This window comes from Kitasatospora sp. NPDC051853 (assembly GCF_044452665.1).
In the GTDB taxonomy this organism is placed as follows: Bacteria; Actinomycetota; Actinomycetes; order Streptomycetales; family Streptomycetaceae; genus Kitasatospora.
The window spans coordinates 114,719-169,036 of sequence record NZ_JBITBY010000014.1 but is presented as its reverse complement, the minus strand read 5'-3'; the positions used below and the strand labels follow the sequence as shown (position 1 = coordinate 169,036).

At 72.7% G+C, this 54,318-nt stretch carries 55 protein-coding genes, 1 tRNA gene and 1 pseudogene (2 of these 57 only partly in view); 35 read left to right on the top strand and 22 right to left on the bottom strand.

Annotated elements, in window-relative coordinates; genetic code table 11:
- From ACIA8O_RS33625 to ACIA8O_RS33615, 3 genes are all read left to right on the top strand, one after another.
- Positions 1-1,186: the 3' portion of a WXG100 family type VII secretion target gene (locus tag ACIA8O_RS33625; RefSeq protein WP_396297804.1), read on the top strand. The gene continues 203 nt to the left of window position 1, outside the view; the window shows 1,186 of its 1,389 coding nt (coding positions 204-1,389); its start codon lies beyond the left edge, outside the window; the stop codon is at positions 1,184-1,186.
- A gap of 156 nt (positions 1,187-1,342) precedes the next feature.
- Positions 1,343-2,659, top strand: a complete 1,317-nt coding sequence (gene mycP / locus ACIA8O_RS33620) for a type VII secretion-associated serine protease mycosin (protein ID WP_396297803.1) — start codon at positions 1,343-1,345, stop codon at positions 2,657-2,659.
- A 93-nt stretch (positions 2,660-2,752) separates the two neighbouring features.
- The gene (locus ACIA8O_RS33615) at positions 2,753-2,995 is read left to right on the top strand and encodes a hypothetical protein (RefSeq protein ID WP_396297802.1); all 243 of its coding nucleotides are present in this window, start codon (positions 2,753-2,755) and stop codon (positions 2,993-2,995) included.
- A 24-nt stretch (positions 2,996-3,019) separates the two neighbouring features.
- On the opposite strand, the gene ACIA8O_RS33610 is transcribed toward ACIA8O_RS33615, so the two are convergent.
- Positions 3,020-3,583, bottom strand: coding sequence for a GNAT family N-acetyltransferase (locus ACIA8O_RS33610; protein ID WP_396297801.1), 564 nt, complete (start codon positions 3,581-3,583; stop codon positions 3,020-3,022).
- 105 nt (positions 3,584-3,688) lie between these two features.
- On the opposite strand from ACIA8O_RS33610, the gene ACIA8O_RS33605 reads away from it, so the two are divergent.
- The 3 genes from ACIA8O_RS33605 to ACIA8O_RS33595 all read left to right on the top strand — a co-directional run bounded on the left by ACIA8O_RS33605 (position 3,689) and on the right by ACIA8O_RS33595 (position 5,352).
- Positions 3,689-4,189 (top strand): GNAT family N-acetyltransferase, encoded by a 501-nt coding sequence (locus ACIA8O_RS33605; protein ID WP_396297800.1) that lies wholly within the window; start codon positions 3,689-3,691, stop codon positions 4,187-4,189.
- 44 nt (positions 4,190-4,233) lie between these two features.
- The gene (locus ACIA8O_RS33600; RefSeq protein ID WP_396297799.1) at positions 4,234-4,725 is read left to right on the top strand and encodes a GNAT family N-acetyltransferase; all 492 of its coding nucleotides are present in this window, start codon (positions 4,234-4,236) and stop codon (positions 4,723-4,725) included.
- Between the two features lie 87 nt (positions 4,726-4,812).
- On the top strand, positions 4,813-5,352 hold the full coding sequence (locus ACIA8O_RS33595; protein WP_396297798.1) for a DinB family protein: 540 nt from the start codon (positions 4,813-4,815) through the stop codon (positions 5,350-5,352).
- Here the strand turns inward: ACIA8O_RS33595 and ACIA8O_RS33590 are convergent.
- The 3 genes from ACIA8O_RS33590 to ACIA8O_RS33580 form a co-directional block, all read right to left on the bottom strand.
- The gene (locus tag ACIA8O_RS33590) at positions 5,345-6,451 is read right to left on the bottom strand and encodes a DUF2332 domain-containing protein (protein WP_396297797.1); all 1,107 of its coding nucleotides are present in this window, start codon (positions 6,449-6,451) and stop codon (positions 5,345-5,347) included. The two genes, ACIA8O_RS33595 and ACIA8O_RS33590, sit on opposite strands and share 8 nt — an antisense overlap.
- Before the next feature lie 139 nt (positions 6,452-6,590).
- The gene (locus ACIA8O_RS33585; protein WP_396297796.1) at positions 6,591-6,998 is read right to left on the bottom strand and encodes a hypothetical protein; all 408 of its coding nucleotides are present in this window, start codon (positions 6,996-6,998) and stop codon (positions 6,591-6,593) included.
- Between the two features lie 546 nt (positions 6,999-7,544).
- Positions 7,545-7,976, bottom strand: a complete 432-nt coding sequence (locus tag ACIA8O_RS33580; protein ID WP_396297795.1) for a hypothetical protein — start codon at positions 7,974-7,976, stop codon at positions 7,545-7,547.
- A 318-nt stretch (positions 7,977-8,294) separates the two neighbouring features.
- Here ACIA8O_RS33580 and ACIA8O_RS33575 point away from each other — a divergent pair, with 318 nt between their 5' ends.
- On the top strand, positions 8,295-9,320 hold the full coding sequence (locus ACIA8O_RS33575) for a type IV toxin-antitoxin system AbiEi family antitoxin domain-containing protein (RefSeq protein WP_396297794.1): 1,026 nt from the start codon (positions 8,295-8,297) through the stop codon (positions 9,318-9,320).
- A gap of 30 nt (positions 9,321-9,350) precedes the next feature.
- Here the strand turns inward: ACIA8O_RS33575 and ACIA8O_RS33570 are convergent, their stop codons facing one another.
- Both ACIA8O_RS33570 and ACIA8O_RS33565 read right to left on the bottom strand, forming a co-directional pair.
- Positions 9,351-9,941 carry an isochorismatase family protein gene (locus tag ACIA8O_RS33570; protein ID WP_396297793.1) on the bottom strand — a complete coding sequence of 197 codons (591 nt, stop codon included), beginning with the start codon at positions 9,939-9,941 and terminating at the stop codon, positions 9,351-9,353.
- A 101-nt stretch (positions 9,942-10,042) separates the two neighbouring features.
- Positions 10,043-11,359, bottom strand: a complete 1,317-nt coding sequence (locus ACIA8O_RS33565) for a nicotinate phosphoribosyltransferase (RefSeq protein ID WP_396297792.1) — start codon at positions 11,357-11,359, stop codon at positions 10,043-10,045.
- A 129-nt stretch (positions 11,360-11,488) separates the two neighbouring features.
- Between ACIA8O_RS33565 and clpS the strand changes: the two genes are divergently transcribed.
- From clpS to ACIA8O_RS33530, 7 genes are all read left to right on the top strand, one after another.
- Entirely contained in the window at positions 11,489-11,782 is a 294-nt protein-coding gene (gene clpS, locus ACIA8O_RS33560; protein WP_345290422.1) for an ATP-dependent Clp protease adapter ClpS, read from the top strand.
- 63 nt (positions 11,783-11,845) lie between these two features.
- The gene (locus tag ACIA8O_RS33555) at positions 11,846-12,421 is read left to right on the top strand and encodes a DUF2017 domain-containing protein (RefSeq protein WP_396297791.1); all 576 of its coding nucleotides are present in this window, start codon (positions 11,846-11,848) and stop codon (positions 12,419-12,421) included.
- A 171-nt stretch (positions 12,422-12,592) separates the two neighbouring features.
- Complete coding sequence (locus ACIA8O_RS33550; RefSeq protein WP_396297790.1) at positions 12,593-14,035, top strand: amino acid permease; 1,443 nt, start codon at positions 12,593-12,595, stop codon at positions 14,033-14,035.
- Positions 14,036-14,079: 44 nt separating this feature from the next.
- On the top strand, positions 14,080-14,505 hold the full coding sequence (locus ACIA8O_RS33545; RefSeq protein ID WP_396297789.1) for a Mov34/MPN/PAD-1 family protein: 426 nt from the start codon (positions 14,080-14,082) through the stop codon (positions 14,503-14,505).
- Between the two features lie 136 nt (positions 14,506-14,641).
- Complete coding sequence (locus tag ACIA8O_RS33540; protein ID WP_345290426.1) at positions 14,642-14,758, top strand: putative leader peptide; 117 nt, start codon at positions 14,642-14,644, stop codon at positions 14,756-14,758.
- A 91-nt stretch (positions 14,759-14,849) separates the two neighbouring features.
- Positions 14,850-15,128 carry a MoaD/ThiS family protein gene (locus ACIA8O_RS33535; RefSeq protein ID WP_396297788.1) on the top strand — a complete coding sequence of 93 codons (279 nt, stop codon included), beginning with the start codon at positions 14,850-14,852 and terminating at the stop codon, positions 15,126-15,128.
- Positions 15,128-16,096, top strand: coding sequence for a PLP-dependent cysteine synthase family protein (locus tag ACIA8O_RS33530; protein WP_396297787.1), 969 nt, complete (start codon positions 15,128-15,130; stop codon positions 16,094-16,096). The genes ACIA8O_RS33535 and ACIA8O_RS33530 overlap by 1 nt, the downstream gene beginning before the upstream one ends.
- A gap of 151 nt (positions 16,097-16,247) precedes the next feature.
- Here ACIA8O_RS33530 and ACIA8O_RS33525 read toward each other — a convergent pair whose 3' ends face one another.
- Positions 16,248-16,685, bottom strand: a complete 438-nt coding sequence (locus ACIA8O_RS33525) for a type II toxin-antitoxin system PemK/MazF family toxin (protein ID WP_396297786.1) — start codon at positions 16,683-16,685, stop codon at positions 16,248-16,250.
- A gap of 169 nt (positions 16,686-16,854) precedes the next feature.
- On the opposite strand from ACIA8O_RS33525, the gene ACIA8O_RS33520 reads away from it, so the two are divergent.
- Both ACIA8O_RS33520 and ACIA8O_RS33515 read left to right on the top strand, forming a co-directional pair.
- Positions 16,855-17,049: a helix-turn-helix transcriptional regulator gene (locus tag ACIA8O_RS33520; RefSeq protein WP_396297785.1), complete on the top strand. Its 195-nt coding sequence runs from the start codon at positions 16,855-16,857 to the stop codon at positions 17,047-17,049.
- Positions 17,050-17,217: 168 nt separating this feature from the next.
- Positions 17,218-17,964 (top strand): MBL fold metallo-hydrolase, encoded by a 747-nt coding sequence (locus ACIA8O_RS33515; RefSeq protein WP_396297784.1) that lies wholly within the window; start codon positions 17,218-17,220, stop codon positions 17,962-17,964.
- 31 nt (positions 17,965-17,995) lie between these two features.
- On the opposite strand, the gene ACIA8O_RS33510 is transcribed toward ACIA8O_RS33515, so the two are convergent.
- The 5 genes from ACIA8O_RS33510 to ACIA8O_RS33490 form a co-directional block, all read right to left on the bottom strand.
- Complete coding sequence (locus tag ACIA8O_RS33510; RefSeq protein WP_396297783.1) at positions 17,996-19,264, bottom strand: NtaA/DmoA family FMN-dependent monooxygenase; 1,269 nt, start codon at positions 19,262-19,264, stop codon at positions 17,996-17,998.
- Positions 19,261-20,190 (bottom strand): LLM class flavin-dependent oxidoreductase, encoded by a 930-nt coding sequence (locus ACIA8O_RS33505; RefSeq protein WP_396297782.1) that lies wholly within the window; start codon positions 20,188-20,190, stop codon positions 19,261-19,263. Before ACIA8O_RS33505 ends, ACIA8O_RS33510 begins: the two co-directional genes overlap by 4 nt.
- Before the next feature lie 227 nt (positions 20,191-20,417).
- Entirely contained in the window at positions 20,418-21,683 is a 1,266-nt protein-coding gene (locus ACIA8O_RS33500) for a PTS transporter subunit EIIC (RefSeq protein ID WP_396297781.1), read from the bottom strand.
- 288 nt (positions 21,684-21,971) lie between these two features.
- Positions 21,972-23,222 (bottom strand): PTS transporter subunit EIIC, encoded by a 1,251-nt coding sequence (locus ACIA8O_RS33495; RefSeq protein WP_396297780.1) that lies wholly within the window; start codon positions 23,220-23,222, stop codon positions 21,972-21,974.
- 243 nt (positions 23,223-23,465) lie between these two features.
- A complete protein-coding gene (locus ACIA8O_RS33490; protein ID WP_396297779.1) occupies positions 23,466-24,755 on the bottom strand; it encodes a PTS transporter subunit EIIC in 1,290 nt (429 codons plus the stop codon).
- 344 nt (positions 24,756-25,099) lie between these two features.
- On the opposite strand from ACIA8O_RS33490, the gene ACIA8O_RS33485 reads away from it, so the two are divergent.
- The 4 genes from ACIA8O_RS33485 (at position 25,100) to rdgB (ending at position 27,277) form a co-directional block, all read left to right on the top strand.
- Positions 25,100-25,333 (top strand): glucose PTS transporter subunit EIIB, encoded by a 234-nt coding sequence (locus ACIA8O_RS33485; protein ID WP_030060521.1) that lies wholly within the window; start codon positions 25,100-25,102, stop codon positions 25,331-25,333.
- 104 nt (positions 25,334-25,437) lie between these two features.
- The gene (gene rph / locus ACIA8O_RS33480; RefSeq protein ID WP_396297778.1) at positions 25,438-26,172 is read left to right on the top strand and encodes a ribonuclease PH; all 735 of its coding nucleotides are present in this window, start codon (positions 25,438-25,440) and stop codon (positions 26,170-26,172) included.
- A gap of 80 nt (positions 26,173-26,252) precedes the next feature.
- Positions 26,253-26,639, top strand: coding sequence for a hypothetical protein (locus ACIA8O_RS33475; RefSeq protein ID WP_396297777.1), 387 nt, complete (start codon positions 26,253-26,255; stop codon positions 26,637-26,639).
- 29 nt (positions 26,640-26,668) lie between these two features.
- Complete coding sequence (gene rdgB / locus ACIA8O_RS33470; RefSeq protein ID WP_396297776.1) at positions 26,669-27,277, top strand: RdgB/HAM1 family non-canonical purine NTP pyrophosphatase; 609 nt, start codon at positions 26,669-26,671, stop codon at positions 27,275-27,277.
- 101 nt (positions 27,278-27,378) lie between these two features.
- On the opposite strand, the gene ACIA8O_RS33465 is transcribed toward rdgB, so the two are convergent.
- A tRNA-Leu gene (locus ACIA8O_RS33465) sits at positions 27,379-27,461 on the bottom strand.
- Positions 27,462-27,959: 498 nt separating this feature from the next.
- On the opposite strand from ACIA8O_RS33465, the gene ACIA8O_RS33460 reads away from it, so the two are divergent.
- Positions 27,960-30,323: a chitinase C-terminal domain-containing protein gene (locus ACIA8O_RS33460; protein ID WP_396297873.1), complete on the top strand. Its 2,364-nt coding sequence runs from the start codon at positions 27,960-27,962 to the stop codon at positions 30,321-30,323.
- An 89-nt stretch (positions 30,324-30,412) separates the two neighbouring features.
- Here ACIA8O_RS33460 and bcp read toward each other — a convergent pair whose 3' ends face one another.
- On the bottom strand, positions 30,413-30,889 hold the full coding sequence (gene bcp / locus ACIA8O_RS33455; RefSeq protein ID WP_396297775.1) for a thioredoxin-dependent thiol peroxidase: 477 nt from the start codon (positions 30,887-30,889) through the stop codon (positions 30,413-30,415).
- Between the two features lie 135 nt (positions 30,890-31,024).
- Here bcp and ACIA8O_RS33450 point away from each other — a divergent pair, with 135 nt between their 5' ends.
- On the top strand, positions 31,025-31,381 hold the full coding sequence (locus ACIA8O_RS33450) for a DUF3618 domain-containing protein (protein ID WP_396297774.1): 357 nt from the start codon (positions 31,025-31,027) through the stop codon (positions 31,379-31,381).
- A gap of 176 nt (positions 31,382-31,557) precedes the next feature.
- Entirely contained in the window at positions 31,558-31,860 is a 303-nt protein-coding gene (locus ACIA8O_RS33445; RefSeq protein WP_345290461.1) for a co-chaperone GroES, read from the top strand.
- On the opposite strand, the gene ACIA8O_RS33440 is transcribed toward ACIA8O_RS33445, so the two are convergent.
- Positions 31,851-34,271: a transglycosylase domain-containing protein gene (locus ACIA8O_RS33440; protein ID WP_396297773.1), complete on the bottom strand. Its 2,421-nt coding sequence runs from the start codon at positions 34,269-34,271 to the stop codon at positions 31,851-31,853. The genes ACIA8O_RS33445 and ACIA8O_RS33440 overlap by 10 nt on opposite strands.
- A 295-nt stretch (positions 34,272-34,566) precedes the next feature.
- Between ACIA8O_RS33440 and ACIA8O_RS33435 the strand changes: the two genes are divergently transcribed.
- The 9 genes from ACIA8O_RS33435 to ACIA8O_RS33395 all read left to right on the top strand — a co-directional run bounded on the left by ACIA8O_RS33435 (position 34,567) and on the right by ACIA8O_RS33395 (position 44,712).
- A complete protein-coding gene (locus ACIA8O_RS33435) occupies positions 34,567-35,412 on the top strand; it encodes an ABC transporter permease (protein ID WP_396297772.1) in 846 nt (281 codons plus the stop codon).
- 82 nt (positions 35,413-35,494) lie between these two features.
- Positions 35,495-36,259: an ABC transporter permease gene (locus ACIA8O_RS33430; protein WP_396297872.1), complete on the top strand. Its 765-nt coding sequence runs from the start codon at positions 35,495-35,497 to the stop codon at positions 36,257-36,259.
- A gap of 28 nt (positions 36,260-36,287) precedes the next feature.
- On the top strand, positions 36,288-37,247 hold the full coding sequence (locus tag ACIA8O_RS33425; protein ID WP_396297771.1) for an ATP-binding cassette domain-containing protein: 960 nt from the start codon (positions 36,288-36,290) through the stop codon (positions 37,245-37,247).
- Positions 37,248-37,372: 125 nt separating this feature from the next.
- Positions 37,373-38,572, top strand: coding sequence for a DegT/DnrJ/EryC1/StrS family aminotransferase (locus tag ACIA8O_RS33420; RefSeq protein ID WP_396297770.1), 1,200 nt, complete (start codon positions 37,373-37,375; stop codon positions 38,570-38,572).
- A gap of 49 nt (positions 38,573-38,621) precedes the next feature.
- The gene (locus ACIA8O_RS33415; protein ID WP_396297769.1) at positions 38,622-39,650 is read left to right on the top strand and encodes a Gfo/Idh/MocA family protein; all 1,029 of its coding nucleotides are present in this window, start codon (positions 38,622-38,624) and stop codon (positions 39,648-39,650) included.
- Positions 39,647-40,762, top strand: coding sequence for a glycosyltransferase family 2 protein (locus ACIA8O_RS33410; RefSeq protein ID WP_396297768.1), 1,116 nt, complete (start codon positions 39,647-39,649; stop codon positions 40,760-40,762). Before ACIA8O_RS33415 ends, ACIA8O_RS33410 begins: the two co-directional genes overlap by 4 nt.
- A gap of 127 nt (positions 40,763-40,889) precedes the next feature.
- Positions 40,890-42,206, top strand: a complete 1,317-nt coding sequence (locus ACIA8O_RS33405; protein WP_396297767.1) for a nucleotide sugar dehydrogenase — start codon at positions 40,890-40,892, stop codon at positions 42,204-42,206.
- A 117-nt stretch (positions 42,207-42,323) separates the two neighbouring features.
- Complete coding sequence (locus ACIA8O_RS33400; RefSeq protein WP_396297766.1) at positions 42,324-43,613, top strand: DUF445 domain-containing protein; 1,290 nt, start codon at positions 42,324-42,326, stop codon at positions 43,611-43,613.
- A gap of 58 nt (positions 43,614-43,671) precedes the next feature.
- The gene (locus ACIA8O_RS33395; RefSeq protein ID WP_396297765.1) at positions 43,672-44,712 is read left to right on the top strand and encodes an adenosine deaminase; all 1,041 of its coding nucleotides are present in this window, start codon (positions 43,672-43,674) and stop codon (positions 44,710-44,712) included.
- A 4-nt stretch (positions 44,713-44,716) separates the two neighbouring features.
- Here ACIA8O_RS33395 and ACIA8O_RS33390 read toward each other — a convergent pair whose 3' ends face one another.
- From ACIA8O_RS33390 to ACIA8O_RS33370, 5 genes are all read right to left on the bottom strand, one after another.
- Entirely contained in the window at positions 44,717-45,508 is a 792-nt protein-coding gene (locus tag ACIA8O_RS33390) for a YidC/Oxa1 family membrane protein insertase (protein ID WP_396297764.1), read from the bottom strand.
- Positions 45,509-45,734: 226 nt separating this feature from the next.
- Entirely contained in the window at positions 45,735-46,028 is a 294-nt protein-coding gene (locus ACIA8O_RS33385) for a DUF6412 domain-containing protein (RefSeq protein WP_380149620.1), read from the bottom strand.
- A gap of 83 nt (positions 46,029-46,111) precedes the next feature.
- Complete coding sequence (locus ACIA8O_RS33380; RefSeq protein WP_396297763.1) at positions 46,112-47,194, bottom strand: Gfo/Idh/MocA family oxidoreductase; 1,083 nt, start codon at positions 47,192-47,194, stop codon at positions 46,112-46,114.
- 174 nt (positions 47,195-47,368) lie between these two features.
- Positions 47,369-48,277 (bottom strand): lytic polysaccharide monooxygenase, encoded by a 909-nt coding sequence (locus tag ACIA8O_RS33375; protein ID WP_396297762.1) that lies wholly within the window; start codon positions 48,275-48,277, stop codon positions 47,369-47,371.
- 375 nt (positions 48,278-48,652) lie between these two features.
- Positions 48,653-49,432 carry an HAD-IIA family hydrolase gene (locus ACIA8O_RS33370; protein WP_380149618.1) on the bottom strand — a complete coding sequence of 260 codons (780 nt, stop codon included), beginning with the start codon at positions 49,430-49,432 and terminating at the stop codon, positions 48,653-48,655.
- A 346-nt stretch (positions 49,433-49,778) separates the two neighbouring features.
- On the opposite strand from ACIA8O_RS33370, the gene ung reads away from it, so the two are divergent.
- Both ung and ACIA8O_RS33360 read left to right on the top strand, forming a co-directional pair.
- Positions 49,779-50,492: a uracil-DNA glycosylase gene (gene ung / locus ACIA8O_RS33365; protein WP_396297761.1), complete on the top strand. Its 714-nt coding sequence runs from the start codon at positions 49,779-49,781 to the stop codon at positions 50,490-50,492.
- A gap of 200 nt (positions 50,493-50,692) precedes the next feature.
- A pseudogene (locus tag ACIA8O_RS33360) lies at positions 50,693-51,664 on the top strand (glycoside hydrolase family 6 protein); the annotation flags it as partial.
- 335 nt (positions 51,665-51,999) lie between these two features.
- Here ACIA8O_RS33360 and ACIA8O_RS33355 read toward each other — a convergent pair.
- Together ACIA8O_RS33355 and ACIA8O_RS33350 are read right to left on the bottom strand one after the other, a co-directional pair.
- A complete protein-coding gene (locus tag ACIA8O_RS33355) occupies positions 52,000-52,674 on the bottom strand; it encodes a 3-oxoacid CoA-transferase subunit B (protein ID WP_396297760.1) in 675 nt (224 codons plus the stop codon).
- Between the two features lie 3 nt (positions 52,675-52,677).
- A complete protein-coding gene (locus ACIA8O_RS33350; protein ID WP_396297759.1) occupies positions 52,678-53,439 on the bottom strand; it encodes a CoA transferase subunit A in 762 nt (253 codons plus the stop codon).
- Positions 53,440-53,936: 497 nt separating this feature from the next.
- On the opposite strand from ACIA8O_RS33350, the gene ACIA8O_RS33345 reads away from it, so the two are divergent.
- Positions 53,937-54,318, top strand: partial view of a substrate-binding domain-containing protein gene (locus tag ACIA8O_RS33345; protein WP_396297758.1) — the 5' portion only. 932 nt of this gene lie beyond the right edge of the window; only the first 382 of its 1,314 coding nucleotides appear in the window; its start codon is at positions 53,937-53,939; the stop codon falls past the right edge of the window.

The window sequence follows — 54,318 nt, the reverse complement described above, 5'->3', positions numbered from 1 at the left end:
CGCGAAGATGACTGAACTGGCCAGCCATGTCCAGTACGTGGCCGCTTACACCAACGATGCCGCCATGACCCTCGAGTTGATGTCGAACGCCATCGCCGAGGCGAAGAACACCATGCCCGAGGAGCCGAGCTTCTGGTCGAAGGCGTCGGATGCGGTGGGCGACACGGTGTCAGCCGCGGCAGGCAATAACGACGAGGACACCAAGACTGCCGTCACGGACGAGAAGAAGGCCCAGGCCGTTGCAGTCATGAACCTCCTGGCCACCCGTTACCGGGCGGCGACCGATTACCTCAAGCCTCCGCCGAAGCGGTTCGAGGACATGAGGGAGGTCGTGGCGTCCGACTCGATGGGTACGGCTGCGGTCGCTGCCATGATCATGGGCGGCGGGATGGGATTCGCCGGAGGACAAGGCGGAGGCAGCACTTCGGTGAGGTCCCGTGTGAGTGGCCCCTCGGGCTCCTCGGCGCCCTCATCTCCCAAGGCGGCTGCGGTGGTTCGCCCGACTGATCCAGGGATCAAGGGTGGCACGGCGAACCCACTGCCCAAGGCGCCGTCCTCCACTCCCTACGGACCGGGGACCGGTCTCGACGGTGTGACGACTGCTCCGAAGACCGGAGTGTCCAACCCCACCGGCCTCGCGAACCCGGGACACGGGACCGGGGGCAGCGGTGGCTCGTCCTCCGGGGGCGTCACCGGCGCCATTGGTGGCGGTCAGCTGAACGGCTCCAGGAACGGCGGCGGCCAGTCCGGTGGTACCGCCAAGACCGGTGGTCTCTTCGGTGACGCCGCCAAGGGCGGGGGTAGCGGCCTCGGGCAGGGTGCCGGTCGTGCCAGTGGTGCGTTCGGCGCGGGCGGCATGCAGAGCGGCGGTGCCTCAGGCGGCGGCATCGGCGGTGGGCAGGGTGGCCGTGCCGGCGGGGCTGCCGGACGCGCTGGAGGTGGCGCGTTCGGGGGTTCTGCGGGCGGTGGTCGTGGAGCCTTCACCGAAGGCGGCTCCGGTCTTGGCAGGAGCCGTGGCCAGGCTGGTCAGGGTGGTGCGGGCCAGGGCGTCGGTGGTGCTGCGCACGGTGCCAACCAGGCAGGCAAGAAGAAGGACCAGAAGGAGAAGAGGCGTCCGGACTACCTCGTCGAGGACGAGGAGACCTGGGCATCGGGCAAGCCGTCCAACCCCAACGTGGTGGACTGACCGAGTTCCACGGGGTGGGTGTCGTTGTTCGGCACCCGCCCCGGGACGCGACACGGACGATTCCAGCGAGCGGAGTAGCGAGTCTTGAGGTTCAGTCGGAAGGTTCGAGGGGCGGCTGCGCTCGCGGTGGGTTCCGTGCTCTGGGGAGCTGCTGCCGTGCCGGCGGCAGCGGACAACATTCGTCTGGCGCAGTGGCCGATCGAGAAGTTCGATGCGGCCAACAAGGTCTGGCCGATCAGCCAGGGCGAGAACGTCATTGTCGCAGTCATCGACACCGGCGTTCTGCCCGACCATCAGGACCTCGTCGGGCAGGTGCTTCCGGGGGCTGACTTCTCCGGCCAGCAGGGTGACGGGCGGATCGACCCCGATGGACACGGCACGGGTCTGGCGAGCCTGATCGCTGGACACGGGCACGGCAATCAGGACGGCATCATCGGTCTTGCTCCGAAGGCCAAGATCCTCCCCGTCCGGATCAACCTCGGTGGAACCGACAAGACGGTCGGGGCCAGGGCGGATGAGGTACCCAAGGCCATTCGCTTCGCCGTGGACAACGGTGCCAAGGTCATCAACATGTCCTTCGGCAGTGGCGTCGACACGGGCATCCGAGAGGCGATCAAGTACGCGGTCGACAAGGACGTCGTCCTGGTGGCCGCCTCCGGAAACCTCGCGAACCACGACACTCCGGTCGAGTACCCCGCAGCTGCCCCCGGTGTCGTCGCCGTGGGCGCGGTCGACCGGAACGGCAAGGTCTGGGAGAAGTCGAACCGGGGTCCCGAACTCACCCTGATGGCGCCCGGGGTGGACATCTACTCGGCAGGGCCCAACGCCAAGGCCCCGGGTGACTACCACAAGGCGAACGGTACCTCCGACTCCAGTGCGTACGTCTCCGCGATCGCGGCCCTGGTCCGCTCCAAGTACCCGAACCTGTCAGCCGGTCAGGTCATCAACCGGATGATCAAGTCTGCGGTGGTGCCGGAGGGCGAGAAGCTCCCGAACAGCAACTACGGCTACGGCATCGCCTCGCCGTCGAAGGCCCTCGCCGCCAACCCCGAGGTCGACAACGGGCCGCGCGAGAACCCGCTGCTCGCCCGTCCGGAGTCGCAGCGTTCTGCTGCTCCGTCGTCCCCCGCGTCCGCCCCCGCCACGGGTGGGGCGAGCGGGGGGCAGGCGACGACTCCGGTGGGGGAGAAGAAGGAGGACAGCGGGATCCCCGTGTTCGTGTGGGGGGTTGTCGGGGTGTTGGCCGTGGTGGTGGTTGGTGGGGTGATCGTGTTGGCGCGCCGCCGGGGTGGTGGCGGTGGGGGGCAGCCGCCGCAGCCTCCGTTCGGGGGCGGGCAGCAGTACCCGCAGCAGCAGTATCCGCCGCAGCAGTATCCCCAACAGCAGTACCCGCAGCCGCCGCAGCCCGGCCAGGGCTACCCGCCCCCGCCTCCGCCGCAGCAGGGCGGTGGCGGCGGCAACCCGTACCGCTGACACGCCCACGAACGGCGCACAATCCGAGCACGCTGAACGGCCCTTCGGGTACTGATGACCAGTCAAGTCGTCGGTCGACCGAAGGGCCGTTCCATGTTCCGGGTGTTCAGCAACAACTCTCACGTCTCCCCGTCCCGCCGTCTGCTGCCGGCGGTGCTGCTCGCCGCGGGCCTGGCGGCCACCGTCTTCGTCGGTGGTGCGTCGGCGGAGGAGAACCACGGTCCGGCGAACGCCGAGGAGGCGAAGGTCTGTTCGGACCTGTTGGGGTGGGCGCAGGGGATCGTGGGGCTGCCGGCGACTTCGGTGGATGCGAGCTGCACCGTGCGGAAGGGCTGAGCCGGGAAGGGGGCGGGCGGTGGTTCAGGTGGTGGCCGCCCGCCAGTCGGGGGCGAGGGCGGCCATCAGGATGATGTCGTGGCGGGTGCCGTCCCAGATGTGGGCGTCGCGGAGGCGGCCTTCGGGGAGGAAGCCGGCTTTGAGGTAGGCGGCTTGGGCGCGGGGGTTGTAGGAGAAGACCTCCAGGTGGACGCGGTGGAGGCCGATGGTGTCGAAGGCGTGGGCGAGTAGGAGGCGGGTGGCTTCGGTGCCGAGGCCGCGGCCGGCGACGGCGGGGTCGAGGGCGATGCGGTAGGAGGCGGACTCGGTGGGGCGGTCGAGTTCGTTGAGGGCGAGTTCGCCGAGGTAGGCGCCGGTGTGGAGGTCTTCGACGGCGAGGTCGAGGCGGTCGGGTTGGTCGGCGCGGGTGGCGCACCAGTCGTCGATCTCGGCGCGGGTGAACTGTTTGGTGGTGCCGGTGAGGCGGAGCAGTTCCGGGTCCTGGAGGGTGCGCCAGGTGTCCTCGGCGTGGGCGGGGGAGAGGGGCACCAGGCGGATGCGTTCGCCGGTGAGGGTGGGCTTGTGGCGGAGTGCCTCGTCGTTGATCACCTCTCAGTTGTAGTCAGCGGGGCCCGGCACCGCCACGGGATTCCGTGCGGGGCGGGGGCGGGGGAGAAGGGACAAACCGGTTGCCACCCTGCGGAGAATGACCGTATGAGGAACGCTCCCACCCCGTCCGGCCCGCAGGGCTGGAGCATCGCGCCGGTCCCGGTCCACCACCCGGTCGCCGCGGCCGTGTTGAACGAGTACATGGACGAGTTGGTGAGCCGTTACTACGGGCGGCCCGCCGAGCCGGCCGAGATCGCGATGGGGCTCGGGGACGGCGAGGACCTGGTGGAGCCGCGCGGGGTGCTGCTGGTGGGCCGGGACGGGGTGGGGCCGGTGGGGTGTGCGGGGCTGCGCTGGTTGGGCGGCGGGGAGGCGGAGTTGACCCGGGTGTTCGTCCGGCGGGCGGCGCGGCGGGGCGGTGGCGGGGCCCGGTTGGTGGGTGCGGCGGAGGAGTTCGCGCGGGGGCGCGGGGCCGGGCTGGTCCGGTTGAACACCCGCAAGGACCTGACCGAGGCGATCGCGCTCTACCGGCACCTCGGGTACGAGCCGACCGACCCGTACGGTGACGACCCGTACGCGGAGGTCTGGTTCGCCAAGTGGCTGTAGGAAAACGGGTGGTCAGGGCGGTGCGGCCGGGGGAGACTGGCGGGATGATCATTCGTGAGGCGACGGCCGAGGACTGGCCGGCCATCTGGCGGTTCCTGCACCGGATCGTGGCGGCGGGCGACACCTTCACCTGGCCGCGGGACATCGGCGAGGAGGACGCCCGGGCGATCTGGATGAAGCGGGCCCCGGGCCGGACGGTGGTCGCGGTGGACGGCGACGGCACCGTGCTCGGCAGTGCCGAGACGCACCCCAACCAGATGGGCCCGGGGGCGCACGTCGCCAACGCCGGTTTCATGGTGGCCGCCGAGCACGGCGGCAAGGGGGTCGGCCGGGCGCTGGCGGAGCACGTGATCGAGCAGGCCAGGGCGGACGGGTACCGGGCGGTGCAGTACAACGCCGTGGTGGCGACCAACACCCGGGCGGTGGAGCTGTGGAAGTCGCTCGGTTTCACCGTGATCGGCACCGTGCCGGAGGGTTTCCTGCACGCCGAGCTCGGTTACGTGGACCTGCTGGTGATGTACCTCCCGCTGGTCTGAGCAGGAGGTCCGGGCTGGCAGGATCTCGGCGGCCGCTGGCGCTCCGGCCCCTGGCCGGGGCGGGCCGGCCCGCGCCATGCTGGGGCCATGATCACGCCTGACACCAAGGACTGGACCTGGGTCCTGGAACGCGCCTGCCCCGACTGCGGCTTCGACACCCCGGCGGTGGACGCCGGGCAGGTCGCCGGACTGGTCCGGGCCAACGCCGCCGCCTGGGTGGCCCTGCTCGCCGAGCGGCCGGAGGCCGAGCTGCGGGGCCGTCCGGAGCCGGGGACCTGGTCGGACCTGGAGTACGCCTGCCACGTGCGGGACGTGTTCCGGCTGTTCCGCGTCCGGCTGCGGCTGATGCTGGACGAGCAGGACCCGCTCTTCCCCAACTGGGACCAGGACGAGACCGCCGTCGCCGATCGCTACGGCGAGCAGGACCCGTCCCGGGTCTCGGTCGAACTCGCCGAGGCGGCAGAGGAGTTGGCCGCGGCCTTCGGCCGGGTCGAGGGTGGTCAGTGGCAGCGGCCGGGCCGCCGTAGCGACGGCGCCCGGTTCACTGTGGAGTCGTTCGCCCGGTACCTGGTCCACGACCCGGTCCACCACCTGTACGACGTCACCGGAGGGCGGCCGGTCAGCTGAACGGCCAGGCCGGCAGGCCGTGCGGGACCGCCTCGGCGAGGACGGTCTCGGTGGCCCGCCCGGTGCGGACGGTGAGCAGGAAGCGGTGCTCGCGCCAGTCCGGGGTGCGGCGCGGCTCGAAGGAGACGTGGGCGAAGGGGGCGGCGGGGGTGGACTCGGCCGCCAGGCGGTCCAACTCGCCCTCCACCAGCGCCCATTCGGCCGCCGGGACGTACTGGCGCATCACCGAGTGCCAGACCACGGTGAGCGCGCCCTCCGCGAGCGAGACCCCGCGGAGGAACTCGGCCGCGCCCACGGGCTCGACGGTGGTGGGCAGCCGGCCCGCCAGCTGGAGGGCTCCGGTGAGCCGGGCGGCCCGCTCGGGTTGGTCGGCCCAGACGTAGGAGCGCAGGGCGAGGGCGCCCTCGGGGGAGCGCGGGTCGATCGGGTCGAGGTCGCAGCCGTGCCGTTCGGCGAAGCGCAGCGGCGGGAGCTCCGCCGTGGTGCCGAGCGGGGGCGGCGGGGTGCCGCGCCAGGCGTCGGCCAGCAGGACGGGGGAGTCCGCGGGGCCGAAGGCGCCGCCACCGGTACCGGCATCGGAGCCGGTGGAGGCGGGCCACTCGCAGCGGAAGTGGTCGGCGAGCAGGTTGAGCCCGGCGCTGGAGCCGAGTTCGAAGAGCCGGACCGGCAGGTCGGCGCCGTCGAGGGCGTGCAGCGTACCGGCGATCAGCAGGTTGGCCCGGCCGGTCTCGTTGGTCTGCGGGGGCCTGGTCAGCCACTCCTTCAGCCAGTCGGGGTGGTCCGCGACGGTGGCCCGGAAGTCCTCCCATACGGTGTCCGGGACGGGCGAGGGACAGCTGCCGCCGGCGCTCGGGTAGTGGGCGGCCAGGGCGGGGGCCCGTCCGCTCAGCACCAGGGCGTGCACTCCGCCCATCAGCCGGAGCGCGATCGCGTCCGGTCCGGGGGCGTCCTCGTGTCCGCTGACCGCCGTCGCGCAGGGGCCGCCCTCCAGCAGGTCCCGGGCGGCCCGGCGGATCAGGAAGGCGTAGAGCGGCGAGCCGAGCTCGGCGCAGGCGTCGGCCTGCCGCTCGAACATCGAGGCGGTGCGGGCGAGGGACACGGGCGCCTCCCGGGAGTGCTGCGCTGCGGCTGACCGCCCGTCAGGAGGGCGGCCCTCCACATCATTCGCCCACGGACCCCGGGCTGAGAAGGACCCGCCGGGGTGACGGTGATCACCGGCGCCCCGGGCGGCCGGCCGGTCACCAGTCGGCGGCCTCGCGCAGGGCGTGGCGGAGCTGGCTGGCCACGTTGGCGTGGTCGGCGCCGACCACGTCGGCGATCTCCGGGGTGGCCAGGCCGACCACGTAGTGGAGGATGGCGAGGTCCTCGTCGGGGGTCGCCGTCGGCCGCTGGGGCGGCACCCGGGCCGGGTCGCCGCGTTCGGCCACGGTGGCGCGCAGGATGCGCCAGGCGTCGGCGGTCGGGTTGGGGCTGCCGAGCAGCTCGGGCCAGGCGTCGGCGAGGGCGCAGAACGCCTCCTCGACCACGGCGGCGGCCTGGGCGGCGTCCCGGAACCAGACCCGGGCGTAGCTCAGGTAGCGCGGATGGTGCAGCTCCCTGAAGGCGGCGAACTCCACCGAGGAGACCGGGTCATGACGGTTGGTCACATCAGCCTCTCGATCCGGGGGCGGCGACGGGGCGGTGGCGAGCGTGGTGGCGGGTGCGGCGGCGGGTGCGGTGACGGACGGCCGGGCTTCACTCTAGGGCCTCGGGTGACTGCTCTGTGTGACAAGTCCCATCAGATACCCGTGCGAGGGATGCGATTGAGCCGTTGTGTGACGGTGTGTCAGTTCCCTTGGGACGGGCCGGGATCGGCCGGGCGGCGGGTCGGTCCGGGGGCGCGCGCAGGGGCCCGGCGCCGGGCGGCGGCGAGGGGGCCGCGGTACTGGGCCGTACGAGGGGTGCGGGGGCGCGGAGGGGGCCCCGGCGGGCCGCGGAGGGGGCCGTGCGGTGCCCGCCTGGCCGCTCGGGGAGCCCGGAGGTGGTGCCGACGCGCGCGGTGGGCGCGCGTGCGCGGGTGGCAGCGCGCCCCGGACCGGTCGCGCTGCTCGGCGGCGCCGGTCCGGGCCGCACGGGCGGCAGCCGTCAGGGCCCGGGCCCTGGTCCGGCCGGTGTGCGGTGCCGGGCCGGGCGGGGGCCGGACCCCGGGGGGTTCAGCAGGTGCGGTTGGGTTCGTCGGGTTTGCGGCGGGCCCGCTTGGCAGCGGCTGTGGCGGCCGATGCTGCGGCGGCTGCGGCGGAGGGAGCGGCGGCGCGGCGGTTCGGCTGCTCGGGGACGCCGGCTGCTTCGAGCGCCTCCCGTGCGGCCAGGTAGGCGTGCACGGCGGCGATGCCGTACACCGGCTGGATCAGCTGGTTGCCCTTGAAGAACGGTCGCGCCGGGGCGAAGCCCGCCGCGACCACCAGGTCGCGGATCTCCGCTATCTCCTCCTCGGTCCGCGCGGTGAAGCGGACCTCCCACCCCTTCTTGTACAAGTGGCCCTCCTCGCCGCTGCGGCGGGCCAGGTCCGGCTGTCGGACGTAGCCGGGCAGTCGGCCTAGGCGCAGCTGGGCAGCGCGCAGGGAGGCGGATTCGTCACGTGGCATGAGTGTGATGTTAGGCAATCCTGCACGGGCGGTGTGACCCCCGGTCGGCGGGGGTGCGTATGGCGCTCGTCACTCTCGGTCAGGAACCGCAGGTGGCGGCGGGTGCCGGGGCGTCGCGCCGATGGCCGAAACGGTGTGCGAAATGCGGATGGTACAGGCCAACTGGGGTCGAGGCAGGCAGTCCGATGAACAACCATTGGGCCGAATGGGTGAGGGTATGGGGACTTTAGTGCGGGCTAGTCCCGGTTTCGCGACGGTTGGGTAACGGTGCGTCAGGTCGTGGATGCGGAGCGGGGGGTGTTGGGGAGGGTAGGCGGCATGAGCAGCTACCAGATTCCTTCGCCGTCGCCCTCCCTCGAGGAGCTGGCCCGCCGCCAGCAGAACGTGATCACCGCGAGCCAGCTCCGGGCCCGCGGCGTGCCCACCCGCACGGTCAGCGAGCAGTGCCGCCGCGGCGGCCCGTGGCAGCGGCTGCTGCCCAAGGTCTACCTGCTCCAGGGCGGCGAGCCGACCCCGGAGCAGCGGATGTGGGCCGCGCTGCTGTACGCCGCCCAGGACGGCCGGCAGGAGGGCCGCCGGGAGGGTGCGGTGATCACCGGCGCGGCCGCGCTGGCGCTGTACGGCTTCGCCTCCGCGCCCCGGCTGCCCGCCGTCACCGGAGTCGAGGTCCTGGTGCCCCGGCAGCGCCGCCTCAAGGACGCCGGTGAAGTCCGGATCCGGCGCACGGAGCGGGAGTTGGAGGCCCGATCGGTGCACGGCCTGGCCTGCGCCCCGGTCGCCCGGGCGGTCGCCGACACGCTGCGGGAGTGGACCGACTCGGCCGCCTTCGACACCGGCGAGGTGCACCCGGCGCAGCTGCGGGCGGTGCTCCGCGAGTCGGTCGCCCCGGGCGAGAACGCCTGCACGACAAGGGACTTGCTGGCCGAGCTGGCCGAGGCCGGGCTGCTCACCGAGCCCCGGGTGCGGGCCGCGGTGGACGAACTCCTGGCCGCCGGGCGGGAGTCGGCGCTGGAGCGGCTGAACGAGCTGGTGGACGAGTGGCTGCTGCCGGTGCCGCTGGCCGGGCCCGAGCTGCGGATGAAGGGCGGCACCTTCGTGGCCGTGCCGGACCTCTACTGGCCGGGCGCGGCGGTCGCGGTGGAGGTGGACTCGGAGCTGCGCTGCGTCAGCGAGGGCGAGGCGGCCTGGGTCCGGGGCGGCCAGCACCGGATGGAGTACCTCGGGGTCCGGGTGGTCTACGTCTCCGCCGACCGGCTGGAGGCCGAACCCGACGCGGTGGGCGGCGAGTTGCGCGAGGCCTTCCTGGCCGGCGGCGAGGACGTGGTGGAGCTGCTGACCGCGTGAGCCGGGTGCGGCGGCGCGCCGCGCCCGGGCTCAGGACCGGACGATCGGAGTGCCTCTCAACTCCACGCCCGCAGCGGTGAGTTCGGCCAGGGCGGCCTCCGTGGTGGGGGCCGAGACCCCGGCCGTCAGATCGAGCAGTACCCGGGTGGCGAAGCCCTCCCGGCGCGCGTCCAGGGCGGTCGCCCGGACGCAGTGGTCGGTGGCGATCCCGACCACGTCCACCTCCGTCACCCCGCGCTCGCGCAGCCAGTCGGCCAGCCCGGCGCCGTTCTCGTCGGCACCCTCGAAACCGCTGTAGGCGGCCGAGTACGCCCCCTTGTCGAAGACCGCCTCGACCGCGCCGGAGAGCACCACCGGCGACAGGTTGGGGTGGAAGCCCACGCCCTCCGTGCCGGCCAGGCAGTGCACCGGCCAGGAGTCGCGGTAGTCCGGCTCGGCCGAGAAGTGCGGGCCCGGGTCGATGTGGTGGTCCCGGGTCGCGCAGATGTGCGCGTAGCCGGGGGTGGAACCGGCGATCAGGTCGGTGATCGCGGCGGCCACCTCGGCGCCGCCGGCGACGGCCAGGCTGCCGCCCTCGCAGAAGTCGTTCTGCACGTCCACGACGATCAGTGCCCGCTGCATGGCGTTGCTTCCTTCTCCCCCGACGGGGGCAGTCCGGTGGGCCTCGTTGCTCGCCACTGTAGGGAGTGACGCGCGTAGGCGAAAGGGGAACGGGGCCGGGCTCAGTGGCCGAGCAGGAGCTCGGTGGGGAGCACCGGCTCGCCGCGGGAGAGCTGGGTGGCGGAGAGCGGCAGGGCGGCCCGCGCCCGGACGTGGCGTTCGCGCGCGGCGGTCAGCGGCTCGCGGCCGACCACCTCGCCGCCCTTGACCAGCGGGACCTGGAGCAGGTGCGGGGCGAGCGCGTCCGGGATCTCGCCGGTACCGGTCACCTCGGCCTCCGCGACGCCGTCCGCGTCGGGCCGCCGGGCGGCCCACTTCCGGCCGCCGACACTGGACTTGGCGCCGGCCGAGCGCTTGGCCACCGAGACCAGCGGGCCGTCGGGGCCGGCCGCCCGGGCGACCAGCTTGTAGACCATCGCGCAGGTGGGGTGCCCGCTGCCGGTGACCAGGCTGGTGCCGACCCCGTAGCCGTCCACCGGGGCGGCGGCCAGTGCGGCGATGGCGTACTCGTCGAGGTCGGAGGTGACGATGATCCGGGTGGCGGTGGCGCCGAGCTCGTCCAGTTGGCGGCGGACCCGGTGGGCCAGCAGGGTGAGGTCGCCGGAGTCGATCCGGACCGCGCCCAGTTCGGGGCCGGCCACCTCGACGGCGGTGCGGACCGCCTCCTTGAGGTCGTAGGTGTCGACCAGCAGGGTGGTGCCCCGGCCCATCGACTCGATCTGCGCGGTGAAGGCGTCCCGCTCGCTGTCGTGCAGCAGGGTGAAGGCGTGCGCGGCGGTGCCGGTGGTGGGGATGCCGTGGGTGAAGCCGGCCTCCAGGTCGGAGGTGGCCTTGAAGCCGGCGACGTAGGCGGCCCGGGCGGCGGCCACGGCGGCCTGCTCGTGGGCCCGGCGGGCGCCCATCTCGATGCACGGGCGGTCACCGGCGGCGCTGGTCATCCGGGAGGCGGCCGCGGCCACCGCCGAGTCGAAGTTGAGGATCGACAGGATCAGGGTCTCCAGGATCACCGCCTCGGCGAAGCTGCCCTCGACGGTCATCACGGGGGAGCCGGGGAAGTAGACCTCGCCCTCGGGGTAGCCGTGGATGTCGCCGGTGAAGCGGTAGTCGGAGAGGAAGCGCAGGGTCTGCTCGTCCACCACGCCCTGGTCGGAGAGCCAGTCCAACTGCGGGGTGGTGAAGCGGAAGTCCTCGACCGCGTCCAGCACCCGGCCGACCCCGGCCAGCACGCCGTAGCGGCGGCCGTCGGGGAGCCGGCGGGTGAACACCTCGAAGACCGAGCGCCGGTGGGCGGCGCCGCTGCGCAGGGCGGCCTGCAGCATGGTCAGTTCGTACCGGTCGGTGAGCAGCGCCGTGGAGTGGCGCGCGGTGGTGGCGTCCATGAGGATGATGCTAGCGGACTTAGCGTCAGTTTGACGATTTCTCGTACGGGTGGGACCGGATTCGCTCGCGGGTCCCCCGGATGGAAGCATGAGCAGTGGAGAAGCCAGCCCCGACGAGGAGTGTCAGCCGTGAGTGTCGCGCCCGTGGAGATCGAGCGCCCGGAGGTCGAAGGCATTCCGGCACTGGAGCCGGACACCCCCTGGGTCACCATCGTCCACAACGACCCGGTCAACCTGATGAGCTACGTCCAGTACGTGTTCCAGGCCTACTTCGGCTACCCGAAGGAGAAGGCCCGGACGCTGATGATGGAGGTGCACCAGAAGGGCCGGGCGGTGGTCTCCAGCGGCACCCGCGAGGAGATGGAGCGGGACTGCCAGGCGATGCACGGCTACGGCCTGTGGGCGACCCTCCAGCACGACTGAGCGGGCCGGGAGGCCTGACGGACCATCAACCACCCCACGACGTAGACGGGCTGACGAGGAATCATGGCTGGGCTGTTCGAGAGTGCCGGTGACGGCGGTGCGGCGATCGCGCTGGAGGAGGTCGAGGCGTCCATCCTGCGCTCCTTCGAGGTGCAGATGCTGGAGCTGATCGGCCCCGGCCCGGGCGGCGAGAGCGACGACCCGCTGGCGGCGCTGTTCGCCGAGGGGCCGTCCAGTCCGCCCGCCGACCCGGCGCTGGCCCGGCTCTTCCCGGACGCCTACGGCGGCCCCGACGGCCCCGCGGGCCCGGAGGAGGTGGCCGCCGCCGGGGAGTTCCGCCGCTACACCGAGCTGGACCTGCGGGCCCGCAAGCGGGACGACGCGCTCGCGGTGATCCGCTCGCTGGACGGCCTGGGCGGCGCCGGCGGCGTGCTCAAGGCCTCCCCGGAGGACTGCCGCCACTGGCTCGGCGGCCTGAACGACCTGCGGCTCACCCTCGGCACCCGGCTGGAGGTCAGCGAGGACGACGACGAGGGCCTCTACGACCTGGACGACGAGGACCCGCGCAAGCCGCTGGTGATGGCCTACCTCTGGTTCGGCATGCTCCAGGAGTCGCTGCTGGAGGCGATGGCCGGCTGACCGACACGCCGTGCAGGAGCCCCGTCCCACGTGCTGGGACGGGGCTCCCGGCATTCCGGGCAGATCCCACCGAACCGGGACGGTCCATGCTCAAATATCGCTCAGATACGCACCGGTATCCGGGCGTGCCGTGGTACGACTGCCACTCCCCACGAGCAAGGACGGTGGCCCATGGCCCAGCAGCAGTACGACGAGGTGACGGACCCGGTCCCCGACGAGGAGGGCTACGAGCGGGGTCTGGGCAGCCGTCAGATCCAGATGATCGCGATCGGCGGGGCGATCGGCACCGGGCTCTTCCTGGGCGCGGGCACCGCGATCTCCAAGGCCGGGCCGAGCCTGATCCTCAGCTACGCGGTGGCCGGCCTGGTGATCTTCGCGATCATGCGGGCGCTGGGCGAGCTGCTGACGTACCGTCCGGTCTCCGGCAGCTTCGCCGAGTACGCCCGCGAGTTCCTCGGCCCGTTCGCGGGCTACGTGACCGGCTGGACGTACTGGCTGTTCTGGGTGGTCACCGGCATGGCCGAGACCACCGCCGCCGCCGTCTACGTGAAGTTCTGGGCGCCGTCCATCCCCCAGTGGATCTCCGCCCTGGTCTTCCTGGTGATCCTCTACGGCGCCAACCTGATCTCGGTGAAGCTGTTCGGCGAGATCGAGTTCTGGTTCTCGATGATCAAGGTGACCGCGATCATCGGCATGATCCTGATCGGCATCGGGGTGCTCACCCTCGGCTTCAGCGACGCCGGTGACACCGCCGCCATCTCCAACCTCTGGTCGGACGGCGGCTTCTTCCCCAAGGGCATCGGCTCGACCGTGATGACCCTGCAGATCGTCATGTTCGCCTACCTCGGCGTCGAGCTGGTCGGCGTCACGGCCGGCGAGAGCGAGGACCCGGCGAGGACCCTGCCGCGCGCCATCAACACCCTGCCCTGGCGGATCGCGCTGTTCTACGTCGGCGCCCTGGTGGTCATCCTGGCCGTGGTGCCGTGGCGCGAGTTCGCGCCCGGGGTCAGCCCGTTCGTGGCCGCCTTCGAGAAGATGGGCATCCCGGCCGCGGCCGGCATCGTCAACTTCGTGGTGCTCACCGCGGCGCTCTCCTCCTGCAACTCCGGGATGTACTCCACCGGCCGGATGCTGCGCGACCTGGCGCTGCGCGGCCAGGCCCCCGGGAAGCTCACCGAGCTCAACGCCCGCAAGACCCCGGCCTTCGCGATCACCGTCTCCTGCCTGCTGATGGGCCTCGGCGTGGTGCTCAACTACCTGGCCCCGGCCAAGGCCTTCGAGTACATCACCTCCGTCGCCACCGTCTGCGGCCTCTGGACCTGGGCGATGATCCTGATCTGCCAGATCCGCTACCGCACCGCCTGGAAGGCCGGCCACCTGCCGCCGCCCACCTTCAAGGCCCCCGGCGGGGCGCTGCCCAGCTGGGCCTCGCTGGCCTTCCTGGTGCTGGTCGTGGTCCTGATCGCGATCGACGAGGACAGCCGGATCTCGCTCTACGTCTTCCCGGTCTGGGCCCTCCTGCTGGTCCTCGGCTACCAGGCCCTCAAGCGCCGCAACCCGGACGCCGCCGAGGGGCACGGCCACGACCACGTCCACGCGAAGTCCGGCAACTGAGACGGGCGGCAGGGGGATTGACGGCGCGTGGCTATCCTGACCGCATGCTGACCATCACCCGAGAGCTGCACGACGCGATCGTCGCCCACGCCCGCGCGGACCACCCGGACGAGGCGTGCGGCGTGGTCGCCGGCCCGGCGGGCACGGACCGGCCCGAGCGGTTCGTCCCGATGCTCAACGCCGCCCGCTCGCCCACCTTCTACGAGTTCGACTCCGGCGACCTGCTCAAGCTCTACCGGGAGATGGACGACCGGGACGAGGAGCCGGTGGTGGTCTACCACTCGCACACCGCCACCGAGGCCTACCCCTCCCGCACCGACGTGAGCTACGCCTCCGAGCCGAACGCCCACTACGTGCTGGTCTCCACCGCCGAGGGCGCCGAGCCGGGCGACCCGTTCCAGTTCCGTTCCTTCCGGATCGTCGACGGGGTCATCACCGAGGAGCCCGTGGAGCTCGTGGACGCCTACTGAGCACGGCCCGAGGGCCCGTCGCACCGCCGCCCGGCGGCACGGCGGGCCCTCGACACATCCCGGCATGTGACACACATTCATCCGGATGGCGAGACGTGGATGTCGGAGCGGGCCGGGGAATCTATACGATGAGCCCATGCGTTCCGTCGATGTGAGCAACCAGGCCCAGGGCACCCGCCTTGTCGCGCGCCTGCACGTCGACCTGTGCCGGCTCGCCAGCGCGATCTGTCCCGGCCCCGCCGCCGCTCGCTGAGCCCGGCCAACCGCCTTGCCCCGTACGGGGATCGCACCGCCCCGCCGCGCCCTGCGGCCCACCCCGAACCCACCTCCACAGGAGCGCAGTCATGGCCATCGAGGTCCGCATCCCGACCATCCTCCGCACCTACACCGACGGCGCCAAGTCCGTCGAGGGTGCCGGTGCCAGCCTCGGCGAGCTCTTCGCCGACCTGGACGTCCGCCACCCGGGCATCGCCGCCCGCCTGCTGGACAACGGCGAGCTGCGCCGCTTCGTGAACGTCTACCTGAACGACGAGGACGTCCGCTTCCTGGACGGCATCTCCACCGGCCTGAACGACGGCGACAGCGTGACGATCCTCCCCGCCGTGGCCGGTGGCTCGATCTGATGAAGTACGACAGCCCGCTCGAAGCCGTCGGCAACACCCCGTTGGTCCGCCTGCCCCGACTCTCCGCCGCCGTGCCCGGCAACGGAGAGGGGCTGGTGACCCTCTGGGCCAAGCTGGAGGACCGCAACCCGACCGGCTCGATCAAGGACCGGCCGGCCCTGCACATGATCGAGCGGGCCGAGGCCGCGGGGCTGCTCACCCCCGGCTGCACCATCCTGGAGCCCACCAGCGGGAACACCGGCATCTCGCTCGCCATGGCGGCCAAGCTCAAGGGCTACCGGATGGTCTGCGTGATGCCGGAGAACACCAGCGAGGAGCGGCGCGAGCTGCTCCGGATGTGGGGCGCGGAGATCATCGCCTCCCCGGCCGCAGGCGGCTCCAACACCGCCGTCCGGATCGCCAAGGAGATCGCCGCCGAGCACCCCGACTGGGTGATGCTCTACCAGTACGGCAACCCGGACAACGCCGGCGCGCACTACGCCACCACCGGCCCGGAGATCCTCGCCGACCTGCCCTCCGTCACCCACTTCGTGGCGGGCCTGGGCACCACCGGCACCCTGATGGGCGTCGGCCGGTACCTGCGCGAGAAGGTCCCCGGCGTCCAGGTGGTGGCGGCCGAGCCGCGCTACGACGACCTGGTCTACGGGCTGCGCAACCTCGACGAGGGCTTCGTCCCGGAGCTGTACGACGCCGAGGTGCTCACCACCCGGTTCTCCGTCACCTCCGAGGACGCGGTGCGCCGCACCCGCGAGCTGCTCCAGCAGGAGGGCATCTTCGCGGGCGTCTCCACCGGCGCCATCCTGCACGCCGCGATCGGGGTCGGCCGCAAGGCCGCCCAGGCCGGTGAGCGGGCGGACGTGGTCTTCGTGGTCGCCGACGGCGGCTGGAAGTACCTGTCCACCGGCATCTACACGGCCGAGACCACCGAGGCCGCGGTCGAGGCGCTGCAGGGCCAGCTCTGGGCCTGACGGCCCGTCGGGCACTGCCGGACGAAGGCGCGTTCCCCCGCGGGGGAACGCGCCTTCCGGCGTTCTAGTGCCGCGCCCGGCAAGGTTTGCCCCGGCACGCCGATAGCACGCACCGAACGACGCGACGGGGCAAACCTTGCCGGGCGCGGCACTAGCGCAGGGCGCGCTGCACCCGGGACCAGGTCTGTCCGTCGACCTTGCCGACCCGGCGGCGGAAGGCGGCCACCGGCACCTCGCGGAGCTCGTCCGTCTCCAGCCAGCTGGCCCGGCCCTGGCGGTCGCCGACCGAGCCCGGCGGCAGCGGGAGCACGCCCGGGCGTTCGGCGTGGTGCTTGCTGGTGATCTTCACGACGGTGGCGGTGCGGCGGTTCACGCCGAGCACCAGGCAGGGCCGGTCCTTGGCGCCGGGGCCGTCCTCGAACGGGACCTCGGCCCACCAGATCTCCTGCGCTGCCGGACGGCCGGTGGTGCGGGCCGGGCCGGAGGGCGTGCGGCGGGGTGCGGGCGCCGGGGTCGCGCGCCTGCGCAGGGCCCACAGGACGGCCGCGAGCACGGCCACCACCAGCAGTGTGATCAGCACCTTGTCCATCCGCAGACCGTACCCCGGGGTCGGCGGAACGCTGTGACACTCGGGGATTTATCCGTTCGGCGCTGCCGATTCGTCACGGAACGGCCACGGAGTCCGTTCCGCACTAAAGATCCTCGTTGGGCCGGAAAAGCTGACCACGGAAGATCACCCGTACCTGAAGGTGGCCCAGATGTCCTTTTGCAGCCGCGAGTTGTGGTCCTACTCGGAGATCGCCCGGCACATCAACGTCCAGCCCGACACCGTCCGGAACTACCGCCGCCACGGCCTGCTGCCCGATCCGGACGTGGTGGACGGCAGCGGCCACCCGCGCTGGTACGCCGAGACCATCCGGGCCTGGGCCCGCAACCGCCCGGGGAACCGGTGACGCCCCGGCCGGCCCCGGCGGCCCGTTCTGGTGACATCAGCCACAGCACGGCACGGGGACGGGGGCAAAGTGACGTCCGGCCCTTACTCTCGTCAGGCAGCCCGGCCACCGCCTTCCGGTGGGCGTCCGGGGCACGGACCATGACCCGGCGGGGTGGAGGGGCTCGGCATGAAACTGACCGTGGTGGGGTGCTCGGGGAGCTTCCCCTCGGCCGAGTCGCCCTGCTCCAGCTACCTGGTCGAGGCAGACGGTTACCGGGTGCTGCTGGACCTCGGCAACGGCGCGCTCGGCGCGCTGCAGAAGTACGCCGGGCTCTACGAGATCGACGCCATCCTGCTCAGCCACCTGCACGCCGACCACTGCATCGACCTCTGCGCCTACTGGGTGGCCCGCAACTACCGGCTGGAGGGCTGTCCGGACCCGGTCCCGGTGTACGGCCCGGCGGGCACCGCCGACCGGCTGGCCCGCGCCTACGACATGCCCGAACAGCCGGGCATGACCGAGGTGTTCGACTTCCACACGCTCGCCGAGGGCAGCTTCGAGCTGGGCCCGCTGCGGATCACCGTGGTCCGGGTGAACCATCCGGTGGAGGCCTTCGCCTTCCGGATCGAGCACGAGGGCCGCAGCCTGGTCTACTCCGGGGACACCGGCGAGAGCGCCGAACTGGTCGAACTCGCCCGCGGCACCGAGCTGTTCCTCTGCGAGGCCGCCTACACGGACGGCAAGGAGACCTTCGCGGCGGTCCACCTGAACGGCCGGGAGGCCGGGCAGCACGCGGCCGCCGCCGGGGTCGGCCGGCTGGTGCTCACCCACATCCCGCCGTGGACCGACCCCGAGGTCAACCGCCGCGACGCCCAGGCCGTCTTCACCGGCCCGGTCGAACTGGCCCGGCCCGGCGCCGTCTACGAGCTCTGACGGCACCGGGCCCCCTCGGGCTCCGGGGCGGTCAGCCCGTCAGCCGCTCCCGCAGCGTCCCCACCGGGTACTCGGTGCGGTGCACGCCGCGCCGCTGGAGCAGCGGCACCACGTGCTCGACGAAGTCGTCCAGCCCGCCCGGGGTCAGGTGCGGGATCAGGATGAAGCCGTCCGCCGCGTCGCCCTGGACGTGCTCGTCCAGGGCGGCGGCCACCGACTCGGGCGTGCCGACGAAGGAGTGACGACCGCTCAGCTCGATCACCACCTCGCGCGAGCTGAGCCCCTTCTCGGCGGCCAGCTTCCGGTAGCGGGCGGCCAGTTCGAGCGGGTCGCCGAGCCGGGTGCGGCCCTGCACCAGGGCGGAGCCGACCACCGGGTCGGCGGCCGGGAGCGGGCCGTCCGGGTCGTGCCCGGAGAGGTCGAAGCCCCAGATCTGCTCCAGGTGCGCCAACGCGGTGCGGGCGCTGACCTGCTGACGGCGGATCAGCGCAGAGCGCTCGGCGGCCTCCGCCTCGGTGGAGCCGAGCACGAAGGTCACCCCCGGCATGATCTTCAGCTGCTCGGGCCGCCGCCCGTACGCCGCCAACCGCCGCTTCACGTCGGCGTGGAAGGCCCGCCCGGCCTCCGGGGTGGAGTGCCGGCTGAACACCACGTCGGCGTGGGCGGCGGCGAACTCCCGCCCCTCGTCCGAGTCCCCGGCCTGGATGATCACCGGCCGCCCCTGCGGGGAGGGCGGCAGCGGCCCGGCCGCCTCCACGGTGAACTGCGGGCCGGAGTGCCGCACCACCCGGCCGTCCGAGGCCCAGAACTCCGAGGCCAGCCCGACGAACTCCTCGGCCCGGCGGTACCGGTCGGCGTGGTCCAGGTAGCCGCCGCGGCGGAAGTTCGCCCCGGTGAAGGCGTCGTTGGAGGTGACCACGTTCCAGGCCGCCCGGCCGTCCGAGAGGAAGTCCAGGGAGGCCAGCCGGCGGGCCAGTTCGTACGGCTCGTTGAAGGTGGCGCTGACCGTGGCGGCCAGACCGAGGTGCGTGGTGACGGCGGCCAGCGCGTTCAGCACGGTGATCGACTCGGGGCGGCCGAGCACGTCCAGGTCGTGGATGCGGCCGTTCACCTCGCGCAGCCGCAGGCCCTCGGCGAGGAAGAAGAAGTCGAACAGGCCGCGCTCGGCGGTGCGGGCCAGCTCACGGAAGGAGCTGAACTCGATCTGGCTCCGGGAGGCCGGATCGGCCCAGACGGTGGTGTTGTTGACGCCGGGGAAGTGCGCGGCGAGGTGCACCTGCTTCTTCTGGCGGGTGCTCATCGGGCCGCCCCCGCCGTCGTCGCGTAGCGGGAGACCGGGCGGGCCAGGCCGAGCCGGTCCCGCAGGGTGCCGCCGCGGCCGCGGCCGGCCGCCGTGGCGTCGACGAACTCCCGCAGATCGGACGGTAGACGGCGCGGCACCAGGTGGAGGCCGTCCACCGCGCCGGCCCAGTCGGCCGGGCGGACGCCGGGGGAGACCCGGGCCAGCACCAGCAGTTCGCGCCCGGCGGCGGCCCGCAGCGCGGCCCGGGCGGTGGCGGCGGCCTGCGGGGAGGGGGCGTCCAGCAGCACCAGGTCGGCGTGGTGGAGGGCCAACTCCCGCCGGGTGCCGCCCTCCTGGTGGCCGAGCCGGACCGCCACCACCGGGCGGCCCTGCGGCGGGCGCGGGGTGATCGAGGGGCCCTTGACCGAGAAGTGGCGGCCCTCGAAGTCGGCGTAGTGCAGCTTCTCCCGGTCGACGAAGCGCCCGGTGGCGAGGTCGCGGATCTCCGCGTCGTCCTCCCAGCTGTCCCAGAGCCGGGCGGCCACCTCGACGGCGTCGGCCGCCTCCAGCCAGAGCTCCTCGACGGGCAGCACCGGCCGCCGCCCGAAGGCCCGGGCCTCCTCCTCGGTGGCCGAGACGTCGACCAGCCAGCCGGCCCGGCCCTCGCTCACCCAGTCCAGGGTGTTCACCGCGAGGGAGGTGTGGAACGGCTCGGTGTGGGTGGTGGTGACGGTCGGGACCAGGCCGATCCGCGAGGTGGCGGGGGCGACCCGGGCGAACACCGCGAGCGCGTCCAGCAGGCGGGAGCCGGGGGCGAGCGAGTCGTCCAGGGTGACGAAGTCCAGCCCGCCGCGCTCGGCGAGCAGGGCCAGTTCGGTGTAGTGCGCGGCGGTCAGCGGCCCGGGGCCGTCCAGACCGGAGGAGAGCAGCAGGGAGTGGGGCACGGCGGGGCCTCGGCCTTCCGGAGGGGGTGTGTGTCGGGGCTGGGATCAACCGCAGCGACGACACGCCGCCGACCACACGCGACCGAAGTCGATGTGGTCGCGGGTCACCAGGAAGCACGAGGCGCGCATGCCCCCAGTGGACCAGCGATCTTGGCGGCCCGTCAACCTCCGTCCACAACGGACCGACCCCGCCCGGCAGTTGCCGGACGGGGTCGGGGTGGAGCGGGTCAGGCCTTGGTGACGTCCTCGACCTCGGAGTCGTCCTCGCGACCGGGGGTCTTGAGGTCGAACTTGACGATGGCGAAGCGGAAGACCACGTAGTAGACGGCCGCGAAGACCAGGCCGATCGGGATGATCAGCCAGGGCTTGGTGTCCAGGTGCCAGAGCGTCACGTAGTCGATCAGGCCGGCCGAGAAGGAGAAGCCGGCGTGCACCCCGAGGGCCCAGGTGACGAACATCGAGATGCCGGTGAGGATCGCGTGCACCGCGTAGAGCAGCGGGGCCAGGAACATGAACGCGAACTCGATCGGCTCGGTCACGCCGGTGACGAAGGAGGTCAGGCCGACCGACAGCATCAGGCCGGTGATCTCCTTGCGGCGGTGCGGCTTCGCGGTGTGGGCGATGGCCAGTGCGGCGGCGGGGAGGCCGAACATCATGATCGGGAAGAAGCCGGAGGTGAACTGACCGGCCGTCGGGTCGCCGGCCAGGAAGCGGCTGATGTCGCCGTGCGAGACGGTGCCGGCCGAGTTGGTGAAGTCACCGGCCTGGAACCAGAAGAAGGTGTTCACGAACTGGTGCATGCCGACCGGGAGCAGGCCGCGGTTGACCACGCCGAAGATCGCCGAGCCGAAGGAGCCGAGGCCGATCAGCCAGTCGCTGAAGGCGTTGATGGCGTCACCGACCGGGCCCCAGCAGAGCGCGAACAGGATGCCGAGCGCGGAGCCGACGAAGGCCATGATGATCGGGACCAGGCGGCGGCCGTTGAAGAAGCCGAGCCAGTCGACCAGCTTGGTGCGGTGGTACTTCTGCCAGAGCACGGCGCTCAGCAGGCCGATCACGATGCCGCCGAGCACGCCCGGGTTCTGGTAGGTGGCGGCCAGGTCCTTGCCCGGCAGCACCTGCGCCTCGGTGACCGGGAACGCCTGCAGCACCTTGTTGAAGGTGAGGTAACCGACCACGGCCGCCAGGGCGGTCGAACCGTCGGCCTTCTTGGCGAAACCGATCGCGATGCCGATGCAGAACAGCAGCGGGAGGCCGAAGGAGCCGTCCAGGATCGCGGTGCCGCCGTTCATCAGGACGGACGAGACCTTGGTCCAGAAGTCGCCCTCGAGGTAGGCGGAGATCAGGTTGCCGAGGCTGACCAGCAGACCGGCCGCCGGCAGCACGGCGACGGGGAGCTGGAGGCTGCGGCCGACCTTCTGCAGACCGGGGAGCAGCGCCTGCCCGACCTTCTTCGCAGGAGACGGCGACGGCGCCGTTGCAGTCGTGGTCATGGGGGTGGTTCCTCAACGTCAGGGCGGGTCGGTCGGGGGCGGTGCATCGGGGGCCGAACCGCGAACTGGTCTACACCACTAGTGGTGTAGACCAGTTTTCTAGCACGCGCGGAGGGAGCTCGGAACCCCAGGGTGCGGTGCAGGTGGGAAGCGCTATGAAATCGAAACCTTCTTTTGGATTGGTGATCATGGCTACCCGCCGTAATCGTGATTTTGGCGAGTTGCGCAACAAAAAGGCCCGTTCCCGGTGGGGGCGCCACCGGGAACGGGCCTCGGTCTGAGGGGGTATCAGGCCTTGGTGACGTCCTCGACCTCGCTGTCGTCCTCGCGGCCGGGGGTCTTCAGGTCGAACTTGGTGATCGCCCAGCGGAAGAGCACGTAGTAGACCACCGCGAAGCAGAGTCCGATCGGGATGACCAGCCAGGGCTTGGTGTCCAGGTGCCAGAGCGTCACGTAGTCGATCAGGCCGGCCGAGAAGGAGAAGCCGGCGTGCACCCCGAGGGCCCAGGTGACGAACATCGAGATGCCGGTCAGGACGGCGTGGGCCACGTAGAGCAGCGGGGCCAGGAACATGAAGGAGAACTCGATCGGCTCCGTGACGCCGGTGATGAAGCTGGTCGCGGCCAGCGACAGCATCAGGCCGGTGATCTCCTTGCGGCGGTGCGGCTTGGCCGCGTGCGCGATGGCCAGTGCGGCGGCGGGGAGGCCGAACATCATGATCGGGAAGAAGCCGGAGGTGAACTGACCGGCCGTCGGGTCGCCCGCCAGGAAGCGGCTGATGTCGCCGTGCGCCACGGTGCCGGCCGCGTCGGTGAAGTCACCGGCCTGGAACCAGAAGAAGGTGTTCACGAACTGGTGCATGCCGACCGGGAGCAGGCCGCGGTTGACCACGCCGAAGATCGCCGAGCCGAAGGAGCCGAGGCCGATCAGCCAGTCGCTGAAGGCGTTGATGCCGTCGCCGATCGGGCCCCAGCAGAGCGCGACGACCACGCCGAGCGCGGAGCCGACGAAGGCCATGATGATCGGGACCAGGCGGCGGCCGTTGAAGAAGCCGAGCCAGTCGACCAGCTTGGTGCGGTGGTACTTCTGCCAGAGCACGGCGCTCAGCAGGCCGATGATGATGCCGCCGAGCACGCCGGGGTTCTGGTAGGTGGCGGCCACCCACTTCTCGCCCTCGATGTGGCCCTCGGTGACCGGGAAGGCCTGGATCACCTTGTTGAAGGTGAGGTAGCCGACGACCGCGGCGAGCGCGGTGGAGCCGTCGGCCTTCTTGGCGAAGCCGATCGCGATGCCGATGCAGAACAGCAGCGGGAGGCCGAAGGAGCCGTCCAGGATGGCGGTGCCGCCGCCGAGCAGGACGGCGGAGACCTTGTCCCAGAAGGCGCCGTCCAGGTAGGAGGAGATCAGGTTGCCGAGGCTGACCAGCAGGCCGGCGGCCGGGAGTACGGCGACCGGGAGCTGGAGGCTGCGGCCGACCTTCTGGAGACCTTGCAGGAGGCCGGCTCCTGGCTTCCGGGCTGGGGCGGCGGTCGTACTCATGGGCTGTCCTTCGGGCGGTGGGCGGCGTTGCGCACCGATCGGCGATCGGCCGATTGGTCTACACCACTTGGGGTGCGAAGGCTTTTCTAACACGCCGTTTACGGCCGTCGGAAATATCTGCGACGGTCCTGGTTCCCGTAATTCCGAAGGGAATTCGACCAGGGCCGTTGGTCCTTTTCCGGGCATGCCGAAAGGCCCCCGGGCCGGTGGGTCCGAGGGCCTTTCCCGTGGTGTGACGGAGGGTCAGGCCTTGGTGACGTCCTCGACCTCGTCCTCGTCCTCGCGGCCGGGGGTCTTGAGGTCGAACTTGGTGATGACGAAGCGGAAGACCACGTAGTAGACCACCGCGAAGCAGAGCCCGATCGGGATGATCAGCCAGGGTTTGGTGGCCAGGGTCCAGTTGATGGCGTAGTCGAGCAGGCCGGCCGAGAAGGAGAAGCCGTCGTGGACGCCCAGCCCCCAGGTGACCGCCATCGAGACGCCGGTGAGCACCGCGTGCACCGCGTACAGCGCGGGGGCGACGTAGGCGAAGGAGTACTCCAGCGGCTCGGTGACGCCGGTGACGAAGGAGGTCAGGCCGACCGAGAGCATCAGGCCGGTGATCTCCTTGCGGCGGTGCGGCTTGGCGCAGTGCGCGATGGCCAGGGCGGCGGCCGGGAGGGCGAACATCATGATCGGGAAGAAGCCGGAGGTGAACTGACCGGCCGTCGGGTCGCCCGCCAGGAAGCGGTTGATGTCGCCGTTCACCACGGTGCCGTCCGGCTTGGTGAAGGTGCCGAACTGGAACCAGAGGAAGGTGTTCAGCAGCTGGTGCATGCCGATCAGCAGCAGGGCGCGGTTGGCGACGCCGAAGATGCCGGAGCCCACCGCGTCCAGGTCGGAGAGCCACTCGGAGAAGGAGTTGAGCGCGTCGCCGATCGGCGGCCAGACCCAGAGGCAGAGGCAGGCGAAGGCCAGGCCCATCAGTGCGGTGATCATCGGGACCAGGCGGCGGCCGTTGAAGAAGCCGAGCCAGTCGACCAGCTTCACGCGGTGGTAGCGGACCCAGAGCCAGGCGGACATCAGGCCGATCGCGATGCCGCCGAGCACGCCCGGGTTCTGGAAGACCGCGTTGGAGGACTTCTGGGCCGCGTAGTCCACGCACTGGTTGCCGACCAGTTTGGCGCCGGTGGCGCAGTCCTCGGGGAAGGCCTGGAGGATCGTGTAGTAGACCAGGAAGCCGGTCACCGCCGCGAGGGCGGTGGAGCCGTCGGCCTTCTTGGCCATGCCGATCGCCACGCCGATGCAGAACAGCAGCGGCAGGCCGAGGGTGGAGCTGAGCAGGGCCCCGCCGGCGGCGGCGAAGACCTTGGCCACGTTGTCCCAGCCGAGACCGTCGGCACCGAAGACGTCCGGCTGGCCGATCCGGTTGAGCAGGCCGGCGGCGGGGAGCACGGCCACGGGGAGCTGGAGGCTGCGGCCCATCTTCTGGAGGCCGCCGTACAGGCCGTGCCACCACTGTCTCTGCGGAGCTACGGCGCCAGCCGAACTCATCATCGTCCTCCGAGTGCCGAATCGGTCCGGGCCAGGAACACCGGAGGGCGGCGGCGCGTTGTCCGAAGTGCACCTAATATTGGTGTAGACCACTTCTGGCACGACGGGCCCGACGGGTCCGAGTTCCCACTGATCGTCATCCTCGGGTGATCATCGGCGGCGCGCGCGCCGTGCTCGGCCAAAAGTGGACTAACGTGGCAAGTCGGTCGGAATCGGGCGATGCTGTCCGTGCGCCGTCGTGGGCGCGGCAACTGAGTCCGCGTCACTTTCCGGCCACTGCCACCAGCACCGAGCGGTACGGCTTCCGGCGGAGCAGCCGGGAGCCGAGACAGAGGGAGAAGGACATGGCCAGCAAGGCTGAGAAGATCGTCGCCGGCCTCGGCGGCATCGACAACATCGAAGAGGTCGAGGGCTGCATCACCCGCCTCCGCACCGAGGTCAAGGACGCCTCCCTGGTCGACGAAGCCGCGCTGAAGGCCGCCGGCGCCCACGGCGTCGTCAAGATGGGCACCGCGATCCAGGTCGTCATCGGCACCGACGCCGACCCGATCGCCGCCGACATCGAGGACATGATGTGAGCTGAGGCTCCCTCAGCCCCACGCCACGGCCCGTCGCCCCGTCAGGGGGCGCACGGGCCGCAGCGTTTCCCGGAGGCGCGCCCGCAGCCGATAGGCTCGGTGCCATGTCTCGCATCGACGGCCGCACGCCCGATCAGCTCCGCCCGGTCACCATCGAACGCGGATGGAGCAAGCACGCCGAAGGCTCCGTCCTGGTCTCCTACGGGGACACCAAGGTGCTCTGCACCGCCAGCGTCACCGAGGGCGTGCCGCGCTGGCGCAAGGGCAGCGGCGAGGGCTGGGTCACCGCCGAGTACGCCATGCTGCCCCGGGCCACCAACACCCGCGGCGACCGCGAGTCGGTCCGCGGCAAGATCGGCGGCCGCACCCACGAGATCAGCCGGCTGATCGGCCGCTCGCTGCGCGCCGTGATCGACCACCGCGCGCTGGCCGAGAACACCATCGTGCTCGACTGCGACGTGCTCCAGGCCGACGGCGGCACCCGCACCGCCGCCATCACCGGCGCCTACGTCGCGCTGGTCGACGCGGTCTCCTGGGCCCGCGACAAGAAGCTGCTGCGCGCCAAGGGCCAGCCGATCACCAGCGGGGTCAGCGCGGTCAGCGTCGGCATCATCGACGGGGTCCCGATGCTCGACCTCCGCTACGAGGAGGACGTCCGGGCCGAGACCGACATGAACGTCGTCTGCACCTCCGACGGCCGCTTCGTCGAGGTCCAGGGCACCGCCGAGGGCGCCCCGTTCGACCGGGCGCTGCTGGACCAGCTGCTGGACCTCGGCTCGCTGGGCTGCGCCGAACTGGACGAGATCCAGAAGAAGGCGCTGGAGTCGCTCCAGGCCTGACCGTCCGTCGGACACCGGCCGGGAACCGGGGAGGGCCGCCACTCGTCCTCCCCGGTGCCCGACCACGACCGGAGGATCCGATGCCGTTCCGCACCCACCGCTCCACCGTCCTGTCCGTCGCCGCGCTCGCCCTGGTGCTGCCGCTCGCGGTGGGCTGCTCGGCCGCGCAGAAGGCACTGGACTGCGGCAACACCGCGGTGACCGTCAGCACCGACATCGCCAACGTGAGCACCGCCTTCGGCAACGCGCAGAACGACCCGCAGGCGGCCGGCGCGGCGCTCCAGAAGCTCAAGACCGACCTGGACCAGCTGGGCCGCAACTCCAGCGACACCGACGTGGCCAAGGCCGTCACCGACCTCCAGGCCCAGGTCGAGAAGCTCCAGCAGGCCGCCAACAACAAGCAGGTGCCCGACCTCAAGCCGCTCGGCGACGCCGCCGCCAACCTCTCCAAGGTCTGCACCGGCTGACACCCCGTCGGACACCCTAGGCTGGCCGCATGACTACCCGACGACTCGTCCTCGCCACCCGGAACCGGCACAAGGTGACCGAGCTGCGCGACATCCTCGGTGCGGCCGGCCTCGACGTGGAGCTGGTCGGGGCCGACGCCTACCCGGAGGTCCCGGACGTCCCGGAGACCGGCGTGACCTTCGCGGAGAACGCCCTGCTGAAGGCGCACGCGCTGGCGCGCGCCACCGGCCTGCCCGCGGTGGCGGACGACTCCGGGCTCTGCGTGGACGTGCTGAACGGCGCGCCCGGGATCTTCTCGGCCCGCTGGGCCGGGAAGCACGGCGACGACCGGGCCAACCTGGACCTGCTGCTGGCCCAGCTCTCCGACATCGCCGAGCCGCACCGCGGCGCGCACTTCGCCTGCGCCGCGGCGCTGGCCCTGCCGGACGGTACCGAGCGGGTGGTGGAGGGCCGGCTGCTCGGCACCCTGCGCACCGAGCCGGCCGGCAGCGGCGGTTTCGGCTACGACCCGGTCCTCCAGCCGCTGGGCGAGAGCCGGACCTGTGCCGAGCTCAGCCCGGAGGAGAAGAACGCCATCAGCCACCGGGGCCAGGCCTTCCGCGGCCTCGCACCGGTGGTCCGGGAGCTGCTCGGCTGACGCACCGCCAGAGCGGCCCCCCGGCCCGGCTCCGCCCGGGCCTGACGGGACGTGGGAAGGCCCCCGCCTCCGAAGGATCGGAGGCGGGGGCCTTCCCGCTGTGCGGCCTGAGGGATTCGAACCCTCACGAGGTCTCCCTCACGGGCACCTAAAGCCAGCGCGTCTGCCGTTTCGCCAAGGCCGCAGGGTGCTTCGCCGCCATGCTACTTGGCCGGTCGGCCGCCCGGCACCCGCCTTCCGGCCGGTGCCCGCCGGGTGTGCGCCGGGGCGGCCCGGCGGCGCTGCCGGATCCGGCCACGCCGGAACGCCGGGAACCGGCCAAGTCACCGTGACCGCCCGCGCCCCGCGGCGGGCCCGGGGCGGGCCGGGAACGCCACCGCGCACGAAGCACTGCTGGTGCCAACGGGCCGGGCGCATACGGAAGATGAACGGGTGATGAGGATCACCTGACGCTTCAGGTCTCGGTTCTTCGTCGATTGGTACAGACCTATTGACCTGTGTGGTTCAGACCACATAACTTCACGGCAATTCCCCCACAGCGTGCGTTCCCACAGCGCGCGCCGGCACTCTCCCCCTGGAGGAACGAGTGTTGATCCGATCCACGACGGAGCAGCGTCCCACCGCTGCGGGCCGTCGGACGTCCGGCAAGCGGGTGGCCTTCGCCACCTCCGCGGCTGCCGCCATGGCCGGACTGCTCGTCGCCACGCTCGGCACCGCGCCCTCGCAGGCCGCCGCCGCCGTCGACAACCAGTCCTGTCGCCCCGACGGGCTGTACGCCACGCCCGGCGTGGACGTCCCGTACTGCAGCGTCTACGACACCGAGGGCCGCGAGAAGATGGGCGCGGACCACCAGCGCCGCATCATCGGCTACTTCACCGGCTGGCGCACCGGCAAGGACGGCACGCCCGCCTACCTGGTGAACAACGTCCCGTGGGACAAGGTCACCCACATCAACTACGCCTTCGGCCACATCGACGGCAGCAACAAGCTCTCGGTCGGTGACGACACCCCGACCAACGAGGCGACCGGCATCACCTTCCCCGGCGTGGCCGGCGCGGAGATGGACCCGACGCTTCCGTACAAGGGTCACTTCAACCTGCTGACCAAGTACAAGAAGCAGTACCCGAACGTCAAGACCCTGATCTCGGTGGGTGGTTGGGCCGAGACCGGCGGCTACTTCGGTGCCGACGGCAAGCGCGTCAACTCGGGCGGCTTCTACTCGACCACGGTCAACGCGGACGGCTCGGTCAACCAGGCCGGCATCAACACCTTCGCGGACTCCTCGGTCGACTTCATCAAGAAGTACGGCTTCAACGGCGTCGACATCGACTACGAGTACGCCACCTCGATGAAGGACGCGGGCAACCCGCTCGACTGGCCCACCGCGAACGCCAAGCGCGGCTCGCTGGTCAAGGCCTTCGACGCGCTGCTGAAGACCCTGCGCGAGAAGCTGGACCGGGCCGGCGCCGCCGACGGCAAGCACTACATGCTGACCGTCGCCGCTCCGTCCTCCGGGTACCTGCTCCGCGGCATGGAGACGTACCAGATGGCGAAGTACCTGGACTACGTCAACATCATGTCGTACGACCTGCACGGCGCCTGGAACAAGTACGTCGGCCCGAACGCCTCGCTGTTCGACGACGGCAAGGACGCCGAGCTGGCCGCCGCCAACGTGTACGGCACCTCGCAGTACGGCGGCATCGGCTACCTCAACACCGACTGGGCGTACCACTACTTCCGCGGCGCGATGACGGCCGGCCGGATCAACGTCGGCCTCCCGTACTACACCCGCGGCTTCAAGAACGTCACCGGCGGCACCAACGGTCTCTGGGGCACCGCCTCGACCACCACCTGCCCGGCCGGCTCCGGCCTGACCACCTGTGGTGACGGCGCGGTCGGCATCGACAACCTGTGGCACGACAAGGACGACAACGGCAAGGAGTCCCCGGCGGGCTCCAACCCGATGTGGCACGCCAAGAACCTGGAGAAGGGCATCGTCCCGGACTACCTCTCCAAGTACGGCGTGACCGACACCGCGCTCCAGGGCACCTACACCCGCAACTACGACTCGACCCTGGTCGCGCCGTGGCTGTGGAACTCCACCAAGAAGGTCTTCCTCTCCACCGAGGACGAGCAGTCGGTCGGCGCCAAGGCCGACTACGTCGTGAACAACGGCATCGGCGGCGCGATGATCTGGGAGCTGGCCGGCGACTACCAGTGGGACGCCGCGAAGAACCAGTACGTCCCGGGCTCGACCCTGACCTCGCTGATGTACGACAAGTTCAAGGCCGCCTCGTCCTACGGCGCGACCCGCTCGACCATCGCGCTGCCGAAGCAGACCCTGCCGATCGACGTCCAGTTCACCAACTTCGCGCTGGGCGACTCGAACTACCCGATCAACCCGAAGCTGCAGATCACCAACAACTCCACGGTGACCCTGCCGGGCGGCACCGAGTTCCAGTTCGACTACTCGAGCTCGGCCCCGGGCAACGCCAAGGACTCCTCGGGCTTCGGCCTCACCACGATCCGTCAGGACCACACCGGCAACAACGTCGGCGGCCTGAAGGGCATCTACAACCGGGCCTCGGTCAAGCTGCCGTCCTGGCAGTCGCTGGCCCCGGGCGCCTCGCTCACCATGGACTTCACCTACTACCTGCCGGTCTCGACCCCCGGCAACTGGACCGTGAACGTCGGCGGCACCCTCTACGGCCTGGCCGTGGACCTGACCCGCGGCAGCGGCGGCGCGACCACCTCGCCGTCCCCGTCCACCTCGGTCTCGCCGTCCCCGAGCGCCTCCACCTCGGCCTCGCCGAGCGCGAGCGCCTCCCCGTCCGCCTCCGCCTCCCCGTCGGCCTCGGCCAGCCCCTCGGCCAGCCCGACCGTCGGCACCTGCACCGCGCCGAGCTGGAGCTCCGGCGCCGTGTACGCCACCACCACCAAGGTGTCCTGGAAGGGCCGCACCTACCAGAACAAGTGGTGGACCACCGGCGAGGACCCCTCGACCACCGGTCAGTGGGGCGTGTGGACCGACCTCGGCCCCTGCTGAACTGAGGCGCTGAGGTAACAGACGGCGGTGGCGGTGCACCCGGTCGGGGGGTGCGCCGCCACCGCTCCTTCGTTCTCCCTGACGGAGGGTCAGGCGGTCTCGATCTTCAGGTCGCGGAGCAGCTTGGCGACGTGGCCGGTGGCCTTGACGTTGTAGAGGGCGCGCTCGACCTTGCCCTCCTCGTCGACGATCACGGTGGAGCGGATGACGCCCTGGTAGGTGCGGCCGTAGTTGACCTTCTCGCCGTAGGCGGCGTAGGCCTCCAGGACGGCGTGGTCCTCGTCGGCGAGCAGGGTGACCTTGAGGTCCTCGGCCTCGCGGAACTTGCCGAGCTTGGCGGGCTTGTCCGGGGAGATGCCGATCACGTCGTAGCCGGAGTCGGCGAAGACCTCGAGGTTGTCGGTGAAGTCGCAGGCCTGCTTGGTGCAGCCGGGGGTGAGCGCGGCCGGGTAGAAGTAGACGATCACCTTGCGGCCGAGGTGGTCGGCGAGGGAGACCTGGTTGCCGTCGGCGTCCGGCAGGGTGAAGGCGGGGGCGGTGTCGCCGGGCTGAAGGCGCTCGCTCATGGTGGGGCTTCTCCTCGTGCTCGCTCGTTGGTCGTGCCTTCGCCAACCTACCTCCGTTGGTGGGTGGCGCTGCGCGGCCCGGGCGGGGAGCTGACAGACTGACACCTGTCGTAGCGCAACACCGATGGAGAAGGGGTGGCCCCAGTGGGCAAGGCCGGAGCACAGCAGAACGCGGGGCGGTCCACCGCACAGATCGAGGCGGACATCGCGCGCACCCGCACCCAGCTCGCGGCGACCCTGGACGAGCTGGCCGTCCGGGTGCACCCGAGCACCATCGCCGCGCAGACCAGGGCCAAGGTGGTCGGCTCGGTCGAGGAGAAGGCCGGCCGCGCGTACGTGGCCGCCAGCGGTGCGGTGGAGCAGCTCAAGGCCCGGTTCACCGACGAGAAGGGCCAGCCGCGGCCGGACCGGATCGTCCCGGCCGCGCTGGTCGGCGTCGGCGTGGTGCTGCTGGTCGCCGCGGTGCGGCGCCGGGGCCGCGGACGCGACTGAGTGCGAGGCGGTGTCGGACGGGGTCGGACCGAGGAGGTCCGGCCCCGTTCCCGTGTGCCGGGCCAGCGTCACGCCGGGGCGGGTGTCCGGGTACCGTCGGGGGCGTGAACGAAGAGCTGAACGAGCAGCGGGAAGAGACCCGGCACGAGCGTCTGGGCGAGAAGCTGCCGATCAAGATGCTGCACGACCGGGTGCTGGTGAAGACCGAGGGCAGCGAGGGGGAGCGCCGTTCCACCGGCGGCATCCTCATCCCGGCCACCGCCGAGCTGTCCAAGCGCTGCACCTGGGCCGAGGCGGCCGCGGTCGGCCAGAGCGTGCGCTCGGTGGAGCCGGGCGACCGGGTGCTGTACGACCCGGAGGACAAGCTGGAGGTGGAGGTGGGCGGCGCCACCTACGTGCTGCTGCGCGAGCGCGACCTGCACGCGGTGGCGGCCGTCCGGTTCGGTGACGCGGAGGGCTCGACCGGGCTCTACCTCTGAGGGGTCGGCGGAGGGCCTGACGGGGAGCCGGGGGCACGGGCCTCGGCCGCGTCCGGGAGTTCCCGGCCCGCCGCCGGGCTCGGTGCCCGGCTCGTGCCCTCGCCGGCTCCCGGCGAGGGGGACCGGCTCGGCGGGACAGCCGGGCCGGTCGCCGTGGGCGAGCCGCTGCCGGACTGCGTGCCGGAGGGGGAGCGGCTCGGGAGCCGGGACGGGGAGAGCGTGGCCACCGGCGTCCGGCCGGGCGACTCGCCGGAGGTCGGCGTACCGCTGGGGCCGGCCGGGGCGGAGGCCGTCGGCGTGGCCGTGGCCGAGGCGGCCCCGGTCGGCTGGGTGTTGCCCCGGCCCGGCCGGAGGTCGAACTGCCGTACGGGGGTGCCGCGCAGGGCCGCGGTCATGTAGGCGGTCCAGATCTGGGTGGGGAAGGCCCCGCCGTTGATCCGGCCGTAGCCCGCCGTGCCGGCCAGCGACTCCTTGGCGTGGGTGAGCGGGTTCTCCCTGAACAGGCCGACCACGGTGGCCAGTTCGGGGGTGTAGCCGGCGAACCAGGCGGACCGGTTGCTGTCGGTGGTGCCGGTCTTGCCGGCCGCCGGGCGGCGCAGGCCGAGGGCCCGGGCGCCGGTGCCGCCGGGGGCGATGACGTCCTGGAGCACGTCGGTGACGGCGTCGGCGGTGCCGCGGCCGACCGCCTCCCGGGCGGTGGGGGCGGGCAGTTCGGGCAGGTCGGCGTAGCCGCTGGAGCGCTCCAGCCGGAGGACGGCCCGGGGGGCGTACGCCTGGCCGTGGTTGGCGAGGGCGGCGTAGGCGGCGGCCAGGTCCACCGCGCTGGGGGTGGCGGTGCCCAGGGTCATCGAGGTGTTGGCCGGGTCCATGCCGGGGGTGGTGGCCGGCAGGCCGAGCCGGACGGCGGTGTCCCGGACCCTGGCCAGCCCGGCGTCCACGCCCTCCTGGGCGTAGACCGAGTTCACCGACTTCACCATGGCGTACCGCAGCGTGACGGAGCCGTAGTCGACGTCGTCCTCGTTGGGCGGGGCGTAGGCGGTCGGGCCGCCGGTCACCGGGCGGCGGGTGGAGCCGTCGTAGACGGTCTGGGTGGTGATCGGCCGCCCGTCCTGGGTGCGCCCGCCCTCCAGCCCGGCCGCCAGGTCGAAGGGCTTGAAGGTGGAGCCGACCTGGTTGTCCTGCCGGAGCGCGTCGTTGTACTGCTGCCTGGCGTAGTCCGGACCGCCGTACGCCGCCACCAGCCGCCCGGTGCCCGGCTCCACCGAGGCCCCGGAGACCCGGACGTCGGTGTCGGTGCCGGGCCGGGCGGCCGGGTCCAGCTCGCTGGTCAGCTCGTCCCGCACGGCCTGCACGAAGGCGTCCTGCCGGGCCTTGTCGAAGGTGGTGGTGATCCGCCAGCCGCCGGCCTTCAGGGTGGCGGCGTCCAGCACGTCGTTGCCCGTCAGGTAGGATTCGGCGATCTCCACCAGGTACCCGGCCTGGCCGCCCAGGCCGGTGACCGGCTGCGGGTCGACCGGCTCGGGGAAGGAGGTGGCGGCCCGGGCGGCGGGGTCCAGGAAGCCGAGCGAGACCATGCCGTCCAGCACGTAGTTCCACCGGGCCAGGGCGCGGTCCCGGTTGACCGGGGTGGCGGTCTTCACGTCGAAGGCGCTGGGGGCCTGCAGCAGGGCGGCCAGGTAGGCGCCCTGACCGACGGTCAGCCGGGAGACGTCCACCCCGTAGTAGGCCTTGGCGGCGGTCTGGACGCCGTAGGCGTTGCGGCCGAAGTAGCTGGTGTTGAGGTAGCCCTGGAGGATCTCGTCCTTGCTCTGCCGCTGGTCCACCTTGAGCGCGATGAAGAGCTCCTTGACCTTGCGGGAGAGGGTCTGGTCCTGGGTCAGGTAGTAGTTCTTGACGTACTGCTGGGTGATGGTGGAGCCGCCCTGGGTGCCCTTGCCGGTGGCCGTGTTCCAGGCCGCCCGGGCCATGCCGCGCAGGTCCACGCCCTTGTTCCGGTAGAAGCTGCGGTCCTCGGCGGAGACCACCGCGTGCTGGGTGTCCAGCGGGATCTGACGGATCGGCACGTCCTGGCGGTTCACGGTGCCGGTGCGGGCCAGTTCGGTGGTGCCGTCGGCGTAGTAGTAGACGTTGCTCTGGGCCACCGCCCGGGTGTTCGGGTCCGGGACGGGGACGATCAGGTAGAGCGTCACGAAGCCGGCCAGGCCGAGCAGCAGCAGGGTGAGCAGGGCGCCGACCACCATCCGCCAGGTGGGCACCGCCCGGCGCCACCAGGGCAGGGCCCGGCGGCGCGCCCTGCGGGCCGCGCGCCGGGCGCGACGGCGGTCACGCCGGGAGCCCTCGGCCCGGTCCTCCGACTCCAGGCTGTCGGCGGCCGGTCCTTCGGCATTGCGGCGCTCCGGCTGCTGGCTCATGGGGGAAGTATGGGTGATTTGACGGTGAATCAGGCGGTTTGACGGGGCGGGGTGCTGTCGGGGGCCGGTAATTCGGCTGCGCTCCGCGGGCGTCGGCGGTACGTTGAAAGGTGACAACCCCATAGCGCAGCAGGTCCCAGCGCAGACCGCCAGCTCCGCCCGCGAATCCCGGCACCCCCGGGGTCCAGCCGGTCGGAGCCGCTCCGGTCTGCCCCCGGGTGCGCTCCTGCTGTGCACTTCGCCGTGCCCTCCGCGCGCCCGTGTGCACGCGGAAAAGTCGACAAGGAGACAAATGATGCTGCTTGCCCAGCGGCTTCGCCCACCGGATCCGGCGGGTGCCGCCCGGCTCTACCTGGGGGTGGCGGCCGGGGCGTTCCGCCGGTACTCCACCTACCGGGCGGCCACCTTGGCCGGGGTCTTCGCCAACACCGTCTTCGGCTTCATCCTCGCCTACACCTTCCTGGCCCTCTGGCAGGCCCGCCCCGGCCTCGGCGGCTACGACACCGACCGGGCCGTCGCCTACATCTGGGTCAGCCAGTCGCTGCTGATGACCGTCGCGGTCTGGGGCGGCGGCTTCCAGGACGACGTCCAGCAGCGCTTCCGCACCGGCGACATCGCCGTCGACCTCTACCGGCCGGTGGACTTCATGGGCTGGTGGCTGGCGGCCGACCTCGGCCGGGCCGGCTTCCACCTGCTCGGACGGGGCGTGGCGCCCACCACGATCGGCGCGCTGGCCTTCGGCTTCGCCCTCCCCGTCAGCCCGCTGGTCTGGGCCGCCTTCCTGCTCTCGGTGCTGCTCGCGGTGGTGGTCAGCTTCGGGCTGCGCTTCCTGGTCGCGCTCACCGGCTTCTGGCTGCACGACTCGGAGGGCGTCCGCTCGGTGATGGTGGTGGTCTCGATGTTCTTCTCCGGCGCCCTGCTCCCGGTGGTGGTCTACCCGGGCTGGCTGGGCACCCTGGCCGCCGTGCTGCCCTGGTCCGGGATGGTGCAGATCCCCACCGACGTCATCCTGGAGCGGCGCACCGGCACCGCCCTGCTGGCCGGCCTCGCCTTCCAACTCGCCTGGGCCGTCGGCCTGCTGGCGCTCGGCCGGGGCGTGCAGCTGCTGGCCACCCGCAAGGTGGTGGTCCAGGGTGGCTGACACCGCGGAGCTCGTGCTCACCCGCCAGGGCCCGTGGGCGAAGACCGTCTGGGCGCTGCGCTCCTGGTGGCTGGTGGCCACCATGTGGAACCGGGCCAGCATGGCCTACCGGGCCTCCTTCACCATGATGCTGGCGGCCAGCACGGTGATCACCGCGCTGGACTTCGTGGTGATCCTGCTGATGTTCCAGCACACCGAGCAGCTCGGCGGCTGGTCGCTGGCCGAACTCGCCTTCCTCTACGGCACCGCCGGCTTCGCCCTCGGCACGGCCAACCTGCTGGTCGGCTGCGTGGACGCGCTCGGCGACCGGATCCGGGCCGGCACCCTGGACACCATGCTGATCCGGCCCGCGGCCGTGCTGGCCCAGCTCTGCGCCGAGCGCTTCACCCTGCGCCGGATCGGCCGGCCGCTCCAGGCCCTCGCCGTGCTCGGCTGGGCGATCGGCCGGCTGGACGTGCGGTGGACGGCGGACAAGGTGCTGCTGCTCGTGGTGATGCTGGTCTGCGGCAGCGTCATCTTCTGCACCGTCTTCATCGGCTTCGCCACCGTGCAGTTCTGGTGGGGCGAGGCCGGCGAGTTCCAGAACGCCTTCACCTACGGCGGCGGCACCCTGCTGCAGTACCCGCCGACCGTCTTCGCCAAGGAGCTGGTGGCGGGCACCGTCTTCGGCCTGCCGCTGGCCTTCGTCAACTGGCTGCCCGCGCTGCACGTCCTCGGCAGGCCCGACCCGCTCGGCCTGCCCGAGGCCTTCCGCTTCGCCTCGCCGCTGGCCGCCCTGCTCTGCGTGCTGGCCGCCGGGCTGGCCTGGCGGGCCGGGCTGCGGGCCTACCGGGGCACCGGGAACTGACCACTCTCTCGTACGGAGGTACGGACACATGTCTCTGATCGAACTCGAGGACGTCGGACGGGAGTTCACCGTGCGGGCGAAGACCGGCCGGTTCCGCCGGGAGAAGCGGACGGTCCGCGCGGTGGACGGGCTGAGCTTCCGGGTGGAGGCCGGCGAGTGCGTCGGCTACATCGGGCCGAACGGCGCCGGGAAGTCCACCACCATCAAGATGCTCACCGGCATCCTGGTGCCCACGGCCGGCCGGCTCCGGGTGGCCGGGGTCGAACCGGCCCGGGAGCGCGTGCAGTTGGCCCGCCGGATCGGGGTGGTGTTCGGCCAGCGCACCACCCTCTGGTGGGACCTGCCGCTGCGCGACTCCTACGAGCTGGCCCGGCGGATCTACCGGATCCCGGACGCCCGGTACCGGGAGAACCTCGACCGCTGCGTCGAACTGCTGGACCTGGGAGCCCTGCTGGACACCCCGGTGCGCCAGCTCTCGCTCGGCCAGCGGATGCGCGGCGACCTGGCGGCGGCCCTGCTGCACGACCCGCAGGTGCTCTACCTGGACGAACCCACCATCGGGCTGGACGTGGTGAGCAAGGCCCGGGTCCGGGAGTTCCTCCGCGAGGTCAACCGGGACCGGGGCACCACGGTGCTGCTCACCACCCACGACCTGACCGACATCGAGCAGCTCTGCGGCCGGGTGATGGTGATCGACCACGGGCGGGTGGTCTACGACGGCGGCCTGGAGGGGCTGCACGCGGCGGCCGAGAGCGAGCGCACCCTGGTGGTCGACCTGGCCGAGGAGGGCCCGGAGATCTCGGTGCCCGGGGCCCGGGTGGTGAAGGTCGAGGGGCCGCGGCAGTGGCTGGCCTTCCCGGCCGAGCAGAGCGCCGCCCCGCTGGTCGCGGCGGTCGCGGAGCGGTACCCGCTGGTGGACCTCTCGGTCCGGGAGCCGGCCATCGAGGACGTGATCGCGCGGATGTACGCCGAGGTGGCGATCGGCTGACCATCGGCTGACCAGGTGAGCGCGTGCGCGGTTCGCTCACTCGTGAGGGTGAAATCGGTGACTCCGGGGTGTCGCTGCTCGTTGGCATCCCGGAGTACCGCACGGGCACGAGGAGTTGGGCGGGGATGGCGGGGCAGACCGGCAGCACGGAGGGACTGGTGCCGGTGGCGCGGCCGGTGATCGGGGACGAGGAGATCGCGGCCGCGGTGCGCGTGCTGCGCTCCGGATCGGTGGTGCAGGGGCCCGAGGTCGCGGCCTTCGAGCGGGAGTTCGCCGACCTGGTGGACGGCCGGGAGTGCGTGGCCGTCAACTCCGGCACCTCCGCACTGCACCTGGCCCTGCTGGCGCTCGGCATCGGGCCGGGCGACGAGGTGGTGGTCCCCTCGTTCTCCTTCGCCGCCACCGCCAACGCCGTCCGGCTGGCCGGGGCCGAGCCGGTCTTCGCCGACATCGAGCCCGGGAGCTTCGGCCTGGACCCGGCCGCGGCGGCCGCCGCGATCGGCCCGCGCACCGCCGCGCTGCTCCCCGTGCACCTGTACGGACACCCCGCCGCCATGGGCGAGTTGGGGCGGTTGGCGGAGCGGCACGGGCTGGCCGTGGTCGAGGACGCCTGCCAGGCGCACGGCGCCGCGCTGGGCTCCACGGCGGCCGGGGCCCTCGGGGCGGCCGGCTGCTTCAGCTTCTACCCGACCAAGAACATGCACGCCCTGGAGGGCGGCATGGTGACGGTGGCCGACCCCGCGGTGGCCCGGCAGCTGCGACTGCTGCGCAACCAGGGCATGGAGCAGCGCTACCGGAACGAGATCGTCGGCGCCAACCTGCGGATGACCGACGTCTCCGCCGCCATCGGCCGGGTGCAGCTGCGGCGGCTGCCGGCCGCCAACGAGCGGCGACGGGCCCACGCGGCCCTGCTGGACCGGGAGTTGGCCGGCCTGGCAGCGGCCGGGCTGGTCACCCCGGTGGTGACCGCGGGGGCGCGGCACGTCTACCACCAGTACACCGTCCGGGTCCTCGGCGGGCGGCGGGACCGGCTGCGGCGGGAGCTGGCTGCGGCGGGGGTGGACAGCGAGGTGTACTACCCGGTGCCGATCCACCGGCTGCCGCCGTTCCAGGGGTGGTGGGAACTGCCGGAGACGGACCGGGCGGCGGCCGAGGTGCTGTCGCTGCCGGTCCACCCCACGCTGACGGAACGGGAGTTGGCGCGGGTGGCGGAGGCGGTCAGGAGCGCCCTGGGTGCCTGGGGCGCCCAGGGTGACCTGGGTGCCCCGGGTGACCTGGACACGGCCGGCCGTGCGGACGGGGCGGTGCCGAGTGCGGTCGCCTGAGGCCGGGAGCGGGCCGGGGCCCGCGGGCGTCGGGCGCCGGACCGGTCCGGTGGGGCGGCAGCGGAGTGGCGGGCCGGTCCGCAGGGAGCCGGTCCGCGGGGAGCCGCTGCGGGCCGGGCTGATCGGCTTCGGGGCGATGGGGCGCAACCACGCCCGGGTGCTGGGCGGCCTCCCCGGGGTCGAACTGGTCGGCGTGGTGGACCCGTTGGGCGGGGCCGGGCCCTGCGGGGTGCCGGTGCTGCGCGAGCTCGACCGGCTGCTCGCCCTCGGCATCGACTACGCGGTGGTGGCCTGCCCCACCGCCGGGCACGAGGGCGTCGGGCTCCGGCTGGCCGGGGCGGGCGTGCCCGCGCTGATCGAGAAGCCGCTGGCCCCGGACTCCCGGGCGGCCGGCCGACTGGTGGCCGCCTTCGACGGGCTGGTGGCCGGGGTGGGCCAGGTGGAGCGGTACAACCCGGCGCTCCAGCAGCTGCGCACCCGGCTGGCCGCGGGCGAGCTGGGGGAGGTCTACCAGGTGTCGACCCGCCGTCAGGGGCCGTTCCCGCAGCGGATCGCCGACGTCGGGGTGGTGCAGGACCTGGCCACCCACGACATCGACCTGACCGGCTGGATCACCGGTCAGGCCTACGCCTCGGTGGCGGCCCGGACGGTGCGCAAGAGCGGCCGCCCGCACGAGGACATGGTCGCAGTGGTCGGCACGCTGGCCGACGGCACCATGGTCAGCCACCTGGTCAACTGGCTCAGCCCGCAGAAGGAGCGCCAGGTCGCGGTCACCGGGGAGCGCGGCTGCCTGGTCGCCGACACCCTGACCGGCGACCTCACCCTGCACGCCAACGGCGCGGTGGCCACCGAGTGGGAGCTGGTCCGGGCCTTCCGCGGGGTGACCGAGGGGGACGTGGTCCGCTACGCCTTCCCCAAGCGGGAGCCGCTGCTCAGCGAGCACGAGCAGTTCCGGGAGGCGGTGGCCGGGCGTCCGGCCACCATCGTCCCGCTGGCCGAGGGCCTGCGCACCGTCACCGTCGCCGAGTCCGTCCTGGCCGCCGCCGGGCGGCCCGTACCGCTGGAGGTGACCGGATGAGCACCGGTCCGGGGCAGGTCCCCGACGTCACCGTCGTGGTCGCGGTGTACGACACCATGCCGTACCTGACGGTCTGTCTGAGCTCGCTGGTGCGGCAGACCCTGGGCCCCGGGCGGCTGGAGGTGGTCGCGGTGGACGACGGGTCCACCGACGGCAGCGGGGCCGAGCTGGACCGCTTCGCCGCCGCGCACCCCGGCCTGTTCCGGGTGGTCCACCAGCCCAACTCCGGCGGCCCCGCCGCCCCCAGCAACCGGGCCACCGACCTGGCCCGCGGCCGGTACGTGTTCTACCTGGGCGCGGACGACTGGCTCGGCCCGGAGGCGCTGGAGCGGATGGTCGCGATGGCCGACCGGTACGGCTCGGACGTGGTGCTCGGCCGGATGGTCGGGGAGGGCGGGCGGCACGTCCCGCAGGGCGTGTTCGACCGGACCGAGCCCTCCGTCGGCTTCGCCGGCTCCTCGCTGGCATGGGCGCTCTCCGACACCAAGCTGTTCCGCCGGGAGCCGCTGGTGCGGTACGGCATCCGGCGCCGCGAGGACCTGCCGGTCTACTCCGACCAGCCCTTCACCCTGCAGGCGCTGCTGCGGGCCGAGGGCCCGGTCTCGGTGCTGGCCGACTACGACTGCTACCACGCGGTGCTCCGGGCGGACCGGGGCAACGTCACCGTCCGCTCCGGCCTGCTCAACCGGCTGCGCGGCCTGGAGGCGATCACCGCCGTGGTCGAGCAGCTCACCGAGCCGGGCAGCCCGGAGCGCCGGGCGCTGAACCTCCGTCACTTCGGCTGGGACGTGCCGCAGCTGCTCCGGGAGGGCCTGCTGGAGCTGCCGCCGGCGGAGCAGCGGCGGCTGGTGGAGGGGGTCGGGCGGCTGGTCCGCGAGCACTGCGCGGTGCTCGGCGAACTGGGGACGGCCGAGCGGCTGCGGCTGGAACTGGCGGCCGAGGGCCGCTGCCGGGCGGTGCGCGGGCTGGTCGAGGACGAGGCCGGGGTGTCGGGGGAGCGGCTGGTGCTGCCCCGTCAGCTCTGGCGGGACGTGGTGCCCGAGCGGGCCCGGCAGGAGCTGCGGCGCCGGGCCGGGTGGCGGAGGTTCACCGCGCGGGTGAGCGGGGGCTGACGGAGAGGTGAGCGGGCGGAGAGGTGAGCGGGCGGAGAGGTGAGCGGGCGGGTGGGCGCTGACGGAGAGGTGGACGGAGGGAGAGGTGGACGGGCGGGTGGGGGCTGACGGAGAGGTGGGTCGGCGCGTGGGCGTCGAGGGTGCGGACCGGACGGTCTGCGTGGTCGGGCTGGGCAAGATCGGGCTGCCCCTCGCGGTGCAGTGCGCCGGGAGCGGGTGGCGGGTGCTCGGCGCGGACACCGCGCCGCCGGTGGTCCGTCAGGTCAACGACGGCGAACCGCCGTTCCCCGGCGAGCCGGAGCTGGCGGAGCGGCTCAAGCGGGCCGTCGCGGAGGGCCGGCTGACCGCCGGTGGCGACACGGCGGCCGCCGTGGCCGGGGCCTCCGTGGTGGTGGTCGCCGTGCCGCTGCTCACCGCCCCCGACCACAGCCCGGACTTCACCCTGCTGGACGCGGCCACCGACGCCGTCGCGGCCGGGCTGCGGCGCGGGGCGCTGGTCTCGTACGAGACCACCCTCCCGGTCGGCACCGTCCGGGGCCGGGTGGCCGAACGGCTGGCGGCCGGCTCGGGGCTGCGCCCCGGGGAGGACTTCGGGCTGGTGTTCAGCCCCGAACGGGTCTCCTCGGGAAGCGTCTTCGCCGACCTGCGCCGCTACCCGAAGCTGGTCGGCGGCATCGACGGGCGCTCCACCCGGCAGGGCGCGGAGTTCTACGCCTCGGTGCTGGACTTCGACCCCCGGCCCGAACTGCCCCGGCCGAACGGCGTCTGGGTGCTGGCCTCGGCCGAGGCGGCCGAGTTCGCCAAGCTGGCCGAGACCACCTACCGGGACGTCAACATCGGGCTGGCCAACCAGTTCGCCCGCTACGCGGACCGGATCGGGGTGGACTTCGCCGAGGTGGCCGAGGCCTGCAACTCCCAGCCCTACAGCCACCTGCACCGGCCCGGCGTGGCGGTCGGCGGCCACTGCATCCCGGTCTACCCCCGGCTCTACCTCTGGGGCGACCCGTCCGCCACCGTGGTCCGGGCCGCCCGGGAGGCCAACCTGGCCATGCCCGGCCACGCGGTGGACCGGCTGGCCGCCGTGCTCGACCTGACGGACCGTCCGGTGCTGGTGCTCGGCGCGGCCTACCGGGGCGGGGTGAAGGAGACCGCCTGCTCCGGCGTCTTCCCGCTGGTGGACGCCCTGTGGGCGGCCGGGGCCCGCCCGTACGTGGCCGACCCGCTGTACGGCGCCGAGGAGCTGACCGCGCTGGGGCTGCCGCCGCACCGGGGCGAGCCGGTGAGCGCGGCGATCGTGCAGACCGACCACGCCGAGTACCGGACGCTGGGGGCCGATCAACTGCCCGGGGTACGGGTGCTGCTGGACGGGCGGCGGGTCACCGACCCGGCGCGCTGGGCCGGGGTGCACCGGATCGTGCTCGGCGGCGGCGGTGGCGGGGGCTGAGGGAGGTCTGGGGGAGGTCCGAGGGAGGGACTGAACTCCTCGGGGTGACCCGGAACTGCCCCTGAACTCCACCGTGCCCCGGCCGTCTCCGGGCGGAGTCCGGGGCAGACTGGCGGGGTGAGTGCCGATCAGACGGCCGGGACCGGGGTCCGGTTCACCGCCGCCGACGAGGAGAAGCGCCGGGGCGTCCGGCGGATGAAGCTGTTCGCCACCGGGCTGCTCGGTGTGGCCACGGTGGTGTTCGGCCTGGCCACCTGGGCCGACGCGGCCGGGGCGGGCGCCTGGGCCGGGTACGTGGCGGCCGCCGCCGAGGCCGGGATGGTGGGCGCGCTGGCGGACTGGTTCGCCGTCACCGCGCTGTTCCGCCGCCCGTTCGGGCTGCCGATCCCGCACACCGCGATCATCCCGACCAAGAAGGACGCCTTCGGCAAGTCGCTCGGCGACTTCGTCGGGGACAACTTCCTCTCCGCGCCGGTGGTGCGGGAACGGCTGGCCCGGATGGGCATCGCCCGGCGGCTCGGCGAGTGGCTGGCCGCACCGGGCAGCGCCGAGCGGGTCACCGGCGAGGCGGCCGCCGCGCTGCGCGGGGTGCTCGCGGTGCTCAACGACGACGACGTGCAGGCCGTGGTGGCCGAGGCGGTCACCCGCCGGGCCGCCGCCACCTCGGTGGCCGAACCGGCCGGCCGGCTGCTCGGCAAGGTGGCCGCCGACGGCGGCCACCACGGGGTGGTGGACCTGGTCGCCGTCCGGGTGCACGACTGGCTGACGCACCACCACCAGGACGTGGTGCGGCGGATCACCCAGAAGACCCCGGGCTGGACCCCGAAGTTCATCGACCACCAGGTCGGCGAGCGGGTCTACAAGGAGCTGATGCGCTTCGTCACCGACATCCGGGACGACCCGCGCCACCCGGCCCGGGGCGCGGTCGACGACTTCCTCGCCGACTTCGCGGTCGAGCTCCAGCAGGACCCGGCCACCATCGCCCGGGTGGATCGGGCCAAGGACGACCTGCTCGCCCGCCCCGAGGTGCAGGACCTGATCGCCTCCTCCTGGGCGGCCGTCCGCACCCTGGTGCTGACCGCGGCCGAGGACGAGCAGAGCGAGCTGCGGCGCCGCATCCGCGACGGGCTGCGCTCGTTCGGGCGGAAGCTGGCCACCGACGAGCGGCTCCAGGCCAAGGCGGACGGCTGGCTGCAGGACGCGGCCGGGTACGTGGTGCAGACCTACCGGGCCGAGATCACCGCCCTGATCTCCGACACCGTGGCGGGCTGGGACGCGGACGACGCCTCCCGGAAGATCGAGGCCAACGTCGGCCGGGACCTCCAGTTCATCCGGATCAACGGCACCGTGGTCGGCGCACTGGCCGGCCTGCTCATCCACACCGTGGCGGTGGCGCTCGGAGGCTGACGGCCCCCCGGGGTTAGCATGCAGCGACTGCAACGGTGCACGAGGTGAGGAGAGCGCAGTGGCTGAGGGCAAGCGGGACATCGGGGCCTTCATCGCGGGGATGCCCAAGGCCGAGCTGCACGTCCACCACGTCGGCTCCGCCTCGCCGCGGGTGGTGGCCGAGCTGGCGGCCCGTCACGAGGGCCGCACCAAGGTGCCGTTGGACCCGGCCGCGCTGGCCGAGTACTTCACCTTCACCGACTTCGCGCACTTCATCGAGGTCTACCTGAGCGTGGTCGACCTGATCCGGGACGCCGAGGACGTCCGCGCCCTCACCTACGGCGTGGCCGAGGACATGGCCCGGCAGAACATCCGCTACGCCGAACTGACCGTCACCCCGTACTCCTCGGTGAGCCGGGGCATCCCGGACGTGGCCTTCATGGAGGCCATCGAGGACGCCCGGAAGTCCGCCGAGAAGGACCTCGGCGTGGTGCTCCGCTGGTGCTTCGACATCCCCGGCGAGGCCGGTCTGGCCGCCGCCGAGGAGACCGCCCGGCTGGCCGTCGACCTGGCCCCCGAGGGCCTGGTCAGCTTCGGCCTCGGCGGGCCGGAGATCGGCGTGCCGCGCCCGCAGTTCAAGCCCTACTTCGACCGGGCCCGGGCGGCCGGCCTGCGCAGCGTCCCGCACGCGGGCGAGACCACCGGGCCGGAGACGGTCTGGGACGCGATCCGGGTGCTGGGCGCCGAGCGGATCGGCCACGGCACCCAGTCGGTCAAGGACCCGGCACTGCTGGACTTCCTCGGCGAGCACCGCATCCCGCTGGAGGTCTGCCCGACCTCCAACATCGCCACCCGCGCGGTGGGGCGGATGGAGGAGCACCCGATCCGTCAGATGGTGGACGCCGGGCTGCTGGTGACGGTCAACAGCGACGACCCGCCGATGTTCGGCACCGACCTGAACACCGAGTACGAGGTGGCCGCCCGGCTGCTCGGCCTGGACGAGACCGGCGTGGCCGGGCTGGCCCGCAACGCGGTCGAGGCCAGCTTCCTGGACGCACCCGGCAAGGCGCGGCTGATCGGTGAGATCGACCGCTACCTCGCCGGGTGGGACCGGGGCTGAGGCCTCAGGCCTTCTCCGTCCCCTTCGTGGCACCGGCCTTCTTCGTGGGGCGGGTCTCCGTCTTGGGGCCGGCCTTCTTCGTGGGGCCGGCCTTCTTCGTGGGGCGGGTCTCCTTCGTGGCACCGGTCTCCGTCGTGGGGTCGGTGCCGCGTTGCAGCCAGGCCCGTTCGGCGAGGGTCCAGGCGGTGGTGGTGAGCAGGTAGAGCGCCCCGGCGAGGGGGAGCACCAGGGCGAACAGCGCGGTGCCGTAGGAGAGGTAGGGCGCGAAGGCGGCGCCGGGCGCCGCCGGGTCGGTCACGGCCCGGCGGGCCCGCCGGAAGCCCAGCCATCCGAGCACCGCGAGGAGCGCGAACACGGCCGCGAACACCAGCAGTTCGGCGGGCCGTCCGGCCCCGGTCGGGTGCAGGCCGAGCGGGACGCCGAACAGGGTCGCGCCGAGCAGGTCGTTCGGTGTGGTGAAGAGCCGGTACATCACGGTGAAGAACGGCAGCTGGGCCAGCATGGGCAGGCACCCCGCGAACGGGGACGCCCCCTCGGCCCGGTACAGCTCCGCGGTGGCCTCGCGCAGCTTCTCCGGCCGGTCCTTGTGCTTGCGGCCCAGGGCGGCCAGTTGCGGCGCCAGCCTGGCCCGGACCCGCTCGCCCCTGGCGGCGGAACGGGCCAGCGGGTGGAGCAGGAGCCGTACGGCGACGGTGAACAGGACGATCGCCAGGGCGGTCGGCAGGTGCGCGGCGAGGGCCGCGACGGCGTCGTGGGCGAGGCCGACGACGGGGTCGAGCAGGGTGAGGACGGACATGACGGGGTGAGCCCTCCGGGGTCTCTGGAGCGCGCGGCGCCGCGTGGGCGGGTGCGCGCGGGTACGAGAGGTCGGCGGAGGACGGCCGGTGAGCGGGGGCGTGCGGGGTGCTGCCGGGCGACACGTGACGCGTCGCGCGTGGTGTGTGACGCGTGGTGCGTGACGCGTGACGCGTGGCGTCCGGCGTGTGACGCGTGGTGTGTGGCGTCTGGTGTGTGACGCGAGCTCAGGCGGCCGTCGGGGCCGCGCCCGGTGCCCTGGGGCGGCGACGGCCGCGGGCGTCCGGATCACGCTGGGGCAGGAAGGCCGAGCGGTAGGCGCGCCGGCGCAGTGCGCGGTCGCGGACCGCGCTCGGGGCCCGCGCCCCGAGGAGGCGGGCGGTGGCCAGCGCGGTGGCGGCCACCCCGGCCAGCAGGACCAGGGTGGCGGCCGCCGCGACGGCGCCGAGGCCGCCGGAGGACATCAGCTGATCGCCCGTCAGCAGGCGTACCAGGCCGAGCAGTACGGCGAGCAGTGTCATCGGCCGGACCTCCTCGGGCTGGTGGGCGTGCGTTCGGTCAGATCATCGTACGCGCACCGGCCGGGTGAGGGGAGGAGGGCCGGTCAGCTCGCGTCGAGCCGGACGGTGGTGCCGGTGGCGGAGGAGGCGCGGGCCGCCTCCAGGACGGTGAGGGTGGCGACGGCGTCCCGGGGGTCGACCGGCGGCGGGGTGCCGTCGGCGAGGGCGGCGGCGATGCCGGCGTAGTAGGCCGGGTAGTCGCCCGGGGCGGTCGGGGCCGGTGCCGAGGACTCGTCGGTGCCGAGAACACCGTAGGAAGCGGGGCTCTCGGTGCCCCAGGTGGCCCCGGGAGCCGGGCGGTGGCCGGTGCGCAGCTCGGCCTCCTGCGGGTCCATGCCGTACTTGACGTAGCCGGCCGCGTCGCCGAGCACCCGCAGGCGGGGGCCGCCGAGCGGGCTGAGCGCGCTGGTCCACAGGTGGGAGCGGACGCCGGAGGCGTGGCTCAGCGCGAGGAAGGCGTCGTCGTCCACCACGGCGCCGTCCCGGAGGGTCTCGACCTCGGCGTAGACCGTGTCGACCGGGCCGAACAGGGTGAGCGCCTGGTCGACCAGGTGGCTGCCCAGGTCGTACAGGGTGCCGCCGACCTCGGCCGGGTCGGCCAGCTCGCGCCAGCCCGGCTTGGGCTTGGGGCGGAAGCGCTCGAACCGGGACTCGAAGCGGTGCACCCGGCCGAGCGCGCCGGACTCCACCAGCCGACGGGCCGTCAGGAAGTCGCCGTCCCAGCGGCGGTTCTGGAAGACCGAGAGCAGTACGCCGCGCTGCTCGGCGAGCGTGCACAGCCCGGCCGCCTCGGCGGAGGTGGCGGCCAGCGGCTTGTCCACCACGGTGGGAAGGCCGGCGGTGATCGCGGCCCGGGCCAGCGGCAGGTGGGTGCGGTTCGGGGAGGCGATCACCACCAGGTCGATCCGGCCGTCAACGGCCTCGTCGAGGAGCTGCTCGGGGGTGTCGAGGGGGCGGGTGCCCGGGTGCTGCTGGTGCAGCTGGGCACGGCGGTCGGGGTTGGCGGTGACCACCGCGTCCAGCCGCAGTCCGGGGGTGGTGGCGATCAGCGGGGCGTGGAAGGCGGAGCCGGCCAGGCCGTAGCCGATCAGGCCGACGCGGAACGGGGGAGGGGGAGTGCTGCTCATCCTCCTACCCAACCACGGCGTCGGCGCCGGGCGGCCACGCCGCATCACGGCGTGGCCGCCCGGCTTCGCCCTCGGGTCTGCCCTCGGGACCGGCCTCGGGTCCGACGTCGGCTTCGACCTTGGGGCCGATGTCGGCCCCGACCTTGGGTCAGGGTCAGGGGCAGTGGGTCCGGGTCAGCGGGCCGCGTGGGCGGCGGCGCGACGGCGGCGGTGCAGGAAGGCGACGGTGCCGCCGGCCAGCAGGAACGAGGTACCGACGGCGGTCATCAGGCCAGTGGAGCGGTCGGTGCCGGTCTCGGCCAGCTGCTGGGTGGCGGGCGCGGCGGCGGGGGCCGCCACGGGGGCCGCGGCGGCCGGCGCGACCGCGGGGACGGCGCCGTGGTCGTGGTGGGCCGAGGTGTCCGAGGCGGGGGCGACCGCGGGGGCGGCGGCGGGGGCCGTGCCGGTGCCGTCGAAGGTGACGTCCGAGCAGGTGTAGAAGGCCTCCGGGCTGTCCGAGCGCTGCCAGATCGCGTAGACCATCTGACGGCCCGTCTTTCCGGTCGGGATGGTCACCGGGAAGGTGTAGTAGCCGTCCACCACCTGGGGGTCGGTGATGCTCGCGAACGGGGTGGCGTCCAGGTTCGACCAGCTCAGCGCGACGTTCGGGTTGTAGGTGCTGTTGGTCATGAAGAGCTGGAAGGTGCCGCGGTGCGGCGCGGTGGCGCGGAACTTGAAGTTGGTCTTGGCACCCGCGGTGAGGTTGGTGGCCGGCCAGTCGTTGCGGGCCAGGTCCAGGCCGACGAACTCGTTGGCCCCGGCGCTGCACAGCCGGCCGTCCGGGATCAGCTGGCGGTGGCGGCCGGCCGCGTCGCCGATCCGGACGCCGTTCCAGTCGTACATGGCCTGGGTGCCGCCGAACGCGATGGCGGCCTTGCAGGCGGCCGACTTGGGCTGCTCCGGGCCCTCCAGGTAACAGCCGTAGACCCGGCTGAGCGGGTTCTGCATGGACCCGTGCGCGGAGGCGGCGCCGGTGCCGAGTACGGTGGAGGCGAGCGCGGTGCCGGCCAGCGTGAGCACGGCTGCGGTGCGGCGGAAGGACATGGGTGGGTGCTCCGTTCAGCATTCAGCGGTGGGGGTCACCGGGTGCGGCGGTGTGGGGCCGCCGCGGGCGGTGATGTGGGGTCGCTGTGGAGACCGTAGCCATGGGGCGTCCGGGAGTTGACGGCCCTTCAGATAGTTAGGAAGCCCTTAAGGCTCCCTTGAGGTCGGCATCAGGGCGTGCTCCGAGGGCGGAGCGGGCCGTCCGCTGAACGGGACTGAACGGGTCGTGCGGAGTCGGTCGGCGGTGCAGTGGTCTGGACCGGGGGTCCGGCCCGGTGCGGCGCGGCACGGTGTGTGCGGCGCGGTGCGTGCGGCGCGGAATGGTGTGTGCGGCGCGGTGCGTGCGGTGCGGGCGGGACCCCCGGAAGGAACGGCTCAGATCAGGTCGACCAGGTCGGCGATCGAGTCGGCCACCCGGGTCGGGCGGTACGGGAAGCGCTCGACCTCGTGCGCTTGGGTCAGACCGGTGAGGACCAGGAAGGTCGACATCCCGGCCTCCATGCCCGAGACGATGTCGGTGTCCATGCGGTCACCGATCATCGCGCTGTTCTCGGAGTGGGCGCCGATGGCGTTCAGACCGGCCCGCATCATCAGGGGATTGGGCTTCCCGACGAAGTACGGCTCGACGCCGGTGGCCTTGGTGATGAGCGCCGCGACCGCGCCCGTGGCGGGGAGGGCGCCCTCGGCGGAGGGGCCGGTCTCGTCCGGGTTGGTGGCGATGAACCGGGCACCGTCGTTGATCAGGCGGACGGCCTTGGTCATGGCCTCGAACGAGTAGGTGCGGGTCTCGCCGAGCACCACGAAGTCGGGGTCGGTGTCGGTGAGGACGTAGCCCACGTCGTGCATCGCCGTGGTCAGACCGGCCTCGCCGATGACGTACGCGGTGCCGTTCGGACGCTGGTCGTCCAGGAACTTGGCGGTGGCCAGCGCCGAGGTCCAGATGTGCTCGGCGGGGACGTCGAGACCCATCCGGGCCAGCCGGGCGTGCAGGTCCCGCTGGGTGTAGATCGAGTTGTTGGTCAGGACCAGGAACGGCTTCCCGGACTCCCGCAGCCGCTTGATGAAGGCGTCGGCTCCGGGGATCGGGACGCCCTCGTGGATGAGGACTCCGTCCATGTCGGTGAGCCAGGTCTCGATGGCCTTGCGCTCTGCCACGTAGGTGTCTCCCTAAGGTCTTGCGATGGTCCGGAAGCGCACGGACCGGACGCCTGTGGCCGGCCGGGCGGTACTGACTGCCCCAACGCCGGCAAGCCTAGTCGTCCCGGGGCTGGAGGGGCAGGTGGGGAGAGGTCCCGACGTGCGGGGGTGGCCGGTCGGCGCGGGGGCGTGTGGTGGGGCCGGGGATCGGTTCGGCTCGGGTCGGTCCGGGTCGGTCCGGCTCGGTTCGGTCCGGCTCGGCGGCTGGTTCGGTGGCCGGTTCGGCGAACGGTTCGGGTGTGTCGGCGGGGATGTGTAGCGTTCGGGGTGTTGGAGACGGGTTTGTCGTGAAAGGCAGTGGGTCGTGACGGAGTTGGTGGAGACCGTGGGCGCGTTCGAGGTACCGGAGTCCTGGCAGGAGGCGCTGGCCGGGGAGTTGGCGAAGCCGTACTTCGCCGAGCTGACGGACTTCGTGGCGGCGCAGCGGGCCGAGCACCAGGTCTTCCCGCCCAGCGGGCAGGAGTTCGCGGCGCTCGCGGCGACCCCCTACGACAAGGTCCGGGTGCTGGTGCTCGGGCAGGACCCGTACCACGACGACAACCAGGCGCACGGGATGAGCTTCTCGGTGCAGCCCGGGATCAAGATCCCGCCGTCGCTGCGGAACATCTACAAGGAGCTGGACGCCGACCTCGGCGTCCCCGCGCCGGACCACGGCTACCTGATGACGTGGGCCGAGCAGGGCGTCCTGCTGCTGAACGCGGTGCTCACCGTGCGCGCGCACGAGGCCAACTCCCACAAGGGCAAGGGCTGGGAGAAGTTCACCGACGCGGTGATCTCGGCGGTCAGCGCCCGCGAGGAGCCCTGCGTCTTCGTGCTCTGGGGCAACTACGCCAAGAAGAAGCTGCCGCTGATCGACACCACCCGCCACGTGGTGGTGCAGGGTGCGCACCCGTCGCCGCTGTCGGCCAAGCTGTTCTTCGGCAGCCGGCCGTTCTCGCAGATCAACGAGGCGCTGGTCGAGTTCGGCGGGGAGCCGATCGACTGGCAGCTGCCGAAGCTCGCCGACCTGGAGGCCTGAGCCGGAGGCCCTCCAGGGTCCTCTGTGGTCCTCTTCCGGGATCTCCCCAGACGGACGCCCGTGGTCGGTGAGGTCGCGCTGTGCGAGGCTGGCGGCCGGAACCGATCACGGGTGTCCGTCCGGGCTCGGTCGGGTTCGACCGGGCTCGGCGGGGCGGGGAGGCGGTAGGGGTGCTGCGGCGCTGGTTCGGGACGGCGGGGATGGCCGGGGTGGTCTCGGGGGCGTTGCTGGTCCTGACGGGGTGCGGAGCTGCCGGGACGTCAGGGGGTGGTGGGCCGTCGGCTGCTGGGGCGACCGCGGCCAGTTCCGGTGCCTCCGCCGTTGGCGCGGGTGGCCCGGCGGCGGGTCCGACGGGTGCCGGGGCGGGAAGGTCGACAGGAGGGCCGACGGGGGGAGCCGCTGCGGTCGCCGCCGGGGGGTTCTACGTCTCGCCGTTCGGGTCCGTCCGGCGGGCGGCCGGGCAGGCCACGGGGGGCCAGGCCGCAGCACTGGAACGGATCGCCCGGAACTCGGCGGCGCTCTGGCTGACCGGTGCCGACGCCGGGCAGGTGGCCGAGGCGCAGAGCCGGCGGGCGGCGGCGGAGGGACGGGTCCCGCTGCTGGTCGCCTACGGCATCCCGAACCGTGACTGCGGCCTCTACTCGGCCGGCGGGGCCGCCGACGGTGCGGCCTATCGGGCGTGGATCGACCGGGTGGTGGCCGGCCTGGGCGACCGCCCGGCCTGGGTGGTGCTGGAGCCCGACGCGGTCGCCCACGCGGTGGATGGCTGCGCGGGGGCTGGGGCTGGGACCGGGGTGGGGGCTGCGGCGGAGCGGTTCGGCCTGCTGGCCTATGCGGTGGGCGAGTTGAAGAAGAACCCCAAGGTGCGGGTCTACCTCGACGCCGGAAATGCGGGCTGGGTCCGGGGCCGGGCCGCGCTGGCCGGCGCACTTCAGCGCGCCGGTGTCGGTGCGGCGGACGGATTCGCCCTCAACGTCTCCAACTTCTACTCCACCGAGGAGAGTTACGCCTACGGGCGGGAGGTGTCCGCGGCGCTCGGCGGCAAGCACTTCGTGATCGACACCAGCCGGAACGGCAACGGCTCGCCGGGCGGCGGAAGTTGGTGCAACCCACCGGGGCGGGCCCTCGGCCAGGAACCCACCACCCGGACCGGTCGGGAGGGACTGGACGCGCTGCTCTGGGTGAAGATCCCGGGGGAGTCGGACGGTGACTGCGGACGCGGGGAGCCCGCGGCGGGGGAGTTCTGGCTCCCGTACGCGCTGGGGCTGGCCGGGGCGGGGGGGGGGGGGGGGGGGGGGGGGGGGGGGGGGGCGGCCGCGGGGGGGGGGGGGGGGGGGGCGGGCCCCCCCCGCCCCCCCGCCCCCCCCCCCCCCCCCCCCCCCCCCGGCCGCAGGCCCCCCGCACGTGCGGGGAGGGAGTGGCCGGGAGCCAGGGGAGTTGGTGGCGCCGGGGAACCGCAGGGAGCCGGAAGCCGGGGCGGGGTGGGGTGGGGTGGGGCGTCCGGGGATCAGAGCAGCCGGGGACCGGTCGCGGCCTGGACCTCCTCGAAGGTGTGGCCGGGGGCGACCTCGACCAGCCGAAGGCCCTGGGGGGTGACGTCGATGACGGCCAGCTCGGTGACGATGCGGTGCACGACTCCCCGGCCGGTGGCGGGAAGTGACAACTCGTCGACGATCTTCGGGGACCCGTCCTTGGCGGTGTGCTCCATCACCACGACGACCCGGCGCGCGCCGTGCACCAGGTCCATCGCGCCGCCCATCCCCTTGACCATCTTGCCGGGGATCATCCAGTTGGCCAGGTCGCCGGAGGCCGAGACCTGCATCGCGCCGAGCACCGAGACGTCGATCCGGCCGGCCCGGATCATGCCGAAGGAGACGGCGGAGTCGAAGTAGGCGGCGCCGTCGGCGACGGTGACGGTCTCCTTGCCGGCGTTGATCACGTCGGGGTGCTCCTGACCGGCGACGGGGTACGGGCCGACGCCGAGGATGCCGTTCTCGGAGTGCAGCACCACGTGCACACCGGCTGGGAGGTGGTCGGGGATCAGGGTGGGGATCCCGATGCCCAGGTTCACGTACTGACCGGCGCTCAACTCCCGTGCCGCGCGGGCGGCCAGCAGATGGCGGGGGTCGGTGTCCTGGCCGCGCGCGATGGTGTCCTGCGTGTCGGTGGTGGTGGTTGCCATGGTTCAGCGCCTCCGGGGGTCGGTGCGAACGGTGCGGCGCTCGATCCGGCGGTCGTCCGGGTCGGCGGCGACCACCCGGTCGACGTAGATGCCGGGCAGGTGGACGGCGTCCGGCGGGATCGCGCCGGGTTCGACGATCCGGTCGGCCTCGACCAGGGTGACCCGGCCGGCGCCCGCGCAGAGCGGGTTGAAGTTCCGCGCGGTGGCGTGGAAGACGCAGTTGCCGTGGCGGTCCGCGACCTCGGCGCGCACCAGCGCGAAGTCGGTGCTGATGGCCTCCTCCATCAGGTAGCGGCGGCCGCCGAACTCCCTCGTCTCCTTGGGCGGTGACGCCACCGCCACGCCCCCGTCGGCGGTGTAGCGCCAGGGCAGTCCGCCCTCCTCGACCTGGGTGCCCACCCCGGCCGGGGTGAAGAAGGCCGGGATGCCCGAGCCACCGGCCCGCAGCCGTTCGGCCAGGGTGCCCTGCGGGGTGAGCTCCACCTCCAACTCCCCGGAGAGGTACTGGCGGGCGAACTCCTTGTTCTCCCCGACGTAGGAGGAGGTCATCCGCGCGATCCGACCGGCCCGGAGCAGCAGCCCGAGGCCCCAGTCGTCCACACCGCAGTTGTTGGAGACCACCCGCAGCCCGGTGGTGCCGGCCTCGACCAGGGCGCCGATCAGGGTGCTGGGGACGCCGCAGAGGCCGAAGCCGCCGACGGCCAAGGCGGCGCCGTCGGGAATGTCCTCGACCGCGTGGGCCGGGGAGTCCAAGACCTTGTCCAAAGGGGTCACCTCATCAGGGGTTGGGGGCCTGCTGCGCTCTCACCCTCACCGCGCGGCCGAGGGCTTTCCATGGCGATCAGGGCCATGGGAAGGGCGAATGCCATGGGTGTGCGGCACATCCGGGGAGGCCCCTCCGTGCCCGAGGAGGGCGATATGGCGGCCCATCACACAATCCCGCAGGCTGCTGCGTCGCCCCGTCACATGTCGCCCGGCAGGTGGCGCACCTACGGTTCCGGAATCCACCACCACCGTTGTCCCGCCGGCAACTGCCCTGCACGGCTCCCGGCCTGGTCGGGACGTACCGCCGTAGTGGACCCACCCACGTAGTCGCAGTCCCGGACCGGCCCGGCCTGGCTGGGCCCGGAGCCGCAGCCGTAGGCACAGCCGTCAGTTGCCGGTCCCAACCCCGTAGTCCCAGTTCCAGCACCGAAGCTTCAGCCCCATCTCCGAAGCCTCAGACCCAACGCCGTAGCCCCAGCCGTCAGGAGTCGGACACCATGCGCAAGACCACCCTCAGCACCAGAGCCGCAGCCCGGACGGACCGTCAGACGGCGGATCCGGCCGCCTCCGTGGGGGACGGAAGCCGGGTGCGGCGGCGCGGACTGGCCCTCGTCGCGGCCTGCGGGCTGCTCGTGACGGGCGCCGTGGGCTGCGCCAAGGCGGGGACGGCAGGGACCACGTCGGCCGACGGCGGGGCCGGGGCGGCCAAGAGCCCGGTCAAGGTCGGCCTGGTGTACTCCAAGACCGGGCCGCTGGCGGCTTACGGCAAGCAGTACCTGGAGGGCTTCAAGGCCGGTCTGGACTATGCGACCAAGGGCACGGGCGCGGTGGACGGCCACCCGGTCGAGCTGGCGGAGCAGGACGACGCGGGCGATCCGG

What these genes read in the sequence shown, in the direction of transcription:
- ACIA8O_RS33615 (WP_396297802.1), top strand. Translation starts at nt 2,753, where the DNA reads ATGTTCCGGGTGTTCAGCAACAACTCTCACGTCTCCCCGTCCCGCCGT.
- ACIA8O_RS33605 (WP_396297800.1), top strand. Translation starts at nt 3,689, where the DNA reads ATGAGGAACGCTCCCACCCCGTCCGGCCCGCAGGGCTGGAGCATCGCG.
- ACIA8O_RS33600 (WP_396297799.1), top strand. Translation starts at nt 4,234, where the DNA reads ATGATCATTCGTGAGGCGACGGCCGAGGACTGGCCGGCCATCTGGCGG.
- ACIA8O_RS33595 (WP_396297798.1), top strand. Translation starts at nt 4,813, where the DNA reads ATGATCACGCCTGACACCAAGGACTGGACCTGGGTCCTGGAACGCGCC.
- ACIA8O_RS33580 (WP_396297795.1), bottom strand. Translation starts at nt 7,976, where the DNA reads ATGCCACGTGACGAATCCGCCTCCCTGCGCGCTGCCCAGCTGCGCCTA.
- ACIA8O_RS33575 (WP_396297794.1), top strand. Translation starts at nt 8,295, where the DNA reads ATGAGCAGCTACCAGATTCCTTCGCCGTCGCCCTCCCTCGAGGAGCTG.
- ACIA8O_RS33570 (WP_396297793.1), bottom strand. Translation starts at nt 9,941, where the DNA reads ATGCAGCGGGCACTGATCGTCGTGGACGTGCAGAACGACTTCTGCGAG.
- ACIA8O_RS33565 (WP_396297792.1), bottom strand. Translation starts at nt 11,359, where the DNA reads ATGGACGCCACCACCGCGCGCCACTCCACGGCGCTGCTCACCGACCGG.
- ACIA8O_RS33555 (WP_396297791.1), top strand. Translation starts at nt 11,846, where the DNA reads ATGGCTGGGCTGTTCGAGAGTGCCGGTGACGGCGGTGCGGCGATCGCG.
- ACIA8O_RS33550 (WP_396297790.1), top strand. Translation starts at nt 12,593, where the DNA reads ATGGCCCAGCAGCAGTACGACGAGGTGACGGACCCGGTCCCCGACGAG.
- ACIA8O_RS33545 (WP_396297789.1), top strand. Translation starts at nt 14,080, where the DNA reads ATGCTGACCATCACCCGAGAGCTGCACGACGCGATCGTCGCCCACGCC.
- ACIA8O_RS33540 (WP_345290426.1), top strand. Translation starts at nt 14,642, where the DNA reads ATGCGTTCCGTCGATGTGAGCAACCAGGCCCAGGGCACCCGCCTTGTC.
- ACIA8O_RS33535 (WP_396297788.1), top strand. Translation starts at nt 14,850, where the DNA reads ATGGCCATCGAGGTCCGCATCCCGACCATCCTCCGCACCTACACCGAC.
- ACIA8O_RS33530 (WP_396297787.1), top strand. Translation starts at nt 15,128, where the DNA reads ATGAAGTACGACAGCCCGCTCGAAGCCGTCGGCAACACCCCGTTGGTC.
- ACIA8O_RS33525 (WP_396297786.1), bottom strand. Translation starts at nt 16,685, where the DNA reads ATGGACAAGGTGCTGATCACACTGCTGGTGGTGGCCGTGCTCGCGGCC.
- ACIA8O_RS33520 (WP_396297785.1), top strand. Translation starts at nt 16,855, where the DNA reads ATGTCCTTTTGCAGCCGCGAGTTGTGGTCCTACTCGGAGATCGCCCGG.
- ACIA8O_RS33515 (WP_396297784.1), top strand. Translation starts at nt 17,218, where the DNA reads ATGAAACTGACCGTGGTGGGGTGCTCGGGGAGCTTCCCCTCGGCCGAG.
- ACIA8O_RS33510 (WP_396297783.1), bottom strand. Translation starts at nt 19,264, where the DNA reads ATGAGCACCCGCCAGAAGAAGCAGGTGCACCTCGCCGCGCACTTCCCC.
- ACIA8O_RS33500 (WP_396297781.1), bottom strand. Translation starts at nt 21,683, where the DNA reads ATGACCACGACTGCAACGGCGCCGTCGCCGTCTCCTGCGAAGAAGGTC.
- ACIA8O_RS33495 (WP_396297780.1), bottom strand. Translation starts at nt 23,222, where the DNA reads ATGAGTACGACCGCCGCCCCAGCCCGGAAGCCAGGAGCCGGCCTCCTG.
- ACIA8O_RS33490 (WP_396297779.1), bottom strand. Translation starts at nt 24,755, where the DNA reads ATGAGTTCGGCTGGCGCCGTAGCTCCGCAGAGACAGTGGTGGCACGGC.
- ACIA8O_RS33485 (WP_030060521.1), top strand. Translation starts at nt 25,100, where the DNA reads ATGGCCAGCAAGGCTGAGAAGATCGTCGCCGGCCTCGGCGGCATCGAC.
- rph (WP_396297778.1), top strand. Translation starts at nt 25,438, where the DNA reads ATGTCTCGCATCGACGGCCGCACGCCCGATCAGCTCCGCCCGGTCACC.
- ACIA8O_RS33475 (WP_396297777.1), top strand. Translation starts at nt 26,253, where the DNA reads ATGCCGTTCCGCACCCACCGCTCCACCGTCCTGTCCGTCGCCGCGCTC.
- rdgB (WP_396297776.1), top strand. Translation starts at nt 26,669, where the DNA reads ATGACTACCCGACGACTCGTCCTCGCCACCCGGAACCGGCACAAGGTG.
- ACIA8O_RS33460 (WP_396297873.1), top strand. Translation starts at nt 27,960, where the DNA reads ATGGCCGGACTGCTCGTCGCCACGCTCGGCACCGCGCCCTCGCAGGCC.
- bcp (WP_396297775.1), bottom strand. Translation starts at nt 30,889, where the DNA reads ATGAGCGAGCGCCTTCAGCCCGGCGACACCGCCCCCGCCTTCACCCTG.
- ACIA8O_RS33445 (WP_345290461.1), top strand. Translation starts at nt 31,558, where the DNA reads ATGCTGCACGACCGGGTGCTGGTGAAGACCGAGGGCAGCGAGGGGGAG.
- ACIA8O_RS33440 (WP_396297773.1), bottom strand. Translation starts at nt 34,271, where the DNA reads ATGAGCCAGCAGCCGGAGCGCCGCAATGCCGAAGGACCGGCCGCCGAC.
- ACIA8O_RS33435 (WP_396297772.1), top strand. Translation starts at nt 34,567, where the DNA reads ATGCTGCTTGCCCAGCGGCTTCGCCCACCGGATCCGGCGGGTGCCGCC.
- ACIA8O_RS33430 (WP_396297872.1), top strand. Translation starts at nt 35,495, where the DNA reads ATGTGGAACCGGGCCAGCATGGCCTACCGGGCCTCCTTCACCATGATG.
- ACIA8O_RS33425 (WP_396297771.1), top strand. Translation starts at nt 36,288, where the DNA reads ATGTCTCTGATCGAACTCGAGGACGTCGGACGGGAGTTCACCGTGCGG.
- ACIA8O_RS33420 (WP_396297770.1), top strand. Translation starts at nt 37,373, where the DNA reads ATGGCGGGGCAGACCGGCAGCACGGAGGGACTGGTGCCGGTGGCGCGG.
- ACIA8O_RS33410 (WP_396297768.1), top strand. Translation starts at nt 39,647, where the DNA reads ATGAGCACCGGTCCGGGGCAGGTCCCCGACGTCACCGTCGTGGTCGCG.
- ACIA8O_RS33390 (WP_396297764.1), bottom strand. Translation starts at nt 45,508, where the DNA reads ATGTCCGTCCTCACCCTGCTCGACCCCGTCGTCGGCCTCGCCCACGAC.
- ACIA8O_RS33385 (WP_380149620.1), bottom strand. Translation starts at nt 46,028, where the DNA reads ATGACACTGCTCGCCGTACTGCTCGGCCTGGTACGCCTGCTGACGGGC.
- ACIA8O_RS33380 (WP_396297763.1), bottom strand. Translation starts at nt 47,194, where the DNA reads ATGAGCAGCACTCCCCCTCCCCCGTTCCGCGTCGGCCTGATCGGCTAC.
- ACIA8O_RS33375 (WP_396297762.1), bottom strand. Translation starts at nt 48,277, where the DNA reads ATGTCCTTCCGCCGCACCGCAGCCGTGCTCACGCTGGCCGGCACCGCG.
- ACIA8O_RS33355 (WP_396297760.1), bottom strand. Translation starts at nt 52,674, where the DNA reads ATGGCAACCACCACCACCGACACGCAGGACACCATCGCGCGCGGCCAG.